Consider the following 57,671-nt stretch of genomic DNA (forward strand, 5'->3'; position numbering starts at 1 on the left):
GCATTGTGCTGCGCACCGGCCAGCCAGGTTATGCGCCAGAAGAAAGTGTCATTAAAGAATATGATATTAATGACTATAAAACGAAAACCGAATTAACCCGCAGTAAGTTAGTTACCTCAATAATTGCTTCTTTACGTTCGTATCAGCAAATTCGTACTATTAACCAGAGCCGTCGCGGCTTACAAAAAATAATCAACGCTGGCGCCAATTTACTGGAACAGCACTCTTTACATGAATTTTCTGAGGGTGTGGTTACGCAAATATCGTCGTTAATCGGTTTGCATGCCGAAGGCGTACTGTGTGCGCAAATTGAAGACGACGGCAGCGCTAGCGAAAATATTTATGTCCTAGGTGCGGCAGGGCAGTTTGCGCCCTATATTAAATGCCAACTTAACCGCTTAGATAACACCCGTATCGTTAGCCAAATTACCCAATGCTTACAAAACCGCCAGCATATATTTACTGATCTAGATACCGTGCTCTATCTTGGTAATGATAAACATAGTGCGGCAGTTTATATTGAAACAAATCGGCCAGTAGAAGCCCTTGATCGTCAGCTAATAGAGGTTTTTTTAACCAATATTTCAATTGGTTATGAAAATGTAACGTTGTTTCAGCAACTTAAACATGCGGCTTATATTGACCCTCTAACCAAAACGCCAAATCGAAACGAATTTATTCAGATCTTACAAGACACCAGGCGCTACGAGGCAGAAAACAACATTGCGGTGTTAATTGATGTTGATCACTTTTCTGATGTGAATGATGGCTTAGGCCAAGATGTTGGCAATGAATTATTGATCGCCATTACTTTTCGCTTAATTGAATATTTTGGTGAAACATGCCAGCTAGGGCGCATTGGCGCTGATGTATTTGGTGTGGTAGGGCCAGAAAGTGAGCTTACACCAGAGCGTTTAAATGCGGTGTTTAACGAACCCTTTCATGCCTCTGAGTATACGCTGCAAGTTAATGCTACCTTTGGCCTTTGTCGGTTAACTGATAGTGCCGAGCAAGGGTTAATTATTTTAAAGCATGTTTATATAGCACTAAATAAAGCCAAAAAGCGGTTAGGGTTTAATTATCAGTATTACACCGCTGATATGGAAGAAGAGATGGCAGAGCGTTTAGCTATGCTCAGAATGCTGCGACATGACTTTTTTAACGACCGCTTGGAGTTGTGGTATCAACCGCAGATTGAACTGGCTAGTCAGCGCATGGTTGGTATGGAAGCGCTACTGCGCTGGCCACAGGCGAATGGTCAATTTATTTCTCCTGCGGTGTTTATTCCATTAGCTGAATATTCTGGGCTAATTATAGACATTGGCAACTGGGTACTAGAGCAAGCCTGCTTACATATTAAGGCTTTGGAGAAACAAGGTTATGCCGGCTTAAGAATCGCCGTAAATGTGTCTATGCCGCAGTTTCGAAATCATGGTTTTGTGCAATCAGTTATCGATTGTGTGAATCGATACCAGGTTAAACCGGAATACCTTGAATTGGAAATTACCGAGTCGGTGGTAATGGATGAGCCAAAAATGGTGATTGATGCATTACAGAAGTTGAAAAGCTTTGGTATTAAAGTCGCAATTGACGATTTTGGTATTGGTTTTTCATCGTTGAGTTATTTACAACAGCTACCGTTAGACCGAATTAAAATTGATCGGGCATTTATTCGCGACCTCGATTTAACTGCGGGTGAAGTCATTACCGAAACCATTATAAATTTGGGTAAGCGTCTGCAGCTATTTACTATTGCAGAGGGCGTAGAGAACAAAGCGCAGGAACAGGCATTAAAATTAATGGGCTGTGATGAGGTGCAGGGCTTTATGTACGCTAAACCGATGCCACCTGCAGAGTTACTGCATTATTTACAACAACAAAAGCAATAGTAAAAAAAACCGCCATTGGTGATTTTTTCTTTTAAACTAAATTATTACGGCGCGGAACTAGCCGGTGCAGTAAACCCCGCCGCTATCACATTATGACTCTGTGGTAATAACTGGGTAATACTTACTAAAACAATGCCTTGCTCTTGTAGTTTAGGTAAGTTTTTGCGTAAAAACGTATAGGTTTCTGGGTACGGATGGGCAATAGCTATCGCCGTTTGGCGTTTTCGCGCAATACGTAATAGTGTTTCAAACTGTTTTGAAATTGCCGCTTCAGTTTGCTCATTATCTAAAAACACCTGCCTACTTAAATTTGTTACCCCATATTGTTGAGCATACTTTCCTGCTTTGCTTTGTGCGGTTGTTAGGCTGTCGACGAAGAATAAATGGCGTTTTTGCAAATATTCCATCGCCCATGCCATTGGTTGTTCTTGAGCCGTATAATAACTGCCCATATGGTTATTAATGCCAATAGCGTAGGGAATGTCGGCTAATGCTAGTTGCAGCGCTTTATGCACTTGCTGCCTAGACATATCAGCTGTCAGCGCACCTGGTCCAGGTTGTTTGCTATTAGAGGCTTGCATAGGCATGTGTAGCATTACGTCTTTTTGTGCTTGAAACGCGTAGCGTGCAGCACTCTGACCATAGGGGGTATATGGCAGCACCGAAAAGGTAAGCGCAAAAGGTAAATCTATCAGTTTAAGATCGGCCTTATGGTAGCCGATATCATCAATAATAATAGCAATACGCGGTTTGTTATCCGCAGCCTGTATATTTAAGCTCAATAAAGCTAAACAAATTATAAATAGTCTTTGCACGTTATTATTATTCTCTTGGTGCTGGTTACTGCCACGCCAACTTAATGAAACGAAGTGCGCAATTACAAATTATCAGGGTAAATATTTAGCGCTTTGTTTGGGCCAACCATTGTAATGGATTAACCGCTTCGCCTTTATTGCGTATTTCAAAATACAGACCGGCTGATGCTTGTCCGCCACTCATGCCCGCTAGCGCTATAGTTTCACCAGCATTAATACGCGCGCCAGGTTGCTTTAATAAGCTTTGGTTATGTCCGTATAGACTCATAAAACCGGCACCATGGTCTAGCACAATAACCCAACCGTAACCTTTGAGCCAGTCGGCATAAATAACTTGGCCGTCGGCGACGGCTTTAATGGCTTCGCCTTCGCTGCCTTGGATCAGGATGCCACGTGACGATACGCCACCTTCGCGGTTTTCACCAAAACGTTGTAGCAAGCTACCGTTAAGTGGCCAAGTAAGCTTGCCTTTTTGTTTGTTTAAACCCGCTAACTCTTTAGCTTTTTGCGCCAGCTTACGTAACTTTTCTAATGTAGCTTGCATGCTGGTTTCGTTTTGGCGCAAATAATCTAGCTGCCGGCCTTGTTGTTTTAAGGTATCTTGTAAACGTTTTACCGCTAACTGCTGTTCGCCTTTTGCTTGGGCTAATTGCTGCTGTTGTTGCTGTAAGGTTTGAAGTGCTGTGGCTAACTGCTGTTGTTTGTCAGTTAGTTCCGTTAGCACTAGCTGTAGCTGGTTTATGGTTTTGTTTAAAGCCGCAAGCTGCGCTAGCCTAGCGCGATTAAAATACTGGTAATAACTTAATACCCGCTCTAATTTGGCGGCATCTTGCTGATTAAGCAGCATCTTGCTGTAATCGTGCTGGCCTAAGCTATAAGCGCTTTTTAACTGTGACGCTAACATGGCCTGCTGTTGTTGCAGGGTTTGTTCAAGCTCGGTTTGCTGTGCTAGCAATTGCTGTTCACGTATTACTAATGCCTGCTTTTCTTGCTCCGTTTTACGTGTGGCTAGCGCGGCTTCGGCTAGTGCTTTATCCGATTGCTGTAGTTTTTGTTCAGATTTCTCTAATTGCTTTTGCTGCTGCTTAACTTGCTGCTCAGTAAGCTGAATTTGCTGCTTTAGCTCTGCGAGCTCTTTCTCTTTTGCTTGTTGTTGTGCCAGCGTAGGTAGGGCAAAAAGCAACAGCAGCCAGCATACTGACTGCACTAACAAGCGGGTTAACGTCATTTGCATTTATTGTGGCAGCATTAAAATTTTGCCAGTCATTTCCGGCGGTATTGGCATATTCATTAGGTGCAGCATAGTGGGTGCGACATCACTGAGAATGCCGCCCTCAGTTACCTTAGCTGAGCGACCAACATAAATTAACGGTACTGGGCCACTAGTGTGTGCCGTGTGTGCTTGGCCAGAATCCGTGTCTAACATCAGTTCCGCATTGCCATGGTCGGCGGTAATTAAACATTCACCACCTACGTCTTGCAAGGCGGCAACTACGCGGCCTATGCAGTGGTCTACCGCTTCAACGGCTTTTATTGCTGCTGACATAATGCCAGTATGGCCAACCATATCGCCATTAGGATAATTACAAATAATGACATCGAACGTGTGGCTATGAATTGCAGCCACCAGTTTGTCTGTCAATTCGGTTGAGCTCATTTCAGGTTGTAGATCGTAGGTCGCGACTTTAGGCGAGTCGACCAAAATACGTTGTTCGCCGGGAAATAGCGTTTCGCGCCCGCCACTAAAGAAAAACGTTACATGCGCGTATTTCTCGGTTTCAGAAATGCGTAACTGAGTTTTATTGTGTTTGGCTAACCATTCGCCTAATACATTATTTAAGCGCTCTGGTGGGTAAGCGCAGGGCGCTTTTATATCGGCGGCATACTCGGTTAACATGACAAAGCTACTAAGTTTTGGCCGGTATTGACGCACAAAACCAGCAAAGTCGTCATTAATAAATGCACGGCTAAATTGGCGTGCGCGGTCAGCTCGAAAGTTCATAAAGATAAGCGCATCGCCATCTTGCATTTGTATCGGGTTACCAGAGCTAGACAATATGGCTGTAGCCTTTACAAACTCGTCATTTTCATCACGTTGGTATGCGATGCTTAGCGCTTGTAATGCATCGCTAGCTTGAAAGTCGGCTTTACCTTGGGTTAATAAGTCATAGGCGTTTTGCACCCGATCCCAACGTTTATCTCGGTCCATTGCAAAATAGCGGCCAATAACAGAAGCAATTTGACCGCTTTTTGTTTGTGTAAAGTGAGCCTGTATTTTTTCCAATGATGCCTTAGCACTGCGGGGGGGGGTATCGCGGCCATCTAAAAAAGCGTGTAAGTAAATAGGCCCAGCATGTTGCTGTTCGGCCAGTTTAATCATAGCCAATAGATGATCTTCGTGGCTATGCACGCCACCTGGTGATAGTAAACCCATAATGTGTATGGCTTTATGTTGCTGCTTGGCCTTTGTTACGGCATTGACTAATGTTGGGTTAGTAAAAAAATCGCCATCGCTGATGGCTTTAGTAATGCGGGTAAAATCTTGATACACCACTCTACCTGAGCCTAAATTTACATGACCTACTTCTGAATTGCCCATTTGGCCATCGGGCAAGCCAACATCTAAACCAGAGCCAGAAATTAAAGTATGAGGGTAATCTCGCCATAGTTGATCCATAACCGGGGTATTTGCCTGTGCGATAGCATTGTTGCTTACATCTTCTCGATAACCCCAGCCATCAAGAATTAATAACACCAAAGGTTTTTTCTGGCTTGTCATGTAAGCTCCGTTGTTAAGCAATTAGGCAAAAAGCGAGCTGCTATATTACCGAATTTTGCATAATTCTCCAGTATTGTGTTCAGCTTCTGGTGTGCACAGTGCTGCTTTCTTCACTGAAACTAAGTATACTCGGCGTTGAAAATTTTCAGTTAAAAGCAGAGTGAATATGCAGCAGTATATAGAGTTTGCAACAAATCATCCTATTTTAAGTGCGGTGTGGGTGGTGTTATTTGTGATGTTAATTAGTAGTTTAGTTAAATCACGTTTTTCTGCCATTAAGCAAGTTAATACCACTGAGTTAACACTGCAGGTTAATCGGCAAAACGCGATATTAGTTGATATTCGCAATGAAGCTGATTTTAACAAAGGTCATATTACCGGCGCACGTAATGTGCAAATGACGGCAATTGAAAAACAGCAACTTGCTGGCCTTGAAAAGCATAAAGCAGAACCCATTATTGTAATATGCCAGGCTGGTGTAACTGCACAAAAAGCAGCTGCTAGCTTATTAAAGCAAGGCTTCACTTCTGTGTCTGTATTACAAGGCGGCATGGGTAGTTGGAGTAGCGCTAATTTACCGGTAGTAAAAACTAAGAGGTAGTGATGTCACAAGTGACTATTTACACCAAAGCATATTGTCCTTATTGTACTCGCGCATTATCGGTGTTGAACAAAAAAGGTGTAGGCTATCAGGAAATTCGTATTGACGAAAAACCAGAGTTACGCCCTGAAATGATCGAGCGAGCAGGTGGCCGTACTACTGTGCCACAAATATTTATTGGCGCTCGCCATATTGGTGGTTGTGATGACATGTTAGCCCTTGATGCCAGCGGACAACTCGACCCTTTACTTAACTTATAAATATAATAGGAATTATCATGGCCGAACAACAAGCAAATGGCGTTGCAAATGAACAACAAGGTTTACAATTTGCGATCCAACGTATCTTTGTTAAAGATATTTCATTTGAAGCGCCTAACGCTCCGGCAATTTTCCGCAAAGAGTGGAAGCCTGAAGTTAAGTTAGATTTAGATACTCGTAGTGAAAAGCTAGAAGAGAACGTTTATCAAGTTATATTATCGTTAACGGTTACCACCACGGTTGAAGGTGAAGTCGCGTTTTTATGTGAAGTACAGCAAGCGGGTATTTTTTCAATTGGGCCAATGGAAGATGCACAAATGGCTCATATGCTGGCATCATTTTGTCCAAATGCGTTATTCCCTTATGCGCGTGAAGCGGTATCAAACTTAGTAAATCGCGGTACCTTCCCGCAGCTTAATTTAGCGCCGGTTAACTTTGATGCATTATTTGCCCAATATGTGCAGCAGCGTCAAGCCGAAGCACAAAGTGTCCAGGCCGTAACGGTTAACTAATGCAGCAGTCAGCTATTGCTGTACTAGGGGCAGGCTCTTATGGCACTGCCCTTGCTATTTGTCTTGCACGAAACGGTAATTCGATTAGTTTGTGGGGGCGCAATGCACAAGACATGCAACAGATGTCGGAGCAGCGCCTTAATCAAAAATACCTACCCGATGTGCGTTTTCCTGATTCGTTGCAAGTAACTGCTGATATGGCTGCGGTTGTAGCTAGCAGTCGAGATATTCTGCTCGTTGTGCCTAGCCATGCTTTTGCTGAAACCTTGCAACAAATAAAGCCATTATTACGACCTGATTCTCGAGTAGCGTGGGCGACAAAAGGTTTAGAGCCCGAAACTGGCCGTTTATTGCAAGATGTAGCGCGCGAAGTATTAGGCGAAACTATACCGCTGGCGGTATTTTCTGGTCCTACCTTTGCTAAAGAAATGGCAATGGGTTTGCCAACGGCAATCACACTGTCGTCTACCGATGCTGCGTTTATTGGCCAATTATCTAACTTGCTACACTGTGCTAAAAGTTTCCGTGTCTATACCAATACCGACTTTATTGGTGTACAGCTTGGTGGTGCGGTTAAAAACGTAATTGCTATTGGTGCGGGTATGGCCGATGGTATAGGTTTTGGTGCTAATGCGCGTACCGCGTTAATTACCCGTGGTTTAACGGAAATGTCGCGTTTGGGCTGTGCGCTTGGCGCAAAAAAAGATACCTTTATGGGTATGGCGGGGTTGGGTGACTTGGTACTAACCTGCACGGACAATCAGTCGCGCAATCGTCGTTTTGGCCTATTACTGGGGCAGGGCAAAGGCGTAGAAGATGCGATGCAAAGCATTGGTCAGGTTGTTGAAGGCTTCCGTAATGCTAAAGAGGTATTTAACTTGGCGCAGCGGGTTGGCGTAGAAATGCCTATTACAGAACAGATTTATCTTGTTTTGTATCAGGGCAAAGATGTAAAAGCCGCGGCGTTAGACTTACTTGGTAGAGAGAAGCGTGATGAGGTAAGCTAAATTAGCTTACCTCTTTTCGTAACAGTCTATTTTCTCTGGCGAGTAAATCTGGAATTTCTGTCGATGGTAGCGCTTGGCTAAATAAATGTCCCTGCAAAATATCACAGCCCATTACATGTAATAAATAAGCCTGCATTTCGTTTTCTATACCTGTGGCGATAACGTCGAGTTGTAAATAAGAAGCCAGCCTAATTAAGCTAGCGGTAATGTTACGTTGCTGTTCGTTATGCTCTATATGTTTAATATAACTTGCGGCTATTTTAATGCTATGTAATGGCGTATTTCTTAACATGGATAACGATGACACGCCAACGCCGAAATTATCTAAGGTGAGATGAAAACCAAGCTCAGCAAGCTGTTTGAGCTTATTGGTGGTTACCGCATCAGGTTGCAGTAGAATGTCTTCATGCAGTTCTAATTCAAATTGAGCCGCGTCCAACGCGTGGTGTTCAAGCTGTTGCGTTAAGTAAAAAACAAAGTCGGTTTGGGTAAAGCTAAGGCTAGCAATATTTAGCGATATTCTACCTCTATTAGTACCGGTGTACTGCCACTGCTGTAATTGCGCACAACAGGTTTTAAATGCTAACTGATCTAAACGAATAACTAGCCCAGTTTCATCTGCTACGTTAAGAAACTGCTTTGGCAATAAAACACCGCGTTTGGGGCTATGCCATCTTAGCAAGGCTTCATAGCCGACGACACGGTTACTACCAATACTAATGCGCGGTTGATAGTAAACGTCTACTTCATTTTGGCGTAACGCCTTATCTAATTCAGTCTCTAAAATTTGATATTCAAATACGCGTTGTTGTAGCGCCGTATCTGCAAACTGAAGGTTATTATTGCCCATTTTAGCAGCACGTTGCATCGCACGTTGCGCGGCAAAAATAAGTTCTGGTGGAGTGCAGCCATCTAGTGGATAAATGCTAATGCCAATCAACGATTGCAGCGCAACTTTAGCATCGGCGATGTTAAGGTGTTCAGGCAGTGGCAATAGCCGATGCGCCAAACGGTTTAGTGCTATTTCAAGTTGCGCATTACACATATGTGGCGGTACCACGATGGCAAAGGTATCAGCATTATACCTGGCGATAATATAATTCTGATCAAGCGTCGCTGTTAACTGTGTACTTAATTGCTCAATAACATTAGCTAGCAGCGTTAAAGGCTTAGCGCTGTCAGAGGCAAATAGCTGGCTAAACTTCAGCATTAATAGTGCAAATTTAGGCTGGCGTTCGTTACTGAAATTGATGAAAGATTGCAGATACTCTAATAAAAGCTCTGGCGTAAATAACTTGGTTTGGTTATCGCGGATCTGCAGCGTCGTTGCATTTGCCTGTTCAAACTGAAAGGTTGTGTTGCTGCTTTGTTCGTGTGGGGTGAGGCAGTTTTCGGTGGGTTGTATCACACTATCGAGTATTTTCTGCTGTGCAATAAGTAGATTGTTACTGTGGTTTAGCTTTTTACTATAAACCACAATGAACGCGACCAGCAGCAAAAACACGGCTGCTAGGCCTAATAACCCAAGCAGAGTGCTGGCGTGATCAACTGGGGCTAAGGCAAAAAACAAACTTGCTGTAGACAACCCGCTTAACATCGACATAGTGGCATACATCCTTGTAACCAAGTTTACAGGGTTAAATATAGTGGTAAGACAATCCTTTGTACAAACTATACACTATATAAAACTAGGTTCTTGCCCCAGTGTAATCTAATTGACGCCAAGATTCATAGACAAAAACGGCTACGGCATTAGATAAATTCATCGAGCGGCTGTTAGCGGTCATTGGAATACGTAACCAGTGCTCTGTGGGTAGCTGTTGCAGCACCTCCAGGGGTAAACCTCGGCTTTCTGGACCAAAGATAAGTGCATCACCGGCCATGTAAGTGGCATCAGAATGTTTAGTATGGCCTTTGGTGGTGCAAGCAAACATGCGAATTGGCGCTATGGTATTAACAAATGCGGCAAAATTAACATGGCGCTGCACCTGAGCGAACTCATGGTAATCTAATCCAGCTCGCTTAATGCGCTTGTCATCCCAGGCAAAGCCTAACGGCTCGATTAAATGCAGCATATAGCCGGTGTTAGCACAAAGTCGAATTATGTTGCCAGTGTTAGGCGGTATTTCAGGTTCAAATAGCACGACGTGTAGCATAAAAGCTCCGTTTAATTTCGGACACTAGTGTAACAAATTAGCGTATTGACGGCAGCTGCGCTAAGAAAGTATTAATGGCAGTAATGGCTTTTTGTCGAATATGATCCTGCTCGATGAAAATTTCATGTTTAGCCATGGCTAAGATAACTTTTTGATGTAACACAGCAGATGGTAGTTGTTGATACCAAGCATTTTGCGCATTGTTGCTAACAACTTTATCAGCACCCGCTTGCAGCAGTAAGGTGGGAGTATGCCATTTGGCTGCATCTTGCTGTATTTGGTTCATAGCAACAATTGCCGCATCGATCCACACGCTGGTTACACCGCCAAGTTGGCTTTGCGGTTGCTCTTGATACCGCTGCAATACCCACTGATAACGCTGTTGGCAACTGGTCAGCGGGTTATGCCGAAAAGCTTTTTCTTGATAGTTACCTTGAGCTAAAAAATACCAAGGTGTTTTACTAAAGGCGCGATTAAGTGCACTAAAGGTACGAGTAATGGTTGTAGCAATGCCAGTAGGAACTAACCCCGTATATATACCAAACATGGGCGACGCTAAGATGGCGGCTTGAAACGGGTGTGGCTGTTGTAGATAGCTAGCCAAAATAGCACAACCCATTGAGTGGCCTAGCGCAATATGGCGTTGATGTTGACTTGGCAGCACAATCTGTTGCACAAACTGCGCAAAATCTTGTTGATATAACTCGAAGTTAGCAACATAGCCCTTGTGCGGGTTGCTAAGCTCGCGCTGTGATAGACCTTGGCCGCGATGATCCAGTAAAAATACGCTATAGCCAGCTTGGGTTAACTCAAAGCATAATTCAGCATATTTTAACGCCATTTCCATCCGGCCGCTGCTAATAACAATAGCGTTCTGGGCATTGGGTACTAAATGATAATAGTAACGTAGCTGCAAATTGTCGGCGCTGGTTAGCACACCGCTTTGCATTTTTTGCCAAAACGGCTTTAACTGATTTAACCAACCATCACTAATCTCACGGGCAGAAAAAAGTGGCCGTATGCTTGGATATGCTATAGCTGTAGTGTTCAAGTCAGCGCCTGTTTTATTAAAATTAGTTAGCCGGTAATGTTAGGCTAATACAAAGCCCGCCAACGCTAGCGTTTGTTGCTGTGGTTTGCCCACCATGCTGGCGAATCACCTGAGTAACTATAGCTAAACCTAGCCCAGTGCCACCAGTGGTTGCTGTACGACTATTTGACACACGATAAAAGGGTTCAAAAATTGCCTCTAATTGGCTTTCGGCAATGCCGGGCCCTTGATCACAAATAGTGATTAATAGCTGCTGAGCGTGTTGCTGTAACATACAGCTAATATTGCTTTGCGCTGGGCTATATTTTATGGCGTTGCGTAGCACATTTTCAATGGCGCGAGCTAATAGGCGACTGTCAGCATTAATTAGTAGTTGTTGTGGTGCAACTAGCTCAATTGTTTGCTGCTTAGCGTCGGCTTCTACTTGGTTAACATCAATAATCTCTGCAAGCAGCTCGGTTAGATCAAACTGTTGCTTTTCTAGTTGGTACTGGCCAGCGTCTAATTTACTGTAGGTTAGTAGTTCGTCCAGCATAATATCAAGCCGGTCTAATTCTTGTTTTAATCTAGGTATTTGTTCAAGGTTTTGTTGCCGCTCGGTTAAGCCTAATGCCAGCTGGGCTCGTGCTAATGGTGAGCGCAACTCGTGTGAAATATCACGCAATAAGCGTTGTTGATTAGTAAGGAGGGTACTAATGCGCTCAGCCATAGTATTAAAACTATGCCCGAGTTGGCCAAGTTCATCTTTACGTTTATTTAAGTTGGTAACACGGCTATTTAAAGCACCGTCAGCAAACTGTAAGTTACGTTGCAGCAGCTCTCGTAATGGTCGTGAAATAGATATGGCTAAAATAAAGCTGGCAATAGCAGAAATAAGTAAGGTTAACATCAGTAATACATGTTGTGGCATTTCGCTCAGTTGCCACCAAGGCTGCGGTGACCGCTCACGCTTTTGATATAGTGCAACGGTATCTTGGCCCACTTTTAAGATAAAAGGGCCAGCTAGCGAGGTATTATGGTGCTTTAGCCAACGAGGTAATGACAGTTGCGATAGCTCGGTTAACCAGTGCTGGTCAAAGTCACGCGGCAATAATTCCGGGGTTAATACGGTATTGCTGTCGGCATTGACTAATAGCCAGCGATTAGGCCTACGTTCTTGTAAACGCTGCTGTAATTCGGCACTGTTTTGGCTGTCGGCAAAGGGTTGAATTTGTTGCTGTAGTTGTTGAATAACTCCTTGCGGTAAGCGGCGAATTTCAGTTTTTTCAATTACCGCACGCGATAGTGCCAGCGTACCAAACACGGCAGTGATTAATACCAACCAAAACCAGAGAAAAATTCGACCGGCTAAATAGTTAAATGGGTTAAGCCTGCCTAACCAATTCATGCATCCCCCTTTAGAAATAAATAACCGCTGCCGCGCAGTGTTTGTATTTTTTCATCGGGACAAAACGGCGCTACTTTTTTGCGAATATTGCTAATGTGCATATCTAAACTGCGATCATACATTTGTAGGCGCTTACCTAGCACCTCGCGGCTAAGCTCATCTTTAGTTACAACCTCGCCGGCGCGGCGCATTAATAACTCGAGTAGCTGAAACTCGGTTGCCGTTAGGTTGATCTGTTGCTCGTTGTAACTTAGCTGACGGTTTTGTGGGTTTATCATCAAGCCGTTAACAGTAATAGGACTATTTTGTTCGGTTACTGGCGCCCGAGTTAGCTCTACTCGGCGCAGTATGGCTTTTATCCGCGCCACTAATTCGCGTGGGTTAAATGGTTTTGCTAGATAATCATCAGCGCCTAGCTCTAAGCCGACTATACGATCAACCTCGTCGCCGCGTGCGGTTAGCATTAACACTGGGCAATATTGGCCTGAGCGTAGTGCTTTAAGTACCGACAACCCATCTAAACTGGGTAGCATAATATCCAACAATATCAGCTCGAACTCACCGGTTTTCGCTAAATCTAAGCCCTGCTGGCCATCGTGAGCGGCTGTAAACTGGTAGCCATCTAGCGCTAGATACTCTGCAACTAGCTCACATAAACCAACGTCGTCATCAATCATTAGAATTGCAGGCATAACCACTCCTTACTATTTAAAGCGAGTTTACCTAATGTCTGCGCAGGGCAATATACCTTTACAGAATCTTTACCTCGTCTTTGCTCTGCTTTGCATTTAAACGCTTATATTTATCTCGTCTTATAACAGGAGCGTATCCGATGAAAGTAGCCAAACTTATATTTAGCTTAGGTGTTATTGCTGCAGCAACGAGTTTTTCAACAGCTGTACTTGCTGATAGCAACGGCCATAACGGCCATCACCATAAAGGCACACGTCATTCACAAGCTATGCCGATGCAGCGCATGCTAGGTAAGGTAAAGCTTACCGAGGAGCAACGCGAGCAAGTTAAGCAGTTAGTGCAGCAGCATCGCGTTGCGCACAAAGAACAACGTATCGGCAACACTGAACGCAAACAATTACGGGAATTAATAGAGGCGACGCAGTTTGATGCGGTAGCGGTACGCCAGTTATTGGAGCAACAGCAGAGTGCGCGCCTTGAACAGCGCGTAGCAAGGATGGAGCTAAGGCACCAGATCTTGCAAGTGTTAACTGACGAGCAGCGTTTGCAAATGGCGGAACAGAAATCGCATTGGCAACAAAGAAAATCGCAGCGTAAACAGTCTTAAGTTAGTTAAAAGCAGCAAGCTTTGGCTTGCTGCTTTATTTCAGCTCTTTCAGTTTTCGGGTTAAGGTATTTCGTCCCCAGCCTAACAGTCTTGCTGCTTCTTGCTTGTGGCCATGGGTAAATTGCAGCGCTTGCTGCAAGGCAATACGTTCAAACTCCGGTGTTGCACTGGCTAAAATGTTGTCGTCACCAGCCGCTAGTTTATCCGCTATCCATAATGCTAACGTGTGTTGCCAACTGGACGCTTGGTTTGCTGCAGGTATTTGCACTGTTGATGGCGTATTCTTGTTTGACGCAATAAATTCGGGTGGTAAATCAGCTATGGCGATGTTTTTGCCACTGGCCATTACGGTAAGCCAGCGACAGGTGTTTTCTAGCTGGCGCACATTGCCTGGCCACTCTAATTGGGTTAGAAACTGCTCAGCGGCTTGGCTGAGTATTTTAGCTTCTACATTCAGCTCTTTAGCTGCTTGTTGCAAAAAGTGCTGTGCCAGTTTAGCGATATCTTGCTGACGCTCTTTCAGTGGTGGTAAGTGCACTCTAATGACGTTAAGTCGATGAAATAAATCTTCACGAAACTTGTTTTCACTAACCAGCTGTTCAAGGTTTTGGTGGGTAGCAGCAATAATACGCACGTCTACCGTAACGGCTTGATGGCCACCCACTCGGTAAAATTGACCTTCAGCAAGTACTCTAAGCAAACGTGTTTGCACATCTAGTGGCATATCGCCAATTTCATCAAGAAATAACGTACCGCCATTAGCTTGTTCAAAGCGACCTTTACGTAAACTATTGGCACCAGTAAACGCGCCTTTTTCATGGCCGAATAATTCCGACTCTATTAAATCTTTCGGTATAGCGGCCATGTTTAATGCAATAAATGGCGCGGCACTGCGTGGGCTATGTTGGTGTAACGCGCCAGCAACCAGTTCTTTGCCCGTACCCGATTGGCCGTTAATTAATACACTGATACTGGATCGCGCTAAGCGGCCGATAGCGCGAAATACGTCTTGCATTGCCGGAGACTCGCCAATAATTTGGCTAGATAGGGTTTGAATACTAACACTGAGTTTGGGCTGGTTTATTTGAGCGTGCTCAATAGCGCGTTGGATCAGTGCTATGGCGTCGTTAATATCAAAGGGTTTGGGTAAGTATTCAAACGCCCCGCGCTTAAAGGCATTAACTGCGCTGTCGAGATCGGAATGCGCCGTCATAATAATAACGGGTAAATTAGGTGCTAATTGCTGTAATTTGCTTAGCAGCGCCATGCCATCAGTGCCTGGCATACGAATGTCTGATACGACAACCGTTGGTTGCTCGTGCTGCAGTCGTTGCAACATAATATCTGCAGAGGCGAAACTTTCTGAGGCAATTTGTGCTCGGGCTAATGCTTTTTCTAGTACCCAACGAATAGAATTATCGTCATCTACAATCCATACTGTCGGTGCCATTAGCTTAATCCTCAGCCTGCGTAATAGGCAAATATAAGGTAAATTCAGTATGCCCCGGCCAGCTAGCGCAGTCTATCCAGCCGCCATGTTGATGAATAAGGGTTTGCGCAATAGAAAGACCAAGCCCCGTGCCATTAGCGTGGCCACTCACCATCGGGTAAAATAGTGTGTCTTTTATTTCAGCAAGAATGCCTGGGCCGTTATCTATAACTCGAACTAACGCCACGAGTTTATGTCTTTTACCGTGCAAGGTATGTTGTTGCAGCACTCGGCTTTGAATCGATATTGTAGGTTGTGCTGTGTTGCTTAGTGCTTGCTGGGCATTACGTATAATATTAAGTAACGCTTGCTCAAGTAATTCGGCATCAAATGAAAAATCAGGAATGCTCGGATCGTAATCACGATTAAAACGTACATTAGCGGGGTTATCCATTACAGCTAACTGTCGCACTTGTTCTATTACTTGATGCAAATTGTTATTAACGCTGTGTATAACCCGATATGGGCCCAATAAACGATCTACCAAATTTCGCAATCGGTCTGCTTGGCTAATAATGAGTTGGGTATATTCTTTTTGTTCTTCGTTTAACGATTCTTCTAGCAACTGCGCGGCACCGCGTAAGCCGCCAAGCGGATTTTTAATTTCATGGGCGAGACCACGGATTAACTCACGTGCAGCAACGTGCTGATGCTGTTGTAAGTTCTCTAAACTTATTTTACGTTGATGATTAACTTGACGAATTTCAAGTAATAGGTGATTAGTCGGTCGTTCGCTAAGTGATACAACGATATCTAACAGTAAATGCCTACCATCAGCTAATACCGCCTGTATTTCACTAACACCAAAACCTTGTTTATCAGTTAGCGCGCTGTGTAAGCGAGTAGAACTGAGTTCTGTATGTTGGAATAAACTAGGGAATGGTTGATGGTTAAGGCGTTTTTCGCCTAAACCTAGCACTGCACAGCATGCGGTATTAAAATACCGGATCTGCAAGTTAGCATCTAACAGCATAACGGCGGTGGTTAGCTGTTCAGTAATATTAGTGTGTAGTTGCTCTGTCGCGTTATCAAATTGTGTCACTATGTCACCCTTTGCACCAAAGTGGTGCGTAGCGCTAGTAGTGTAATTCAGTTTAGTGTGAAATGCATGAAATACAGTTTAGTTAGCCGATATTGTTGACGTTCTGTGTAAGTAGAATGTTGTAACCGGGCTAGTGGCAATAACTTTACCTTGCTGATCAAACAGTTCCATTTGTAATTTATGTTCGCCGCGCTCAATATCGCGTAATATAAATACCGCATTACTTTGCGGCTCTGCTAGAGGTTGGCCATCTACCAATAACCGCACTCGCAGGCCGCGTTCAAACATCGGACCAATTTTACCGGTTACATAAACAGAGCCAGTGTTGTCACGCACTGTGGCTTGGTCTTCAGGCTGGGCAATATCTACCGTATAGGGTTCTTTGGCTGGAGGTTTACGTGCAGGTAAGGTTGGATCTGTCGCAGCCATGATGTTGGCTCGACTTGATAGGTTAAGCTCTTCAGCACCAGCTTGCGGGCTATCAGAAAACACTAAAACACCATTAGCGTCTTTGGTAACAAAAACCTTTTTATTGTCCTGAGCATATAGCGCGCTGCTTGCTAGCAATAATATTAAAACAAATCCTATTTTATTCATAACTGCGTCCATTTGCATTTTATTATTATTGTTTTATTGGCCGCTACTTTAACGTGTTTTGTATTATTTTTCTACAAAAAAAGCTCACCGTAGTGAGCTTCATATTGAACCAGTAGCTTAAACGCTATAGTAAAGTTCAAACTCTAATGGATGAACAGCTACAGCTACTCTTAGGGCTTCGGCACGTTTGATACCGATGTAAGCATCGATCATTGCATCAGACATAACGCCGCCTTTAGTAAATATTGCGCGGTTTTTATCTAACTCGTTTAGCGCCTCTTCCAATGTACTGGCTACCTTAGGAATATTCGCTGCTTCTTCTGCTGGCAAGTCATATAAATCTTTATCCATGGCATCGCCAGGATGAATTTTATTTTGAATACCGTCTAAGCCTGCCATTAACTGGGCAGCAAAAGCCAGGTATGGGTTAGCCGCTGGATCTGGAAAGCGACATTCAATACGGCGTGCTTTAGCACTAGACACTAACGGAATACGAATAGATGCTGAGCGGTTACGCGCCGAGTACGCTAACATTACCGGCGCTTCGTAGTGAGGCACTAAACGTTTGTATGAGTTAGTTGATGGGTTGGTAAACGCATTTAACGCTTTAGCATGTTTAATTAAACCACCAATGTAGTACAGCGCTAATTCTGACAAGCCAGCATATTTATCACCAGCAAATAAGTTGACGCCGTTTTTAACTAATGATTGATGGCAGTGCATGCCTGAACCGTTATCGCCAACCAGTGGTTTTGGCATAAAGGTAACGGTTTTACCATACAGGTGAGCAACGTTTTGTACTACATACTTTAGCTGCTGAGTTTCATCTGCCTTTTTTGTTAAGCTATTAAATTTAGTAGCAATTTCGTTTTGTCCAGCAGTAGCTACTTCATGATGATGAGCTTCAACTGTTTGCCCCATTTCCTCTAGCACCATACACATAGCGCTGCGAATATCGTGGCTTGAGTCTACTGGTGGCAGCGGAAAATAACCGCCTTTTACGCTTGGACGGTGGCCTTTATTGCCCTCTTCGTAACTCGTGCCTGAGTTCCAAGCCGCTTCAGTGGAGTTAATTTTGAAGAAAGACCCTGACATATTGGTTTCAAAGCGAATGTCGTCAAACATAAAAAACTCTGGCTCTGGGCCGAACAGCGCAGTGTCGGCAATACCGGTCGACTTTAGGTATTCTTCCGAGCGTTTAGCAATAGAACGAGGGTCACGGTCATACCCTTGCATAGTGCTTGGTTCAATAACATCACAGGTAATAATTAATGTGGTTTCTTCAAAAAACGGATCTAACACCGCGGTGCTGGTGTCGGGCATTAAAATCATGTCTGAGTCGTTTATGCCTTTCCAGCCAGCCATTGACGAGCCGTCAAACATTTTCCCGTCTTCAAAAAAGTCTTCATTAATCTGGTTAGCTGGAATGGTAAGGTGCTGCTCTTTACCCTTAGTGTCGGTAAAACGTAAATCTACAAACTTAACTTCATTTTCTTTCATTAAACTCAGTACAGATGATGCAGACATGCATTCCTCCAATTAATTAGTTTTTAGCTACTTACTACAGTCATTTGTTTAATGCTAGTTATATGCCAAACATGTAACCTATTGATAATAAGTGTTATGTTTGAATTTCCAATTAAAGCCCATATTAGTTTGCACTATTTTGGTGCGCCGTTGCTCTTTTTAGGTGCGTATGCACAAGGCTAATAACGATACATTAACGCACTGCTAAAAAATAAATTGCTAAAACTGCTGTTGCAGTTTTTCTTTCTGTATAAAAAAAGAGTAGAATATGCGCCCTTAAGTTTCAGTTAGTTTTGCCTGGTGGTCATTATGGTCATCTAGTGCCACAGAGGATAGTTTACATGAGCGTTACTGCAACAAATTTAGATAAACTGCGCAATATTGCCATTATTGCTCACGTTGACCACGGTAAAACAACCTTGGTTGATAAACTATTACAGCAATCAGGCACTTTTGATGCTCGCGCTAAATTACAAGAGCGCATGATGGACTCTGATGCGCAGGAATCTGAACGTGGTATAACTATCCTAGCGAAAAACACCTCGGTACGCTGGAATGGCTATCACATTAATATTCTTGATACACCGGGCCACGCCGACTTCGGTGGTGAGGTTGAGCGTGTATTATCAATGGCCGACTCAGTATTATTACTGGTTGATGCGGTTGATGGCCCAATGCCGCAGACGCGTTTTGTGACGCAAAAAGCGTTTGCTCATGGTTTAAAGCCAATAGTAGTAGTAAATAAAATTGACCGTCCGGGCGCGCGTCCAGATTGGGTTATTGACCAAGTATTCGATTTATTCGACAACTTAGGTGCTACTGACGAACAGTTAGACTTTCCAATTGTTTACGCATCGGCGTTAAACGGTTGGGCAACCTTAGATTACAACGATAAAAAAGAAAATATCGACGATCTATTCGCCGCTATTGTTAAGCACGTTGCACCACCATCAGTAGAGCTAAACGGCGAAACCCAAATTCAAGTTTCTCAGTTAGATTATTCTAGCTACTTAGGCATTATCGGTATCGGCCGTATTAAGCGTGGTACGTTAAAGCCAAACCAGCAAGTCACTATTCTTAGTGCTGATGGTAAAAAGCGTAATGCTAAAGTTGGCCAAGTATTTGGTTACTTAGGTTTAGAGCGCGTTGAAATTGAAGAAGCCACCGCGGGTGACATTGTTGCCTTTACCGGTTTAGGCGAGCTGAAAATTTCTGACACCATTTGTACTACCACTAAACCTGAAGCGTTACCGCCATTAACCATTGATGAGCCTACGGTAACAATGACGTTTCAAGTTAATACCTCACCTTTTGCTGGTAAAGAAGGTAAGTTTGTTACCTCACGTCAAATTTTAGATCGCTTACAGTCAGAGTTAAAACACAACGTCGCGTTACGAGTTGAAGAAACGGGCGACGGTGATAAATTCCGTGTGTCAGGCCGTGGCGAATTGCATTTAAGCGTATTAATTGAAAGTATGCGTCGTGAAGGTTATGAATTGGCTGTATCGCGTCCAGAAGTAATCATGAAAGTGATCGATGATGTGAAAATGGAGCCAATGGAAAACGTTACCATTGACTGTGAAGAGAAGCATCAGGGTTCAATCATGGAAAAAATGGGTGAGCGTAAAGCGGAAATCACTAACATGCAGCCAGATGGTAAAGGCCGTATTCGTTTAGATTTCATGATGCCAAGCCGTGGTTTAATTGGTTTTAGAACTGACTTTATGACCATCACTTCAGGTACTGGTTTAATGTACCACAGCTTTGATCACTACGGCCCGTATAAAGGCGGCACTATTGGTCAGCGCACTAACGGCGTAATGATTTCAAACGCTATGGGTAAAGCTGCTGGTTATGCCATCTTCTCGTTGCAGGAACGTGGTCGTATGTTTATAGGTCATGCTGAAGAAGTTTATGAAGGCCAAGTTATTGGTATTCATAGCCGTAGCAATGACTTAACAGTTAACTGCTTAAAAGGTAAACAGTTAACTAACGTACGTGCTTCTGGTACTGACGAAGCCATTACTTTAGTACCACCAATTCGTTATACACTGGAGCAAGCGCTTGAGTTTATTGATGATGATGAATTGGTTGAAGTAACGCCTAAGTCTATTCGTTTACGTAAGCGTCATTTAACTGAAAATGACCGTAAACGTGCGAATCGTGGTAACTCAGATTAATTCTGTTAGATAGTGACAAGCCGGCCAATGTGCCGGCTTTTTTATTGTCACAATCTACTGAGGTGCGGATACTGGTTGCCGCGCTGCTTTTCTTGTATCCTCGGATAGTGTTTGTAACAAAGGAAACCTTATGCGCCCTGATTGGCAAGCTAAATTAGAAAACGCGATACGCTTTACCAAACTGTACATTCAGCGTTGTCAGCAAGATCAAATCACTATGATTGGCGGCTATCTTGCCTATATCTCGTTATTGTCGTTGGTGCCATTTATTGCGGTAATGTTTACTATGTTGCGCGCATTCCCAATGTTTAGTGCGTTTCGCCAAAATATTGAAGCCTTTGTTTATGCTAATGTTATTCCATCGCGCGGTGAAGAAATTCAGCAATATATTAGCCAGTTTATTGGTAATACCGGTGGCATGACAGCGGTAGGCGTGTTTGCTTTAGTGATTGTCGCGCTGCTATTAATTAATAACATTGATAAAACGCTGAATAAAATTTGGCGCGTAACCAAACGGCCAAGACCGATTATTTCCTTTTCTATTTATTGGATGATATTAACGCTCGGGCCAATTTTGTTTGGCTCGTCTATTGCGCTGAGTTCATATTTGGTTGGATTAACCCGTTTTGCTGATGACTATACGCCTGGCTTTTCAACATTACTGCTTGGTACCTTGCCATCGTTGATGTCGTTATTAGCATTCTTTATTTTATATCTAGTGGTACCAAATATTAAAGTGAGAGCTCGCCATGCTATTGCTGGCGCACTATTGGCTACGGTTTTATTTGAGCTGTCGAAACGCGGTTTTGCCTTTTATGTGACACACTTTCCATCCTACGACACTATTTATGGTGCGCTGGCGCTGGTGCCTATTTTATTTGTCTGGGTTTATATGTCGTGGTTAGTGGTACTGCTTGGTGCTGAGCTTACCGCATTATTGCAGCAGCTGGCTGCAGATACTGAACGCCCGGATGCCGACGATCCTGATCAAATTACTAGCGATTCAGTAATGGACGAACCACAACATAAAGACGTGGTGTAACAATGAAGGCACTTATACAAAGAGTAAAACAGGCTTCAGTGAACGTAGATAATGTCATTATTGGTAAAATACAGCATGGCTTATTAGTGCTGCTGGGTGTTGAAGCAACCGATAGTGACGCTGAATTAGCTAAACTGGTACACAAGGTTTGTCATTATCGTGTGTTTGCTGATGATAACGGCAAGATGAATTTAAACGTACAGCAGGTGAAAGGCAGCTTATTAGTGGTGTCGCAGTTTACACTCGCTGCTGATACGCAGTCCGGTTTACGCCCCAGTTTTACACCCGCGGCAACGCCAGATAAAGCATGGCAATATTATCAGGATTTTATTACCCGATGCCAAGCTTTGGGTTTAGAGGTGGCTACTGGCCAGTTTGGTGCTGACATGCAAGTCAGCTTGGTTAATGATGGGCCGGTAACATTTTTACTGTCAAACTAACTTTTCGGAATCAGCTCTATGCGCCACTGGCAATTACGTTCGCCCGTCACAGAACAAGAATGGCAAAGTTATTATCATTTGCGCTGGCAAATATTGCGCGCACCATGGCAGCAACCAGTAGGCTCTGAACAAGATCAGCTAGAGCAAGCAGCTTACCATCTAATGCTAGTGAACAATGCCGGTGTTATTGCTGGCGTGGGACGTTTGCATAAAATAGACAGTGAGACAGCTCAAGTCCGTTATATGGCAGTAGCTGATGAGTATCAAGGCAAAGGTGTTGGTAGCCGTATTTTAGCTGGATTAGAAGCGCAAGCGGTGCTGTGGCAGTGTCAGCGCGTGCAGCTAAACGCGAGGGAAACCGCGCTAGCATTTTATAAAAATTATGGTTATAAATTAATTGCGCCAGCACCCGAACAGTTCGGGATAGCGCATTCAGTGATGCATAAATTGGTCTGTTTAACTAACAGTGCACAGCATCAGCTATGGTGCCATCAGCTTAACGATACTTGGCAAAGGACCATTCCACTAAGCCAACATATGCAGCTAACCATAGCTAGTTTTAACGGTAATGAGCTGCGCTGCAATGCGCCTCTAGCGCCTAATATTAATTTACATCACACCATGTTTGCCGGCAGTATTTACGCTTTGGCCACGCTTACCGGTTGGGGCATGTTGTACTTGCAACTGCAAGCACTAGGTTTGCAGGGCGACCAAGTATTAGCTGAAGGCACAATAAAGTACTTTAAACCGGTAGCCGAACTGCCGCAGGCGCGTTGTGTATTACAAAACTGCATTGGTGATCTTAACCCGTTGTCTGAAGGACAAAAAGTGCTGCAGAAAATTAAGGTGGCTATTTATTCAGCTGATAAGCTCGCTGCTGAGTTTACTGGCCGCTATGCTGTGTTACCGGTTAAAGGAACGGTAAAGTGAAAATTGTTATTGTTGGTTATGGCTGGTTAGGGCAACAGTTAGCAGTAGCACTGTGTGCTGATGGACATCAATTAGTTGTCACTAGACGAAACGCACAATCGCTGGTTAATTTGCCGGCCGGTGTCAAAGGGCTGGTACTCGATTTAAACCTGCAAGACAATTGCCCTGAAAATGTAGCAGACGCATTTAGTAATGCAGTGGTGATCTGTGCGATAGCGCCGGGGCAGCAGTCGGGCACAAATAGTTATGTTAAGTCACTGCAGCAGCTGAACAGTATTATTACTAAAGCAGGCAGCAAAGCGCTGATCCACTTTAGCTCGACCGGGATTTATCAAGGCTTAGATGGTAATGTTGATGAAAACAGTCTTTTATTAGAATCTTTGCCTAGAGTGCAGTTGCTTGTTGCTGGAGAAAAAGCTTTACAGCAATTTCCGCGCTGTATCACATTACGTTTAGCCGGTTTGATGGGCCCTGGGCGTCATCCTGGCCGTTTTGTTGCCAATAAAACCTTACCCGATCCTAACGGATTAATAAATATGGTTCACGCTGTTGATATTATTGGCGCAGTGCAATCTATTTTACCAACAGAGCATTGGCAATCCGCAATCTATAATCTTAGTTGTCCGGTAAAACTATCACGGCGAGACTTTTATCAGCGTGCTACCGATCTGGCCGGTACGCAAGTTCAGTTTGTGCCAGAAACGTTGTCACAACGTTATGTAAACTCGCAAAAATTTATTACCCAGTATAACTTTCAATATCGCTTTATATCAGCTGGTGACGCATTAGCTTACTGCTTTTGATGCATATCTAACCAATTTTTACCTTTATAAGGTATTTATCAGTTTGTTATTAAGAATTTGTTCTTGTTAGCGCTTAATCTGCACTTCAGCACTTTAGCGTTGAGGGTGTAATGAACAATAAATGGTTGTTGGTGTCGTCTGTTAGTACTGTGTTAGGTATTGCCGCCGGTGCCGTATATTTATTATTTGCTGAGCATTCATTGTTATTAAGTAGCAATAACTGGGTGTTATCCGCATTTTGGTCTGCGTTTATGCTGTGGGTGTTTGTGTTAATGTTTATTGCTGCGTTAGTGTTTAATGTTATGGCATTTTTTGAGTTAGACCAACAACACAAAATAAACGGTTTAGCTTGGCCGTTGCGCCGTTTTTTATCAACGGTAAATAAACAGCAACAGTTTATGCAACATGCGGAAGATTTTCTTTTACAACAGGGCAAGTTATTTTCGTCTGCTAAAGTAAGCACTGAATATAAATGCTTACAAGGTAACGGGACTGAGAAGTTAGTGTATTTCCAGCATCAAGAGCAATTGGTAGACATTAATCATATTAGAGCCTTGTTTCAGCAGATGCTTGCGGCTGATATCAAAATGGGTATAGCAGTAAGCTACTTGGGCTTTAGTAACCAGGCCCGAATTTTTGCACGCGAAGCAAATATTGAATTGTTAGATGTAAAGCGTTTAAAAAAGCAGCAAAAGCAGGATAAAGCCCAACAATTTGCGCTAGTTTAGTATTGATATCACTTTTTCATCGGGTTTTTTTTCGCATCTTTGGCAATATGACTGCGAAAGGAAATAATAAAAACATAGGGATATAATGCTTCCTGCCTAGCTGGACAACGTCCAGCTTTTTTCTTAGTGTAGAATGATTTCAGCGGCAGGAAGCCGCTTTATAATTTAGAAACTACACAGTAGATTTACAGGAATAAGACCATTTAGCTGGCGTTGACGCAATAGCTCAGCACTTTTCTCGATATCTGGTGCAAAGTAACGGTCTTGACCATAAAAACTCACTTGCTCGCGTAACCAACCTTTTGCCTGCTCAATTGCCACGGTTGATTTTAACGGTGCTCTAAAGTCTAAACCTTGAGCTGCCGCTAAATATTCTACCGCTAATACGCCGGTGGTGTTTTCAGCCATATCAGCTAAACGACGAGCGGCGAAAGTGGCCATTGACACATGATCTTCTTGGTTAGCTGAGGTAGGTAAGCTATCAACTGACGCTGGGTGAGCCAGTGATTTATTCTCCGATGCTAAGGCTGCAGCTGTAACCTGCGCAATCATAAAACCGCTATTTACACCGCCATTAGGTACTAAAAATGCTGGTAACTTGCTTAAAGTAGCATCAATTAATAGCGCCATACGACGTTCTGATATTGAGCCAATTTCTGCAATAGCTAACGCTAAGTTATCAGCCGCCATCGCGACAGGCTCGGCGTGGAAATTACCGCCAGACAGAATATCGCCATCATCAGCGAACACTAAGGGGTTATCGGTGACACCGTTAGCTTCAACTTCTAACACGGCCGCCGCGTGGCGAATTTGTGTTAAACAAGCGCCCATTACTTGTGGTTGGCAGCGCAAGCTGTATGGGTCTTGTACTTTTTCACAATTTTGATGTGCTTCACCAATTTCAGAGCTCTTGCCCAGCAAGTGACGATAAATTGTACCCGCGTCAATTTGACCGCGCTGGCCCCGTGCTTGGTGAATACGATCATCAAACGGTGAGCGACTGCCCATGGCCGCTTCAACACTCATGGCGCCAATAACACAGCCAGCCGCAAATAAGTCTTCAGCTCTAAATAGCCCTTCTAAAGCAAAGGCGGTAGAAGCCTGAGTACCGTTTAACAGTGCAAGGCCTTCTTTGGCTGCTAAAGTAATAGGCTGCATATCGGCTAGTGCTAAACCTTCTACCGCATCGTAAATTTGACCTTTGTAGCTAACTTCGCCCTCGCCAATTAGTGGCAACACCATATGTGATAATGGCGCTAAATCGCCTGATGCACCCACAGAGCCTTTTTTCGGAATGCAGGGATAGACCTCGGCATTAACTAGCTTAATTAACGCGTTAATTACCGATAAACGAATGCCAGAAAAACCGCGGGCTAATGAGTTAATTTTCAGCACCATTAATAGACGCACCGTGCTGTCATCCATTATCTCGCCAAAACCTGCCGCGTGCGATAACACAATAGAGCGCTGCAACAGTTCTAGCTCTTCATTTTTAATTCGCGTGCTGGCTAGCAAACCAAAACCCGTGTTAATGCCATACACCACGCGGTTTTGTTTGATAATGTCGGCTACGCAAGCCGCTGATTTCTCAATGCCGGCGACTGCAGAGTCGTCTAATGTCAGCGTCACTGGGCCTTGTTGCACTTGACGTAATTGCGCCAATGTTAGGCTGCCAGGAACTAAATTCAGTTTAAAGCTCATGTTGTTACTCCGTAACCATAGGTAAATCTAAACCCTGTGCTTTGGCACAGTCGGTAGCAATATCGTAACCCGCGTCGGCATGGCGCATCACGCCAGTTCCAGGGTCGTTCCATAATACGCGGCCTAAGCGCGCTGCTGCGGCATCGGTGCCGTCGGCAACAATGACTACACCGCTATGCTGGCTGTACCCCATACCAACACCACCACCGTGATGCAGCGATACCCAAGTTGCACCGCCAGCGGTATTTAATAAAGCATTTAGCAGCGGCCAATCTGATACCGCGTCTGAGCCGTCAAGCATGGCTTCAGTTTCACGGTTAGGGCTAGCAACCGAGCCAGAATCTAGGTGATCGCGGCCAATAACTACGGGTGCTGATAGCTCGCCATTTTTTACCATCTCGTTAAATGCTAAAGCGATACGCGCGCGATCTTTTAAACCAATCCAGCAAATACGTGCTGGTAAGCCTTGAAATTGAATACGCTCACGAGCCATATCTAGCCAGTTATGCAAATGTGGATTGTCTGGAATTAGCTCTTTAACTTTGGCGTCAGTTTTATAAATATCTTCAGGATCGCCCGACAGCGCAACCCAACGAAACGGGCCTATGCCTTGGCAAAATAATGGCCGAATATACGCCGGTACAAAACCTGGGAAATCAAAGGCATTTGCTACGCCTTCATCTTGTGCCATTTGGCGAATATTGTTGCCATAGTCAGTGGCTACTGCTCCGCGCTGCTGCATAGTTAAAATGGCTTGAACTTGCACCGCCATTGACTGCTTAGCTGCTTTTACTACGCCAGCTTCATCAGTTTTACGCTGTTCGGCTGCATGCGTCATAGTCCAGCCTTGTGGTAAGTAACCATTTAACGGGTCGTGGGCAGAAGTTTGATCGGTAACTACATCTGGCGTTATGCCCCGTTTTACCAGTTCAGAAAACACATCTGCAGCGTTAGCCAGTAAGCCAATTGAGGTAGGCTTTCCGTCTTTTTTTGCCTGCTCTAGCATGGCTAGTGCTTCATCAAGCGATAGTGCTTTTTTATCTACGTAACGCGTTTTTAAGCGAAAATCGATACGGCTTTCGTCAACTTCGCAGGCAATCATATTAAAGCCAGCCATAGTTGCTGCTAGTGGCTGCGCGCCACCCATGCCACCTAAACCACCGGTTAATACCCATTTATTGCTGGCATTGCCAGAAAAGTGCTGATTAGCAATGGCAACGAAGGTTTCGTAGGTGCCTTGAACAATGCCTTGGGTACCGATATAGATCCAAGAACCTGCGGTCATCTGGCCGTACATCATTAGGCCTTTGCGGTCTAGTTCGTTAAAGTGTTGCCAGTTAGCCCACGCCGGTACTAAATTTGAGTTGGCAATTAGCACGCGTGGCGCATCAGGATGAGTTGGGAACACACCAACCGGTTTGCCGCTTTGCACTAATAAGGTTTGGTTATCTTCTAAACGGTTAAGCACCTCGACTATTTTGTCATAGCACTGCCAATTACGCGCAGCACGGCCAATACCACCATATACCACTAGTGCTTGCGGATGTTCAGCTACTTCAGGGTCTAAGTTATTCATTAGCATGCGTTTAGCGGCTTCGGTTTGCCAGCTTTTCGCTGTTATGGTGTTACCGCGATCAGCACGGATCACCCGGCTGTTATCAATACGTGGGTCTGTCATTAGATCACTCCCTTGTTGGTCGCAAAAGAAAAATTAAGATGGCCGCCTAAACGATAGCGGCTACCTGGTGAAGTTAAGTACGCCAAGCTAACTGCGCCTTCTCGGCTGAAAGTGCGTCGCGTTAGACGCAGGCAGGGTTCAGGCTTTTTTAACGTTAAATGTTTACAGGTAAAGTCATCCGGCCAAATGGCTTCAACCGTGTGCTCAGCTTCGGTGAGCGGCGCAATAAAGCTAAGATATTGGTGTGGTGTTTGTTGATTAAAATCTTGCTGTACATAGCCTGGCACTAAATGCGGGCTAACGTAACGTGCTTCCAGTTGCAACGGCTGATTGTTTTCTAAGTGCACAATTAAAGAGAAATACACCGGTTCGTTACGTTTTAGCCCTAGTGCTGTAGCAATAACAGCCGGGCAGGGCAGCTCAGTAAGCTGCAATAAACGCGCGTTGTAGGCATGGCCACGGCTATGAATTTCATCGGCAATATTGCGAATTTCTAATAGTGAAGACTGAGATTTTAGCGCTGCAACAAAGCTGCCTACGCCTTGAGTACGATACAAAATCCCTTGCTCGGTTAGCTCTTGCAAAGCACGACGTGCAGTCATTCTGCTAACACTGAACTGCTCGGCTAACTCATTTTCTGATGGCACTCTGCTGTGCTCAGGCCAAGCAGCAATTTCAATTTGGCTTAGCATGTATTCTTTAATTTCAGCAAACTTAGCAATAGCCATGATTCCTCCAACTAGACTATATAAAAAATAAGCTAGTTTGGTTGTATATACAAGCTGTTGGTGTAAAATTACTGAAAATAACGCAACAGGAGTAGGCTATGCAGCAGTTTGATGCTATCTGGGTTAATGCCAATATTGCCACTATGACTGACAATGGTGCAGCTTATGGTGCTATTAATAATGGGGCGCTAGCGGTAAAAGACGGTGTTATTGCTTATATTGGTAACCAAGCAGGATTGCCGGCATTCGATGCCTCATCTACGCTGTTGTATGACGCCGGCGAACAGTGGTTGTTACCCGGCTTTATTGATTGTCATACACATTTAGTTTATGCCGGCAACCGTGCTAATGAATTTGAAATGCGTTTAAACGGCGCGAGTTATCAAGATATCGCTGCCGCAGGTGGTGGTATTAAATCTACTGTCGCAGCAACTCGGGCGGCCAGTCATCAACAGCTATTGGCACTAGCAGAAGCGAGATTAAACGCGTTATTAGCCCAAGGTGTAACTACAGTTGAAATTAAGTCTGGCTATGGCTTAGACTTAGTATCAGAGCAAAAAATTCTGCAAGTGGCTGCTGATCTAAATAAGCAGCATGCTATTTCAATACAAAAAACGTTTTTAGGTGCACATGCCTTACCGGTTGAATTTGCTGATAACGCCGATGGCTATATTGATGCGGTATGTAAAATGTTACCGGTATTAAAGCAGCTGCAATTAATTGATGCGGTAGATGTGTTTTGCGAAGGGATTGGTTTTTCTATTGCCCAATGTAGGAAAGTATTCCAACACGCATCGGCATTAAGTTTACCGGTTAAAGCTCACGCTGAGCAATTGTCTAATTTAGGTGGTAGTGCTTTAGTCGCCGAGTTTAGCGGCTTATCGGCAGATCATATTGAGTTTTTAGACGAAGCCGGTGTTGCCGCGATGGCTCAAGCGGGCACGGTAGCGGTGTTGTTACCGGGTGCATTTTATTTTTTACGCGAAACTCAGCAACCACCAATAGCTTTATTACGCCAATACAAGGTACCAATGGCAATAGCTACGGATTTAAACCCCGGCACCTCACCACTGTGTTCGTTGCCACTGATGTTGAATATGGCTTGCACATTATTTAGGTTAACACCAGAAGAAGCCATACTGGGCGTGACACGACATGCCGCTGCCGCCTTAGGTTTGGCTGATCGCGGCACCTTAGCGGTAGGGCAGCGCGCCGACTTTGCATGTTATGCTATTAGCCAACCGGCTGAGCTTTGCTACCAATTTGGTGTTAACCCACTTAAGCAGCTGATTATTAATGGTAAAGAAATAAATCATCATTTGTAATCTGCTTTACAACAGGTTAATTTAGCTTAAGCTAATAACTTTAATTATGCTGGAGTGCAGCAGTGTCGTTTCGTCTGTATGGTATAGCACTATTTAGCACCCCTTTAGCGGCGCAAACCGAAGGCTCGCCGCTACCTGTTATTAGCTTGCTTAGCGGCTTGTTGCTTTTAAGCTTTATTTATCTTATTAAATTACAGTTCGATTTACATAAGCAAAAAAAGTTTAACCACACTGCACAGCAAAGTAGTTTAGGTTTTTATGCCTTACATGATGATATTAGTGGTTTTCCCAATAAGTTTTTTTTACAGCAACAGTTAGATGAGTTGTTGCAACGTAAGCCTGAGCAACAATTTTCCCTGTTATTAATTAAAATATATCAGTTTGAGAAAATTAATCAGCTGCTTGGCCACGCTAATAGCAACCTTATTTTGGCGCAAATTGCCCAGCGTATTAATGACCAACTTAAAACGGTAGACGATGCGCTAAGCTTTGAGTTTCGTCAGCAAGTTCCTGTGCGGTTGTGTCATCTTGGTGGTGTCGATTTTGCTGTATGGATAAGCCGCAGTAACCATCAAAATTTAGCGGAATTTGTCGCCGACAATTTAGAGAAAAACATTCCTGAAGCAATGATAGTTCACGGCTGTATCGTCGATTACAAGCTGCACTCGGGTATTGCTCATTATCCTGAGCACAGCACTGAGTTTAGCGAGCTACTAGATCGGGCTTACTTGGCATTACAAAACCACACAATGTTGCCCGGCCATAGTCAGGTTTTTAGCGCGCAAATGCTTAATTATTCTAAAGATAAACTGACGTTAATGGCGCAGTTACGCCAAGCTATTACCGATCAGCAATTAAGCTTATATGTACAACCTCAGGTTGATATGCGCACTAAAGAGGTATTAGCGGCTGAAGTTTATGTGCGTTGGCGCCATCCTATTCGCGGTTTAATGGCTCCGAGTAGCTTTTTAGCGTTAGCCGAAGAAGCCGGCGTAATTTATCCATTAACACAGTGGGTATTAAACGAAGCCATTGCGATGATCGCAACCTTAGACAAAGCTGGCTTAGTTAGCAAAATAGCGGTAAATATTTCTAGCCAGGATTTATTGAATGATGAATTAGTAGATAGCCTAGAGCTGTTATTTGCCCAGCATAACGTGAAACCAAAGTTATTGGTTTTAGAAATAACCGAAGGTGCGTTCGCCGCAGAGCCTGAGACGTCACTGAGTATGATGCGGCGTCTTCATCAATTGGGTGTGGGCTTGGCACTAGATGATTTTGGTACTGGCTTATCGTCTTTAGCCTATTTACGCAAATTGCCGGTACAGCAAGTAAAGGTAGATTGCTCATTTATTAATGATTTACACAAGTCTGATACGCAATCAGCAATTACCAGTGCGCTTATTGATATGGCGCGTAACCTCGATATTGGCGTTATCGCAAAAGGCGTTGAAGAAATAGACGTAGAACAAAAACTGCTGCGTATTGGCTGTAACCGAGGCCAAGGTTTTTTATACTCTCGGCCGTTTGAATTAAGCGGCTTTGTGGTGTGGTTAAAGCAGTGGCAAAAGAACCATGTTATAACGCAATAGCTTGTTTAGCTTGAATAAACGCGACAACTAACGCTGCTAATACTTGCCCTGCCTCATTATTGCCGGCTGCCAGGCCAGCAGGGTGTTGGCTTGGTGCTGCCTCAGCTAAATGTAAGTAACGGCTACGAGATAGTTTGCCTAATTGATAAACAAACTGCTCTGCTGCTTGCACACTAATACCACAATTAGTAAAAGCGCTAACCGGCATTAAGCTTATGCTGTCGGTATCTAGCTCGATACCAATATCACCGGTGCCCTGGGTAACTTTGGCAATGCACTGAGCCAGCGCTTGTTGGTAGCTTAGTTCTTGGCGGACAAAAATACGCTGATAGCTACAGTGCTCAGCTTCAGCTTGTTGTAGTTGCGCTAAGGTAGCCGCCGAATTTTTCAACTCATGCAAACCTAAAACAAAATAATGCTGTAAATAACCGTCATTAAACGCATAGCTAAAACCGTTACCGCTATGGCGACCCTCTAGCGGCCTAAAGTCTGAGTGCGGGTCTAAATTCGCGCTATTGGCTTTTTGCCCACTTTGACTGGTTAATGCCTTAAGTAATGGATAACTGTTGTTATGGCCACCGCCAATAACTATAGGATAAAGCCCAGCGGCAAATATTTGTTGGCTAACGTGTTGTACGCGGTTATCTAAAACACTAACTAACTGTCGCAGTTGTTGTAACTGGTCAGCCTGAGTGACATCCAGTGTTAATGCTTTTTGCTGCAGGTCGTCACATTGAATGTGGCCCAGCAGTAAAATGTGTTTAGAAGGAATAAACGCGTTAGCTTGAAAATTTAAAAACTTAGCTAGAAAAGCCGGCCAGCCTTTATCTGCACCAGCAAAACCTAAGTTTGCTCTGGGGCCTATGTCTTCTGGCACGCCTAACAGCACAAAACGGCAACCGGCACTTTTAGCTTGTGCCAGTTGTTGGGTTAAGTCCTGCTTAAGATCGGCATATTGAATACTTTGGCCTACGCGCGTTTCCCCAACGCGCGGCGTAACATACTGCGATAATTGTGACGGGGTAAACAGATTTAACATGGCCTAGCTTTGCTTATTCTATATCCAGCGCATCTGGTGACATAATAATACCCGTGCTGTCAGCATACAGGTGATCACCAGGTAAAAAGGTTACTCCGGCAAAGTTAACTGGCACTTCAGTTTCACCAAAACCTTTATCATCAGCACCTACCGGAATAGCATTTACTGCATGAATGCCAATATCAAAATCTTCTAATAAGTCGAGATCACGTACGCTGCCATAACAGACAATACCTTCCCAACCATTGCTTGCTGCAAATGAGGCTAGTTCAGCGTCGATAATGGCACGGCGTGCAGAGCCACCGGCATCTATCAGTAATACTTTACCAACACCAGGCTCACTTAACATTTGCCGTACTAAACCATTATCTTCAAAACACTTTACTGTATGGATTTGGCCACCAAAAGAGCGTCTGCCGCCATAGCTCGCAAACAATGGTTCAACCACATCGACTTGATCGGCATAAAGATCACATAATTCAGACGTGTTGTATTCCATAACAACCTCCAGCAGTAAAGAGAAATAAGGCAGTACAGTATAGCCCTGAGTTAGGTAAGCTCAAACTATTATTATTGCCTTTTCAGCGATTTAACATTAGCTGCTGGTTGTAGCAATGCCACTATATTTGCTAAGGTATGTTTAGTTAACTTAACCGGTAAATTCCGTGGCGCCAGAAATATTTGCCAGACTTGCAGTGTATGCTACCCAAGCCGGTATTGCGCTGTTGCTTAGCTATTTAATGTGGAGCCTAAGTAACCTATATCTGCAAAGTTATATTCGATCTTGGTTTTATGCGTTATCAGCATTTGCGCTTTACCAGATAACGATACTGTTGCAAGCCTATTTCGTGCCGTACCCTCAAACATCCGCTTTTTTTCAATTTGTGATTATTGTCAGTAGCTATAGCTTTGCCATCTTTTTACTGCGAGGTATGGTGCAAACGCGGGTTGGTGATGCGCATATACTTAGCCGGTTATCTGCTAACAAATTATTTATTTTGCTTTGTGGTCTTGGTGTACTAAGCGTGTTGCCGTTTGGCTTGAACGAAAGCCTTGATGCTTGGCAGCAGTATTTTCAGTATTATATTCGCCTGTTGATTATGGGTGTGATTTTGTTAAGTGCAGCAGTAAGCTTATTGCACCGAATGGAGCGCGGCTTTGGCCAGCGCTTGGCGGTATTCACGCTGTTAGTGTGGGGTGTGTTGTATGTCACTAGCACTGTTTGGCTGCTAACTACTACGTTGGAACTGGCGTCTATTCAACTAATACTTGCTTATAAGTGTGCTGAGCTATTTTTGCTCTGTTGCTTAGGGTTGGCGTTGCTTATTTGGTTACATGAAAACGAGCATAATGCTAATCGGCAATTAACCGAAAAAACCCGCTATTTAAACCGTTATGATCAGTTAACCGGCGCACTTAATCGCGATGCGTTGCTAGTGCAACTGGAAGAAAAACTACAGCAAACCGTGACGCCAATTTATCTCTTAATGCTAGGACTAGATAAGTTTAAAACCATTAATGAGTCGGTGGGTTTAAAACAAGGTGACAGTTTACTGCGCCAGTTAAGCCAACGCTTTGAAGCTAGTATTTTAAAGCCGACATTGGTAGCCAGAACCGGTGGCGATATTTTTGCCTTGGCGTTAACAGATATAAATAATGTAACCCAATTACACTTTGCACTACGGCATATACAGCAGTTGGTAGAAAAGAACTTTGAGTTAGCCGGTGGCTCACTGCATTTAAGTTGCACTATTGGTATAGCTTGTAGCCCACACGACGGTAATACTGCAGAAACCCTGTTGCAAAAAGCCAATATTGCATATCATCAGGCTAAACGTTTGCAAAACCGCACTTTGGCTTATCAGGCTGGTATGGAAGACGAATCAGCACGGCTTATTAGCTGGGAAAGTGAACTGCTTGCTGCGATGCGTAATGATGAGTTTGTGTTGTATTTTCAACCGCAAATTAATTTGCGCAATAACTCGTTGGATGCGTTTGAAGTGCTGATACGTTGGCAGCATCCTGAAAAAGGCTTTTTAATGCCTGCGCAGTTTTTACCCTTTGTTGAGCAACTAGGTTTGAGCCAACAACTCGATTTTTGGGTATTGCATCAAGCGGTAAAAACCATTAGCGCGTGGCAAAAACAGCACTTAAAGGTGCCATTGGCAGTGAATATGTCGCCGTTACATTTTCAGCAAGATGGTTTGAAAAGTAAAATTAAACAATTACTGCAGCAATACCAAGTGTCGCCAGAGCTACTAGAGCTTGAGATCACCGAAAACACGGCAATGAATGATATTGAAAAAGGCTTTAATCATGTACTTGAATTGCAGCAAATGGGTATTCGGGTCTCGATAGATGATTTTGGTACCGGCTATTCGTCGTTAGCGTATTTGCGGCGTATGCCGATTGAAAAAATTAAAATTGACCGTAGTTTTGTTATGGATATGGCGAGCAATGATTCCGATATGATGATTGTAAAAACCATGATTAAATTGGCCCATGGTTTAGGTAAACGTATTTTAGCCGAAGGGGTAGAAACGGCAATGCAGCTGCAATTGCTGCATAATATGTCTTGTGACAGTGTGCAAGGTTATTACTTTGCTAAGCCGCTACCTGAAGCTGAAGCTATTGCGTACTGCAGTAAACCGGGGTCATGGTAAGGCCGCTATTATCAGCTCTAGGGTGTTACGTGCGAATACGAACGGCAATTAAACCATCACGGTTGGCATTAGCTGCATTAAGTTGTTGTAAATACTGCTGCCAAAGCGCTGGTTGTTGCTCGGCGAGTTGTTTTAAATATTGCCAGCTGTAAATGCCGCTGTCGTGGCTATCGTCAAATATAAGCTTTATAGCGTAATGGCCCACAGGTATTAGCTTACTAATGGCCACCTGCTTTTTATTGGTGACCAGCTTAGGTTTACCATGGCCACGTACCTCGGCCGATGGCGAAAACACGCGTAAAAACTCAGCACTGAAACAGCTATGGCTGCCATCATTAAAGCTAACATCTAGTTCACGACGTTGCTGGTGATAATGCAATTTACTAACGTTAATACTGTTAGCTGGGTTGTCAGTGCTGTGAGTCGTCATTATAAAATAAACCGGCTTAAATCATCGTCTTTAACCAACGCACCTAAATGCTGCTCTACATAGGCGGCATCAACTTCAATATGCTCACCGGCATGGTCGGCTGCGTCAAAGGATATTTCTTCTAGCAAGCGTTCCATTACGGTATATAAGCGGCGGGCACCAATGTTTTCCGTACTTTCGTTAACCTGCCAAGCAGCAGCAGCTAAACTTTTAACGCCACTTTCACTAAAGCTTAAGTTAACGCCTTCAGTGGCTAACATGGCGATAGATTGCTCGGTAAGTGAAGCCTTAGGTTCGGTTAAAATACGTTCAAAATCAGCGGCACTTAACGCTTCTAACTCTACACGTATTGGCAAACGACCTTGCAGCTCGGGCACTAAATCTGACGGTTTACTCATTTGAAATGCGCCAGAGGCAATAAATAAAATATGATCAGTTTTTACCATGCCGTGCTTAGTATTTACGGTGCAGCCCTCTATCAAGGGTAGTAAATCACGCTGTACGCCTTCACGCGATACATCGGGGCCGCTGGTTTCGCCACGCTTACAAATCTTGTCTATTTCATCAAGAAATACTATGCCGGTTTGCTCAACGGCTTCAAGGGCTTGGGCTTTAAGCTCTTCTGGGTTAACCAGTTTAGCCGCTTCTTCTTCTACTAATTGCTTTAGGGCATCTTTAATTTTTAGTTTGCGCTTTTTAGTTTTTTCACTCCCCAGGTTTTGAAACATGCTTTGTAACTGCGATGTCATTTCCTCCATGCCTGGCGGTGCCATAATTTCGACACCAATGTTCGGCTGCGCTAAATCAAGTTCAATTTCTTTATCGTCTAATTGACCTTCACGCAGCTTTTTACGAAAGGTTTGCCGCGTGCTGTTATCTGTAGTCGGTTTATTGTCAGTCTGCCCCCAATTTTCACGCGCGGGAGGCAGTAATACATCTAAAATACGCTCTTCTGCGGCTTCTTCGGCGCGAAAACGATTTTTTGCGATGGCTTGTTCACGAAACATTTTTACCGCGCTGTCGGTTAGGTCGCGAATAATGCTTTCAACCTCTTTGCCAACATAGCCTACTTCGGTAAATTTAGTGGCTTCTACCTTGATAAAGGGCGCGTTGGCTAGCTTAGCTAAGCGCCGAGCAATTTCTGTTTTACCCACGCCAGTGGGGCCAATCATTAAAATGTTTTTGGGCGTAACTTCCTGACGCAGTGCGGGGTCAAGTTGCATCCGGCGCCAGCGGTTACGCAGCGCAATAGCAACCGCGCGTTTGGCTTTATTTTGGCCAATAATATGCCGATCTAGTTCGTGTACAATTTCTCTTGGGGTCATGTCAGACATACGTTTCCTGCTTATAATTCTTCAATGGTCTGATGGTGATTAGTGTAAACACAGATATCACCAGCAATAGTCAGACTTTTTTCGACGATGTCGCGCGCGCTCAGCGAAGTGTTGTTTAGTAAGGCGGTGGCTGCGGCTTGAGCGTAGGGGCCGCCACTGCCAATGGCAATTAAATCTTGCTCTGGCTGCACTACGTCACCATTACCGGTAATAATTAGCGAGGTGTTAGCATCGGCTACGGCGAGTAAAGCTTCTAGCTTGCGCAACATACGGTCGGTGCGCCAGTCTTTAGCGAGTTCAACGGCCGCGCGCATTAAATGGCCCTGATGCAGTTCTAATTTAGCTTCAAAGCGTTCAAATAAGGTGAAGGCGTCGGCGGTGCCGCCAGCAAAGCCGGCAATAACTTTATTATTGTAAAGACGGCGCACTTTGCGGGCATTGCCCTTCATTACAGTGTTACCAAGAGAGACTTGGCCATCACCGCCAATGGCGACATGGCCATCGCGGCGCACAGAAACAATAGTAGTCATGAAATAGCCCTATGGCGTTATTAACTTAGGGTTTAAGTGTGGCTGCGTTAACGAAATTTCAAGACCAATTCCAGATTTGGCAAGTATTAATACTCTGTTGGCGTAGGCGATTGCGATCGGTGGTGGCCTGACGTTTGGATGTATAAGGACCAAGTACAACTCGATACCAAACACCGTTTGCACCTTCTGTGCGGCGAATTTGCGAGGCAAAGCCAGCGAAGGCAATTTGCGCTTTCATGGTTTCAGCTTGCTGCTCTACTCTAAATGAGCCGCACTGCATTTGATAAGGGCCACCAGCCTGCTGCTCAGTAACTTCAACCTTTACTTCTTTGTTCTCTAATTCTTTAATATATTGGTACGGCTCTTCTGTTGGTTTGGCCGGTAGCTCATCTTTAGGTTTTGTCGTTTTAGGCGGTGTTTTAACCGGTGTTTTTGCTGGTATTACCGCAGATGGTGTTGTGCCAGCGGGTTGCTGGTTTAAAAACCATAAAAAATAAATAAAGCCACCAATCAGTAAAAAAGTAACAACTAATAATAGCCATGGCTTCGCCGGTGCTGGCTGTTTAGCTTTGCTATTGCGCCGCGCAGGGCGCTTGTTTGCCGGTTTGGCTTTAGCTTTTGGCCGGCTGGCTTTTATATAGTCTTTTTGAGGCATAAGGTAGTAATACTGCTACAGCGTAATTAAACGGCTATTCTACAAGGTTGGCTAAAAAAAGAAACACAACGCTGGGGTTCAGGTCAGATCAGTTGGGTCTACGTCGAGTTGCCATTTCACTTTTCGGCTTAGCGGCCAACTGGCAATTTGCAGTAATAGCTGGTCTAACGCTTGATGCACTGTGTTTCTACCTGCGCTATAAAGTTGCAGCTGCCAGCGATATTTACCGGCTCTGCGTTCCAGTGGCGCAGGAATAGGCCCCAGCAATTGCAGTGCCGGATATTGCCGCATAAAGTCGGTCACCTGTTGTAACCATTGTTGGCAATCGATTGATTGATGTGCTTCTGCGCTAAATAGCACTAAGTGTTGAAACGGGGGTAGCCGAGTTTGCTCACGTTCAGCCAAAGCGCTGCGAGCAAAAGAAGCGTAACCGTTTTGAATAATATCTTGTAGCAGGGCATGTTCGGGGTACTGCGTTTGCAATAACACTTTACCACCGCTACTGCCACGGCCCGCGCGGCCGGCAACCTGAGTAAGCAGTTGCGCCAGCTGTTCTGGTGCGCGAAAGTCGCTGCTATACAATGCACCATCTACGTCAACGATGACCACTAAACTCACATTTGGAAAGTGATGTCCTTTAGCCAGCATTTGCGTACCAACAATCAGCCGTGCACCGGTTTGGTGAATATCTTCTAATGCCTGATGTAATGCACCTTTACGTCTGGTGCTGTCGCGATCAAGCCGGGTGATGGCAATGTCGGGAAACAATAGTTGTAAATTTTCTTCAAGCTGTTCAGTGCCTTGGCCCAGCGGTTTAAGTTGAGTGCTGCCACAACCGCCACACTGGCGTGGAATAGCTTTGCTGGCGCCGCAATGGTGACATACCAGCTGGCGGCTTTGTTTATGATAGGTAGTAAAAGCACTGCAGCGCTGACATTCGGTTAACCAGCCGCATTCTTGGCAACTGAGTGCTGGGGCAAAGCCGCGCCGGTTTAAAAATAACATTACTTGTAAGCCGAGAGTTAGCTGTTGCTTGATTTGCGCTAGGGTTTGACTAGCTAAACCAAATTGTAGTACTTGCTGCTTTAAATCAACCAGCTCAAAGCTGGGTAAGGCCTGGCCAGCGGCGCGGTCGGGTAGCGGCAGATGAATAAAGCGCTTGCTTAGTGCATTGTGTAGGCTTTCTAAGCTCGGTGTTGCCGAGCCTAATAAAATAGGACAATGTTGCAGTGCCGCGCGCTTAATCGCTAAATCGCGAGCATGATAACGAAAGCCATCCTGTTGTTTTAGCGATTGGTCATGTTCTTCATCGATAATAATCAGACCAAGCTGCCAAAATGGTAAAAATAATGCCGAGCGCGTGCCAATAATAATGGCGGCAGCGCCGGTGCTGGCTTGTAACCAGCAATGTAAGCGTTCGTTGTCGGTAAGGGCTGAATGCCAACAAAGTACTGGCACGTTAAAGCGCGCTTGAAAACGGGCTAGGGTTTGTGGCGTTAAACCAATCTCTGGCACTATGACTAATACTTGCTGTTGCTTTAGCAATAAGCTGGCAATGGCTTGCAAGTACACTTCCGTTTTACCCGAGCCAGTAACGCCTTCTAATAGTAATCGCTCAAAACGGCCGCTGGCGTGATTAACGGCAGTTACCGCTAGTGCTTGCGAAGGCGTTAATTTAAGCCCCGTAGCTTCAGTCTCTGGTGGTGTAAAGGGGATGGGGGCCACAATTAACTCTTCGACTAACTGCTTTTCTAGTAATTGCTTTAACGTGCTGCGGCTATGCTGCTGTAATAATACCGATTCAGTTAGCTGATGCGCCTGTAATGCTTGCCATAGCGCGTGTTGTTTCGGTGCGCGCTTTAATGCCGTGATGTTGAGCAGCTTACCAGTATCGGTTAACTGATAGGCTTTGGGTTGATAGTCATTTAAATTTCGGCCTTCACGTAACAACGCGGGTAGCGCACTAATTAGCACTTCACCTAATGGATAATGGTAATAGTCAGCAGCGAAACTTAGCAATTGGCAAAGTAATGGCGGAAGTACTGGGCTGGTGTCGAGCAAGCTAAGCACGGCTTTTAGTTTACTGGCATCAAAGCTATCAGTTGGCGCAATTTGCCAAATAATGCCGATCAGTTTACGGTTGCCAAAAGGGACTAATACTCGGCAACCCACCTGGGGTTTTGGGTCGGCATTGATAAGATAGTCAAAATGTTGCCTCAGTGGCACCGGCAGTGCCACGCGTACTACAATCACAGCAATACCTCTTTTAAACGCAGCTGCCAAGTGTAAGGACAGGCTAGTTAAATGCCAAGTAAAAGAAAATTTATCCGCTTCGCTATTTCAACTATTGCAAGTTAATCGGCTATCAATTAAGCTACGCGCCCTAAATTAACTGTAATTACGTATGGTGTCTGGCAAGAATTGACCGGATAGCGATGCGGCCTAACGAGGTAACCCATGAAGCCAGGTATTCACCCAGAATATAAAGAAATTACTGCAACTTGTACTTGCGGTAATGCATTCAAAACAAAATCAGCACTGTGCAAAGACATTCACTTAGACGTTTGCTCAGCTTGCCACCCGTTCTATACCGGTAAGCAAAAAGTGTTAGACGTAGGCGGCCGTGTAGATCGCTTCAAAAAACGTTTCTCTGTACTGGGCAACCGTTAATCGGTTCAGTTATCGTCAAACTGAAAAAAGCACCGTAAGGTGCTTTTTTTGTGCCTAAAAATCAGGTTAGTTTCTACGGTTATTAATAATCACTATTTAGCGAAAAAATAGCTGCTACTGGTCTGACTTGCTATAACAAAATAGGCCACTACTAAAGTGTTATAGCTTGTTAGCGTATTTTGCGCTGGTACGATCAGACCGATTCCGGTTCTCTTCGCTGTAACAGGTCTTTAGAATAGACAACCTTCATGCGTAATACCTTAATTATTACTATGCGGCACACCTTACAACAAACAGCGGAACCCAATAGATGTCAGATTTCAAAGAACAAGCCTTGCGTTATCATGCCGAGCCTAAACCCGGCAAAATTAGTATTGAAATTAGTAAGCCTGCTGAAACAGTAACCGATTTGGCATTAGCCTATAGCCCTGGTGTGGCTGAACCTGTGCGTGAAATTGCTAACGATATTGATAATGTTTACAAATATACCGGTAAAGGTAATTTGGTTGCGGTTATCACTAATGGTACGGCAATATTAGGCTTAGGTAATTTAGGGCCAATGGCATCTAAACCGGTAATGGAAGGTAAAGCCTTACTATTTAAACGCTTTGCCAATATCGACTCCATTGATATTGAAGTAACACATCGCACTACAGAAGAGTTTATTAATACGGTAGCCAATATTGCTGACACCTTTGGCGGTATTAATTTAGAAGATATTAAAGCACCTGAGTGTTTTGAAATTGAAAAAGAGCTGATTAAACGCTGCAATATTCCGGTGTTTCATGATGATCAACACGGCACCGCCATTGTTACTGCCGCGGGCATGCTAAACGCATTACAAATTCAGGGTAAGAATATTAAAGATGCCATTATCGTTTGCTTAGGTGCTGGCGCCGCGGCTATCGCTTGTATGGAATTATTAGTTAAATGTGGCGCACAACGCGAACATATTTATATGCTTGATACCAAGGGTGTTATTCATACTCGACGTAATGATTTAAATCAGTATAAGTTGTTGTTTGCTAATAACACCGATAAGCGCACGTTAGAAGATGCAATGACCGGGGCTGATGTTTTTGTGGGTGTGTCAGGCCCAGATATTTTGCCCGCCGAAACATTAAAGTTAATGGCTGCTAATCCGGTAGTATTTGCTTGCTCTAACCCAGATCCAGAAATTAAACCTGAGCTGGCACATGCAGCACGTAATGACATTATTATGGCAACAGGCCGCTCGGATTACCCAAATCAGGTTAATAATGTGCTGTGTTTCCCGTTTATCTTCCGCGGTGCGCTAGATGTGCGGGCTAAAGTGATTAATGACGAAATGAAGATTGCAGCTGTGAATGCAATTCGTGCTATTGCGCAAGAACCTGTACCGCAAGAAGTATTAACAGCAGCTAAAGTGGATGCGCTAAGTTTCGGCAAAACCTACATTATTCCTAAACCAATGGACCCACGGTTGTTACCACGCGTTGCCAAAGCCGTAGCTGAAGCCGCGGTTGCTTCGGGTGTAGCGCGCATTCCATTACCAGAAAACTACTATTAAAACGTGTTACTGCTCAATTACAAAAGCCGGTTTTAAACCGGCTTTTTGTTGGCTGAATAAGACTAATTAAACGCGGAATAAGCGGGTAATACTCTCTAGATTTTGCGCTAACGAAGCTAACTCACTACTTGCCGTGGCAATGTGGTTTGCACTTTCTGAGCTGTGTTCGGTATTAGTAAAAATATCGTCAACGTGCTGTACAATATTATTAGTCATTTTTTGTTGTTCATCAGTAGCGTCGACAATTTGTTGATTCATTAAACGAATTTGCGTAATGCTTTGCGTAATTAATTGCAATGCATTACCGGCTTCGTTCGCAGACTCAACGCTATTATCAGCCTGATTAGTGCTTTGTTGCATTTTCTGCACCGCTAAGCGCGCGGCTGATTGCAGTTGTTCAATAGTACGCTGAATTTCTTCAGTCGACTTTTGTGTACGTGACGCCAAAGTGCGTACTTCGTCAGCCACTACCGCGAAACCTCGGCCTTGCTCGCCAGCGCGCGCGGCTTCAATGGCCGCATTTAATGCCAGTAAATTGGTTTGTTCGGCAATGCCTTTTATGACACTAAGTACAGTACCAACTTGATTCGCATCTTTTTCTAGTTGCACAATGACATCTGACGCTTCTTGCACGTTACCGGCTAATAGTTGAATGTTTTTTACGGTAGCCGTAACCGTTTTTTGGCCTAGCTCGGCAGCGTCGCTGGATTGATTGGCCGCTTTTGCTGCTTCGTTGGCACTATTAACTTCTGCCATTACGCTTGCGCCCATATCATCAACAGCGTGTTTGGCTTGATCTGCCGCTTTGCGTTGTTGCGCAATGGTTTTATTGGTGTCATCGGTTAATACGCGTAAATCTTTGGCTAATGCCGACAGCGGTACTGCGGTGTTAACGATGTCTTTCACCAGATGCTGTAACTTTTGCATAAAGCTATTAAACCAGTGTGCTAAATCACCTAATTCATCTTTGCTACTGGTGTTGATACGCACGGTAAGATCGCCATTTTCTTTAGCCAGATCTTGCAGTGAGCTAATCATATTACCCAAACTATTTTTAATACCTTGCGCTACCGGAAAGGCAGTACCAAATAATACTAATGTGGTAATGAGCCCCATGACTATGCCAACTGTAATGAGTGTGCCGGCTTGCTCACTAGCGGCGTCGATAGCGGTGGTAAACTCCGTTAACCGAGTACGACTAAACTGGCTTAATAAACCGGTGGTGGTATCGTAATTGGCGTTCATTTTCTCTGACCGCTGTGCCAGAGTAGTAAAATCAGCGGTGTTATTAATCATTTCTTGTGACACTTTATGTGCCACCTGGTAATAGGCGTCATAGCTTTGTTTAATCGTATTGATATCGCTAGTGTATGCGCGGTTAAGCTGGGAAATTTGATTCAGTGATTCATGTAGTTTATTGCTAAAACCGGCTGCACCGGTTAAGGCTTCAGCATCACCGGTGGTAACCGCACTGGCTAGCGACTCTTTTATCCGCTCTAGTAATACTAATGAGCTTTGTGCAGCTTGCAGTACAGGAAATTGCACATCGCGAGTTTGTTCTAGCGTAGTCACGTTATTAAGTGCGGTGATACTGGCTAAAACAAGGTAAATAACAAAACTCAACGTGCCTATGATAGGGATTAGATAGATTTTCTTCGCGATAGACAGACGTCTTAATATATCCATACTGCATGCCCCTGTAATACTACAATATTATATTCGAATTGGTTTATGCGCAGTATAAAGACTTATTTATGCAAATGCTTGTTGTAGTTGACTTTGATAGGTTAAATAACAACCAGCTTAGTGGGCACTAAGCTGGTGAGTCTCTAAGCAGAATTATTTTTTGGCACGGGCAAACGAAGATACTATTTCTTCTTTTGCGGCGGCAATATCACCCCAACCATTGAGTTTTACCCATTTGCCCGGTTCTAACGCTTTATATTGCTCAAAGAAGTGCTGAATTTGGTTTTTCAGCAGCTCTGGTACGTCGTTAATATCTTGAATATGGTCGTACAGTTTCGTTAACTTACTTACTGGTACGGCAATAACTTTAGCATCTTCACCCGCTTCGTCAGTCATAAATAATACACCCACTGGGCGACATTTAATTACTGCACCAGGCATTAGTGGGTAAGGTGTAGGTACTAACACGTCTACTGGGTCACCATCTAATGATAAGGTTTGGTTTACAAAACCGTAGTTACATGGATAAAACATCGGTGTTGACATAAAACGGTCAACCCACACTGTACCGGTGTCTTTGTCTACTTCGTATTTAATTGGGTCGGCATTGGCCGGAATTTCAATAATTACGTTAATTTCGTCAGGTAGGTTTTTACCTGCAGCTACATCGCTTAAGCTCATGGGCTGATCCTTAGGTTCGTTAAAATTGGCGCTTATTATAGCGCCGGTAGTTTAAATGGCTATCGTTGATGATAAGCAATACAGCTTTCTACTTCATGTTTTGAGCCGAGTATTACTGATACGCGCTGATGGATATCAACCGGCACTATGTCCATGATTCGCTCATAACCGGTTGAACTAGCACCACCGGCTTGTTCTACCAGAAAGCTCATTGGGTTAGCTTCATACATTAGCCGCAGTTTATCTGGCTTGCTGGCATCTTTGTTATCACGAGGGTAAGCAAAAATACCACCACGACATAACACGCGGTGCACGTCGCCTACCATGGCGGCTATCCAGCGCATATTATAGTTTTTGCCACGCGGGCCTTCTTTACCTTGCAGTAAATCGGCAATATAGGTTTGCATAGCGGGTTGCCAGTAACGCTGGTTTGACATATTAATGGCAAACTCGGCGGTGTATTTTGGAATAGTCGCCAGCTCTTCCGTTAATAAAAAGCCGCCGTAGGTTTTATCTAAAGTGTATAAGCGTGTGCCTTTGCCCGTAGTAAGTGCCAACATAGTAGATGGACCATAAAGCACGTAGCCCGCGGCTAATTGTGCGGTGCCAGGTTGTAAAAACATGCTGGCGTCATCGGCGGCTTTATCTTCGGGTGCTGGCAATATAGAAAAGATGGTACCAATTAAGCTATTAATGTCGGTGTTAGAAGAGCCATCTAGTGGGTCGAAGGTGACTAGGTATTTACCCTTTGGGTTACCGGCAACAATGGTATCTTCTTCTTCAGAACTGATCGCTTTTACTACGCCGGTTTCAAGAATGACTTCTTTTAGTAACTCGTTAGCAATAATATCGAGTTTTTTCTGGGTTTCCCCTTGAATATTCTCACCCAAGGTAGAACCTAATACTCCAGCCAGTTCTCCTTGGCTTACGCGAAAGGCAATTTCTCGGCAGGCAGCCAGTATGGTTTTAATCAATGAAAGTAAGTTGCTGTCGACTCCGTCCTGTTGCAATACTGGCGATATGCGGCGCATGTAAGGGTTCCTTATCCGTAATTATTTTGCTTAAGCAGTTAAAACTGACGTATTTTAAAGAATTTATTCGCAAATTGCAGTTATTACTACCAACTAGTTTGCTTTTGCTACAATAGCGGCAATTAATCTTCAGGAAATGTTATGCATATTCATATTCTCGGCATTTGTGGCACCTTTATGGGCGGTATTGCCGCTATTGCTAAAGCACTTGGGCATAAGGTAACGGGTTCGGATACCAATGTGTATCCGCCAATGAGTACTCAGCTTGAACAGCTGGGTATAGAACTAACACAGGGTTGGGATCCTGCACAGTTAGAACCGGCGCCCGATCTGGTTATTATTGGTAATGCGTTATCGCGCGGTAACCCCGCGGTTGAATATGTACTTAATACTAATTTACGTTACATTTCTGGCCCGCAGTGGTTAGCCGAGCAAGTACTACATGATCGCTGGGTGTTGGCGGTGTCCGGCACACACGGCAAAACTACCACCAGTACTATACTGGCTTGGATCTTAGATTACGCCGGTTTAAAACCGGGGTTTTTAATTGGCGGAATTCCACAAAACTTTGATTGTTCAGCCCGTTTAGGTGAATCACCGTTTTTTGTTATTGAAGCCGACGAATACGACACCGCATTTTTTGATAAACGTTCTAAGTTTGTCCATTACCGACCACGAACGTTGGTAATTAATAATTTAGAATATGACCATGCAGATATTTTCCTCGATTTAGCCGCAATTCAACGGCAGTTTCATCATTTGTTGCGTATGGTGCCGACCAATGGCTTGGTGTTATCGCCTGAAGATACGCTTGCGGTAAAGCAGACTTTAGATATGGGCTGTTGGAGTGAGCGGCAAAGTTATGGTGATGATTGGCAAGCCGAATTAATACAAAGCGACGGCAGTCACTTCGCTTTATATTATAAAAACGAAAAGCTCGGCGAGCTAAACTGGCAGTTAAGCGGTCAGCACAACGTAGATAATGCGGTAATGGCTATTGCTGCCGCGCGTCATGCTGGTGTGCCGGTGCAAGTAGCCTTAGATGCATTGACCCGCTTTATTACACCAAAGCGGCGGATGGAGCTAAAGGCCGATATCGCCGGTATTAAGGTGTACGACGATTTTGCCCATCATCCCACCGCTATTAGCACTACCTTACAAGGTATTCGCAATAAAGTAGGCCAGAACCGAGTATTAGCCGTATTAGAACCACGTTCAAATACCATGCGTATGGGCGTGCACCAAGCAGCGTTGCCATTATCGCTTGCGTTGGCTGATAGCGTATTTTTATTTGAACCAGCCAACGCCAATTGGTCATTAGATGCCATTACTCGAGCGTTAGCGCCAAAGGCGACACTGCTGCGCGATATTGATGCCTTGGTTCAATTGTTAACAGAACAAGCGCAGCCAAACGATAGCATTGTTATAATGAGCAACGGCGGTTTCGGTGGAATTCACGACAAACTCATTAACGCATTGCAACACAAATGGGAGCCGCTATGACGGTGGTTAAAGAAATTACCTTAGCTTTTAGTGGTGCCTCAGGCGCGCCCTATGCTTGGCGTTTACTAGAGTTGCTGCTGGCGCAGGGTATTAAGGTGCACTTGCTTATTTCCAGTGCGGCGCGCGTAGTATTTGCTACCGAACACGACGTTAAACTACCGGCATCACCGGACAAATGCTCTGATATGCTGCGCCAACACTTTGGTTGCGCTGCGTCGCTATTAACGGTATACGGCAAAGAAGATTGGTTTTCACCGGTAGCGTCTGGCTCTGCTGCGCCAAAACAAATGGTTATTTGCCCATGTTCTACTGGCACGGTTGCCAGTATTGCGGCCGGCATAAGTGACAACCTGATTGAGCGCGCGGCTGATGTCGTTATAAAGGAAGGCGGCCAGCTAATATTAGTACCGCGTGAAAGCCCACTTAGCGCTATTCATTTAGAAAATATGCTTAAGCTAGCCAAGCTGGGCGTTACCATTATGCCTGCGGCGCCGGGGTTTTATCATCAACCAAAGCAGGTAAGCGATCTGGTCGACTTTATGGTAGCGCGCATTTTAGATCATTTAAAAGTACCGCATCAGTTATTAAACCGTTGGGGTTATAGTGGCGAGTCGGCTGCGACAGGAGAACAGAATTGAGTTTAGCGTTAGATATTAAAGGGCTGCATAAGGTTTACAAAAGCGGTACTGTCGCATTAAGCGGTATTGATTTACAGGTAAAACAGGGCGATTTTTTTGCCCTGCTTGGGCCCAATGGCGCAGGTAAAAGTACCACCATTGGTATTATTAGTTCCTTGGTTAATAAAACCCAAGGCAGCATTCAAGTATTTGGTTTTGACCTAGATAGCCAATTAGAGCAAGCCAAGAGTCAGCTAGGTATAGTGCCGCAAGAGTTTAACTTTAATCAGTTTGAAACGGTGCTACAAATTGTGGTTAATCAGGCTGGTTATTACGGTGTACCAAGAAAGTTAGCGTTAGAACGCGCCGAAAAATACCTTGGCCAGCTTGGGTTGTGGGATAAGCGTAATGCACGCTCGCGTGAATTATCGGGAGGCATGAAACGCCGCTTAATGATTGCTCGCGCCTTAATGCATGAACCAAAACTGCTTATTTTAGACGAGCCTACCGCTGGTGTTGATATCGAGCTGCGCCGTTCAATGTGGGAGTTTTTACGCAAAATTAATCAGCAAGGCGTAACTATTATACTTACTACGCACTATTTGGAAGAAGCCGAAATGCTTTGCCGTAATATCGCCATTATCGATAACGGCCAAATTATAGAAAACACCACCATGAAAGCCTTGTTATCTAAGTTAACTAAAGAAACCTTTATTTTCGATTTTGCTGGTGAGCCAGCCACTATTAGCTTAGAGAGTTTCACTTGGCGTCAATTAGATAGCCATAGCATAGAAGTTGATGTTGAAAATGCACAGGGCTTAAACCCAATTTTTGCCCAGCTAAGCGCACAAAATATCAAGGTGTTGTCAATGCGAAACAAAGCCAACCGACTAGAAGAATTATTTGTTTCATTGGTAGATGGAAGTAAAGGAGCCACGCAATGAGTAAGGCAAATTATAGCGTGGCGTTAAAAAGTATCTTAACCAAAGAAACTAACCGTTTTTTACGAATTTGGCTGCAAACCTTAGTACCGCCAGCAATCACTATGGCGCTGTATTTTGTTATTTTTGGTAGCTTAATTGGTTCGCGCATTGGTGAAATGGGCGGCTTTAGCTATATGGAGTTTATTGTACCCGGTTTAATTATGATGGCGGTCATTACTAACTCCTACGCTAACGTCGCCTCGTCGTTTTTTAGTGCTAAATTTCAACGTAATGTTGAAGAGTTATTAGTCGCACCCGTACCCAACTATATTATTGTACTGGGTTATGTTGGTGGCGGTATGGCGCGCGGTATTTTGGTGGGCTTAATTGTTACCTTGTTGTCGTTATTCTTTGTCAGCATTCAAATACATAATATCGCAGTGATCATTATTACCGTAATACTTACGTCGATGCTGTTTTCATTAGGCGGGCTAATTAATGCCGTTCATGCGAAGTCGTTTGACGATATAAGTATTGTGCCTACTTTTGTTCTAACTCCGCTTACTTATTTAGGTGGTGTATTTTATTCGTTAACCTTATTACCCGGTTTTTGGCAGCATGTAGCCGCGCTTAACCCTGTTGTGTATATGGTTAACGCGTTTCGCTACGGCTTTTTGGGTATAACCGACGTCAACCTGTGGCTAGCTCTGGCGGTGGTATTGGGCTTTATTGCTGCACTGTTTAGCTATGCGCTGTATTTAATTAATCGTGGCATCGGTTTACGCAGTTAAGCTGCTACTGAATTGATACTTAACAGGTCGGGCCTGAACGGTATTTTTTTGCAGACTTTTTTTTGCGCTTACAGTAAAGTAAGCGCCTTTTTCCGGCCGTTTTAGTGATAGCTAAACCCGTATGCAGAGTAGCAACAGCATGAAAGAATCGAGCAAAAGACAGGCTACGGCCTCAGAAGAAGCGCTGTGGCGTATCTTTACTGTTCCTGAAGCGCCAGACTCAACCTTGAGTATTATTGAGCAGAATTTGTCGCAAAATTTGGCCGGTTTTTTGCGTAAAAGTATTGTTGCGGTAGAAAAGCCGCTGTGGCAAATCGAGCGTGATTTTCAAACTCATGAAATTCCGCAAATGCCGAATTTTGTTTCAGATTACGCTGAAAGCCTGATGCAAAAATTAGTGGCACATTCTGTCCATACCGCCGCACCGAGCTTTATCGGCCATATGACCTCAGCTTTGCCTTATTTTGTGCTGTCATTGTCCAAGATGATGGTTGGCTTAAACCAAAATCTGGTAAAAATTGAAACATCCAAAGCGTTTACGCCGATGGAGCGCCAAGTGCTTGGTATGGTGCATCATTTAGTTTATGGCGAAAACGACGGCTTTTATAAAAAATGGATGCACAGTGCTAATCATTCGTTGGGGGCGTTTTGTTCTGGTGGTACGGTGGCCAATATCACCGCATTATGGATAGCCCGTAACCGTTTACTTAGAGCCGACGGTGAGTTTAAAGGCATTGCTCGCGAAGGCTTATTTAAAGCGATGAAACACTATGGCTATGATGGTTTAGCCATAGTGGTATCCGAACGTGGCCACTATTCATTGGGAAAAGCGGCCGATGTGCTAGGTATAGGGCGTGATTCATTAATTGCTGTAAAAACCGATGCCAACAATAAAATAGATGCTTTGGCACTAGCAGAGAAAATGGCTGAGCTAACGGCGGCTAATATTCGCGTGTTAGCTATCGTTGGCGTAGCGGGGACCACCGAAACCGGTAATGTTGACCCCTTGCACCAATTAGCGGATATCGCACAGCAATATCAATGTCATTTTCACGTCGACGCCGCATGGGGTGGAGCGACGTTATTATCAAATAAATATCGACATATACTTGATGGCATAGAGCGTGCCGATTCAGTAACTATAGATGCACATAAACAAATGTATGTGCCTATGGGGGCTGGTATGGTGGTGTTTAAACATCCGTCAGCCGCGCATGCCATAGAGCACCACGCTGAATATATTTTGCGTAAAGGGTCAAAAGACTTAGGTAGCCAAACTTTAGAAGGCTCACGGCCTGGCATGGCAATGTTAGTGCATGCTTGCTTACAGGTGATTGGCCGTGATGGTTATGAAATACTGATTAACCGCAGTTTAGAAAAAGCCCGTTATTTTGCTACGCTTATTTCGCATAATATTGATTTTGAGTTAATTACCGAGCCAGAGCTGTGTTTATTAACCTATCGTTATGTACCTGCAATAGTGCAAAAAGCGATGAGACAAGCCAGCCCAGAACAGCTACAACGCTTTAACGAGCTGCTAAATGGGCTAACCAAGTTTATTCAAAAACGTCAGCGAGAAGAGGGTAAATCGTTTGTCTCGCGTACGCGCTTAATGCCTGTACAATATAACCGTCAAGAAACTATAGTGTTTCGCGTAGTACTTGCTAACCCATTAACTACTGAACAAATATTACATGATGTGTTAGTGGAGCAAGATCAGCTAGCGCAGCTTGATAAAGACTATTACCCGAAATTACTACAGTTGGCCAAAGAGATAACGACCTAATATACAACAGATTGTTCTATTATGTATTACCAGCTAATATCGGTTAGTTATTTTTAGTAACTGGAGTGAATATATGTCAGGTCAGGGTTCAGGCGGTAACGTTCTTGCAGCACTATGTAGTTTTTTTGTTCCAGGCTTAGGTCAGCTGGTGCAAGGGCGTATTTTGGCAGCTATTTTGTTTTTTGTGATTTGCGCAGCGGGGTATGGCACGTTCTTTTTAATTATCCCCGGCATTATTGCTGTTATTGTGCATTTGTGGGCAATTATTGATGCGGCAAAATTTCGCGCTTAAACCAAGTGTATGCTTAAGCGCTAATGAAATATCGGTTAGGGTGACTGGTTAGCATTAGGCTTTGCTGACCTTTTTCTTATTACTAATTTTCTGCTTGTTGCGAAAGTTGGTCTATAAGCGCTTGTTTTAATATAGTTTGCTGTTCAAGAGATAGCGCTTGGTCGTCACTGTTGGAAATCATAAAAAAATCTTCTGCGCGCTCGCCTATAGTGGTAATTTTAGCCGCATGAATATTTACGTCACAGCGCTGAAATACTTCACCAATATTAGCTAATAAGCCCGGCGTATCAAGTGCTGCTAGCTCTATCATAGTGCGTTTACTGGTATTGCCGGGTAAAAATACTACCTTAGGTGGTACGTTAAACTGGCGCATTTGCCTTGATAGCCTTGTTTTTTGCCGTGACAAATCAGGTTTGCCGGCAATATACAATTCTAGAGCGCGCTTAATACTTTGCTGACGAGAAGGCGAGGTTACCGCATCGCCGTTTTGTTCTAAAATGACAAAGGTATCCATGGCGTAGCCGTCTTTATTTGTCATAATTTGCGCGTCAAAAATATTTACTTTTTTACTATCGAGCGCTGCGACTAAACGGGCAAACAGTTTTGGTTGATCTTTAGTATAAATAAATACTTGGGTGCCACCGCGGATCGGTGTTTTACTAATAAGCACCAGCGGCTCATTAGGGTTTTTGTGCCGCAAAATATGCTCGCAGTGCCAGCTAATTTGTTTGGCGCTATAGCGGGCAAAATAATCAGCTTTAATGCGACCCCATAATTGGCTAATTTCAGTTTCACTAAAGGTATGTTTTAGTAGTAACGACATGGCTTCGGCTTGGTTTTCACGAATAAGATCGCGTAAATCCATTGGCTTTTCTAAACCCCGACGAAAAGCTTTTTGCGTGGCTAAAAATAGCTCACGTAATAGCGATCCTTTCCAATCATTCCATAAGTTGTCGTTAGTTGCACGAATGTCGGCCAAGGTTAAACAATACAGGTAGTTTAACCGTGTTTCGTCACGTACTTTTTCGGCAAACTCGGTTACTACGGCGGGGTCGTAAATGTCGCGTCGCTGTGCGGTAACCGACATTAGTAAATGATGTTCTACTAACCAGACAATAAGCTTACTATCAAACTCACTGAGTTTATGTAGTTTGGCAAACTCGCGTGCGTCCATGCCGCCGAGCTCGGAGTGATCTCCGCCGCGGCCCTTAGCAATGTCATGAAAAATGCCGGCTAAGTACAATAATTCGGGTTTCTCCATTTTTTTTACGATATCGCTGCATAGCGGAAATTCGTTTTCGTATTCGGTTAGCGTGTATTTATACAAGTTTTTTAATAAACGATGCGTATGCTCGTCTACGGTGTAAGCGTGAAATAAATCAAACTGCATTTGGCCAACAATATTGCGCCACTGCGGTAAATAAGCCGCTAGCACGCCATAACGATGCATAAGCGTAATGGCTCTATCCATGCCGCGCGGGTGGCGCACAATAGCTAAAAATAGTTGGCGGCAGGCTTCGTAATCTTGTAAATCGCCCATTAGCCGGCGTCGCACTTGGCGAATCAGCCGCATAGTGGCTGAATGTACACCGGTAATATTTGAGTTATTAGCAATATGCCAAAATAGGCGTAATAAGTTATCGCGCCGAGCAAATACGGCATTGTCGCGCGCGGCAAGTAAATGACCTTGTAGCTCAAAGTAATCATCTAGGATCAGCGTTTTTACTTTTTCTTTATGATTTAAAATACTACCGTCAAAATGCTGCAGTAGCATTTCGTTTAATTCAGACACCCGTTGCACAGTGCGGAAAAATCGCTTCATCATGCGTTCGACCGAGGCTTTACCATCGGCGCCAAAGCCTAAGCGCTGGGCAATTGCCGGCTGATAATCGAATAAAATGCGGTTTTCATTACGGCCAGCTTCTAAATGTAGGGCAAAGCGCATTTGCCATAAATAGGCTTCGCATTCCATCAGCTCTTGGTATTCGTCTTCGGTAAGGTAATGATAAGCGACTAATTCGCGCATGGTGCGGGTTTGAAAGTGCCGTTTTGCTACCCAGCCTATGGTTTGAATGTCACGCAGCCCACCGGGGTTAGCTTTTAAATTCGGCTCTAAATTGTAACTGGTGCCATGATATTGCGCATGACGCTGCTGTTGTTCATTACGTTTAGCTTGAAAAAACGCTTGGCTAGTCCAAAAACTATCTTGGTTAATATCGAGCTGTAGTTGCTCATATAGCAGCTTATTACCACTAAGTAAGCGCATTTCAAGTAAGTTAGTCGCAATGGTAATGTCGTCTTTACCCAGCGTTATGGTTTCATCTAAGCTGCGTACGCTATGGCCTACCTCTAAGCGTAAATCCCACAGTGTGGCAATAAATTGTGCTATAGCGTCTTGTTGAGTACTGGTTAAAGGTTCATTCGTCAGGATTAGTAAATCAATATCGGAGCAGGGATGCAGCTCGCCACGGCCATAACCGCCAACCGCTATCAGGTTTAAGTCTTTAACCTTGTGCAGGTCAAACTTATACCATAGCTGCAGTAACACCTGATCGATAAAGTGCGCGCGAGCTTTTACTAAGGCATTAACTGGATATAACGCAAAGCTTTTGCTTAACCAATCATGAAAGTCGGCAAAGACCTTTTTGTAGCTGTCCAGGCTATAACTGTCTGACAGTGCTTTGCTATAGGTTACCGCCTGGCTCATACACCCAACTCCTATGTTGCTATTGGGCGGTTAAGATGCGCTCAATAGTATCATCACTGCGTAGGGTTAAAATTTCGCAGCCTGTGTCTGTTACTAAAATAGTGTGTTCAAACTGAGCAGATAAACTGCGATCTTTGGTTACGACCGTCCAGCCATCGGCTAACAATTTACTTTGCCGCGCGCCTGCGTTAATCATCGGTTCAATGGTTAAACACATGCCCGTTTTTAGCACATCACCGGTGCCAGGTTTGCCGTAGTGCAATACCTGCGGGTCTTCATGGAATACGGCACCGATACCGTGACCACAATATTCACGTACTACAGAATAGCTATGGTGCTCAGCGTGTTGCTGAATAACATGGCCAATATCACCTAAGCGTACGCCGTTTTTAACTTTATGTAGCGCCAAATATAGGCACTCTTGCGTTACTTTAATTAGTCGCTCTGCCATAATGCTCGGCTTGCCAATGACAAACATTTTTGAGGTGTCGCCGTGGTAACCGTCTTTAATTACGGTGATATCGATATTAATAATGTCGCCATCTTTTAGCTTTTTATCGGCCGGAATACCATGACATATCACTTGGTTAACTGAGGTGCAAATGGATTTTGGAAAGCCATGATAATTAAGTGGCGCCGGAATGGCTTGTTGCTCGTTAACGATATAGTCGTGACAAATAGTATTAAGCTCGTCGGTAGTAACACCGGCTTTAACAAAAGGCCCAATCATTTCTAATACGTCGGCGGCTAAGCGCCCGGCTACGCGCATTTTTTCGATTTCGGCGGTAGTTTTAATGGTTGCTGTCATACCTTCTCTCTCTATGGTGCGGCGGGATATTAGTAGCCTTGGCACTGCTGCGAAAATACACATCTTATTGTGTTTGCGTGGTGTATATGGTATAAAGCGCGCCGCAAATTAGCAAATTGGTTTCGTGTTTATTGTAGAACCTTTAGTTCGACATTTTACATTAACCGGCTGCAATTGGCGTAATTTAAACAAAACACACATGTATCGGCACATATTCCGGGGTGCTTTGCGTTGCACTGAACAACAGTCAGCCCAAGGTCGGCATATGGGATACATGGAGGCTTAACCCCTTATACAGGAAAATAAATCATGGCAAAAGTTTCTATGCGCGACATGCTCCAAGCGGGCGTGCACTTCGGTCACCAAACTCGTTACTGGAACCCAAAAATGAAGCCATTCATTTTCGGTGCGCGTAACAAAGTACATATCATCAACTTGGAACAAACTGTTCCTATGATGAACGATGCACTGGCATTCATTCAGCAAGTAGCAGCGAAGAAAGGCAAGATCTTATTCGTTGGTACTAAACGTGCTGCATCTGAAGCTATCAAAGAAGCGGCAACCAAGGTAGACCAGTTCTATGTAAATCACCGCTGGTTAGGCGGTATGCTGACTAACTGGAAAACAGTGCGTCAGTCAATTAAGCGTTTAAAAGATCTGGAAGCGCAAAGCCAAGACGGTACTTTCGACAAGCTGACTAAAAAAGAAGCTTTAGACCGTACTCGTGAAATGGACAAGCTGGAAAAGAGCTTAGGCGGTATTAAAGATATGGGTGGCTTGCCAGACGTATTGTTCGTGATCGATGCTGACCATGAACACATTGCGATCAAAGAAGCTAACAACCTGGGTATTCCGGTTGTATCTATCGTTGATACTAACTCTGATCCAAAAGGCGTTGACTTTGTAGTACCAGGTAACGATGACGCGATCCGCGCTATTCAGTTATACCTAGCTGCTGTAGGTCAAGCTATCCTGGAAGGTCGTGACAAAAACATCGAAGTACAGGCAGAAGCCGAAGCCTTCGTTGAAGCAGAGTAATTTCTCTGTTTTTAGCGCAGGCTAAGCTTGCGTTAACACAGTGCCAAATTGCGACAGGGGCCGGCTTGGCCCCTGTTTGTCTAACCAGAATTAATACGAGGAAGCTCTCATGGCTGTAACTGCCGCTTTAGTTAAAGAACTTCGCGAGCGCACTGGCGCTGGCATGATGGATTGTAAAAAAGCATTAGAAGAAACTGCAGGTGATGTTGAAGCCGCAATTGACGCTATGCGTAAAAGTGGTTTGGCCAAAGCTGCCAAGAAAGCAGGTCGTATTGCCGCTGAAGGTACTATTATCACTCGCGTAGCTAATGGTATTGGTTTAGCGATTGAATTTAACTGCGAAACTGACTTTGTTGCGCGCGATAGCAACTTTTTAGATTTTGCTAATGCGGTTGCTGATTTAGCCCACGCTAACAAGCTGTTCACTGCAGAAGCTATTTTAGCTGCAGACTTAAACGGTACTTCGGTTGAAGATACTCGCGCTACACTGGTTGCTAAAATTGGTGAAAACATCAACGTACGCCGCGCAGCGGTAGTTGAAGGTGCAGTTATCGGTCAATACGTGCATTCTGGCCGTATCGGTGTATTAGCTGTGTTGGAAGGCGGTAATGAAGACGTAGCGAAAGATGTAGCTATGCATGTTGCTGCAAATACTCCTGGCTTCTTAACGCCAGAAGACGTACCTGCTGATGTGGTTGAACGTGAGCGCGAAATTCAAATTGATATCGCAATTAACTCAGGTAAAGCCAAAGAAATTGCTGAGAAAATGGTTGCCGGCCGTATGAGCAAGTTTACTGGTGAAGTAAGCTTAACAGGTCAGCCATTTGTAAAAGATCCTTCTATCTCTGTTGGCGATTTCCTGAAACAACACAGTGCTAAAGCTGTTTCTTTCATTCGCTTAGAAGTAGGTGAAGGCATCGAGAAGAAAGAAGAAGACTTCGCCGCTGAAGTCGCAGCGCAAATCGCGGCGGCTAAGAAGTAATTTACACTTCTGCCTGACTGCAAAAAACGCTAGAATAACCGCGACTCTAAGTTTACACGACTTAAGCCGCGGTTTTTTTTACCCGCAATTACCTTAACTTCATTGGCACTATGGGGATCTCATGAGTATTAATCCAAAACCGACCTACCGCAGAATTTTATTAAAACTCAGTGGTGAAGCACTGATGGGCGACGAAGGCTTTGGTATTGACCCCAAAGTGTTAGACCGCATGGCACAAGAAATTAAAGAATTAGTTGAGCTTGGCGTGCAGGTGGGTATTGTTATCGGTGGTGGCAATATCTTTCGCGGCGAAGGCTTAGCAAAAGCTGGTATGAACCGTGTAGTAGGCGACCATATGGGCATGCTGGCTACGGTAATGAATGGTTTAGCTATGCGT

53 protein-coding genes (2 of these 53 running past the window's edge) are annotated in these 57,671 nt (G+C 44.2%); 26 read left to right on the forward strand and 27 right to left on the reverse strand.

Features of this window, described 5'->3' with window-relative positions; all coding sequences use genetic code 11:
• A protein-coding gene (locus MN199_RS10975; protein ID WP_335739445.1) for a bifunctional diguanylate cyclase/phosphodiesterase crosses the window boundary here: on the forward strand, nt 1-1,889 show its 3' portion. Its footprint begins 334 nt before the window's first position; only the last 1,889 of its 2,223 coding nucleotides appear in the window; its start codon lies beyond the left edge, outside the window; it ends in the stop codon at nt 1,887-1,889.
• Between the two features lie 44 nt (nt 1,890-1,933).
• On the opposite strand, the gene MN199_RS10980 is transcribed toward MN199_RS10975, so the two are convergent.
• From MN199_RS10980 to gpmM, 3 genes are all read right to left on the reverse strand, one after another.
• Nucleotides 1,934-2,704 (reverse strand): divergent polysaccharide deacetylase family protein, encoded by a 771-nt coding sequence (locus tag MN199_RS10980; RefSeq protein ID WP_132584904.1) that lies wholly within the window; start codon nt 2,702-2,704, stop codon nt 1,934-1,936.
• A gap of 85 nt (nt 2,705-2,789) precedes the next feature.
• Nucleotides 2,790-3,938, reverse strand: a complete 1,149-nt coding sequence (locus MN199_RS10985) for a murein hydrolase activator EnvC family protein (RefSeq protein WP_335739446.1) — start codon at nt 3,936-3,938, stop codon at nt 2,790-2,792.
• Nucleotides 3,939-5,483: a 2,3-bisphosphoglycerate-independent phosphoglycerate mutase gene (gene gpmM / locus MN199_RS10990; protein ID WP_335739447.1), complete on the reverse strand. Its 1,545-nt coding sequence runs from the start codon at nt 5,481-5,483 to the stop codon at nt 3,939-3,941.
• Nucleotides 5,484-5,649: 166 nt separating this feature from the next.
• Here gpmM and MN199_RS10995 point away from each other — a divergent pair, with 166 nt between their 5' ends.
• Genes MN199_RS10995 through gpsA form a run of 4 tightly spaced genes read left to right on the forward strand, consistent with a single transcriptional unit; the run spans nt 5,650 to nt 7,863 of the window.
• Entirely contained in the window at nt 5,650-6,084 is a 435-nt protein-coding gene (locus MN199_RS10995) for a rhodanese-like domain-containing protein (RefSeq protein ID WP_132584898.1), read from the forward strand.
• A gap of 2 nt (nt 6,085-6,086) precedes the next feature.
• A complete protein-coding gene (gene grxC / locus MN199_RS11000; RefSeq protein ID WP_132584896.1) occupies nt 6,087-6,344 on the forward strand; it encodes a glutaredoxin 3 in 258 nt (85 codons plus the stop codon).
• A 17-nt stretch (nt 6,345-6,361) separates the two neighbouring features.
• Nucleotides 6,362-6,856, forward strand: a complete 495-nt coding sequence (gene secB, locus MN199_RS11005) for a protein-export chaperone SecB (protein ID WP_335739448.1) — start codon at nt 6,362-6,364, stop codon at nt 6,854-6,856.
• Complete coding sequence (gene gpsA / locus MN199_RS11010; protein WP_132584892.1) at nt 6,856-7,863, forward strand: NAD(P)H-dependent glycerol-3-phosphate dehydrogenase; 1,008 nt, start codon at nt 6,856-6,858, stop codon at nt 7,861-7,863. Before secB ends, gpsA begins: the two co-directional genes overlap by 1 nt.
• Nucleotide 7,864: 1 nt before the next feature.
• Here the strand turns inward: gpsA and MN199_RS11015 are convergent, their stop codons facing one another.
• The 5 genes from MN199_RS11015 to MN199_RS11035 form a co-directional block, all read right to left on the reverse strand.
• On the reverse strand, nt 7,865-9,466 hold the full coding sequence (locus MN199_RS11015; protein ID WP_335739449.1) for a GGDEF domain-containing phosphodiesterase: 1,602 nt from the start codon (nt 9,464-9,466) through the stop codon (nt 7,865-7,867).
• A gap of 85 nt (nt 9,467-9,551) precedes the next feature.
• Nucleotides 9,552-10,019, reverse strand: coding sequence for a tRNA (uridine(34)/cytosine(34)/5-carboxymethylaminomethyluridine(34)-2'-O)-methyltransferase TrmL (trmL, locus tag MN199_RS11020; RefSeq protein ID WP_132584888.1), 468 nt, complete (start codon nt 10,017-10,019; stop codon nt 9,552-9,554).
• Between the two features lie 37 nt (nt 10,020-10,056).
• Nucleotides 10,057-11,070 (reverse strand): alpha/beta fold hydrolase, encoded by a 1,014-nt coding sequence (locus MN199_RS11025; protein WP_335739450.1) that lies wholly within the window; start codon nt 11,068-11,070, stop codon nt 10,057-10,059.
• 22 nt (nt 11,071-11,092) lie between these two features.
• On the reverse strand, nt 11,093-12,457 hold the full coding sequence (locus MN199_RS11030) for an ATP-binding protein (protein ID WP_335739451.1): 1,365 nt from the start codon (nt 12,455-12,457) through the stop codon (nt 11,093-11,095).
• Nucleotides 12,454-13,149 carry a response regulator transcription factor gene (locus tag MN199_RS11035; RefSeq protein WP_132584882.1) on the reverse strand — a complete coding sequence of 232 codons (696 nt, stop codon included), beginning with the start codon at nt 13,147-13,149 and terminating at the stop codon, nt 12,454-12,456. Before MN199_RS11035 ends, MN199_RS11030 begins: the two co-directional genes overlap by 4 nt.
• A gap of 140 nt (nt 13,150-13,289) precedes the next feature.
• On the opposite strand from MN199_RS11035, the gene MN199_RS11040 reads away from it, so the two are divergent.
• Nucleotides 13,290-13,757, forward strand: coding sequence for a Spy/CpxP family protein refolding chaperone (locus MN199_RS11040; RefSeq protein ID WP_132584880.1), 468 nt, complete (start codon nt 13,290-13,292; stop codon nt 13,755-13,757).
• A gap of 34 nt (nt 13,758-13,791) precedes the next feature.
• On the opposite strand, the gene glnG is transcribed toward MN199_RS11040, so the two are convergent.
• The 4 genes from glnG to glnA form a co-directional block, all read right to left on the reverse strand.
• On the reverse strand, nt 13,792-15,207 hold the full coding sequence (glnG, locus tag MN199_RS11045; protein ID WP_335739452.1) for a nitrogen regulation protein NR(I): 1,416 nt from the start codon (nt 15,205-15,207) through the stop codon (nt 13,792-13,794).
• A gap of 4 nt (nt 15,208-15,211) precedes the next feature.
• Complete coding sequence (glnL, locus tag MN199_RS11050) at nt 15,212-16,288, reverse strand: nitrogen regulation protein NR(II) (RefSeq protein ID WP_335739453.1); 1,077 nt, start codon at nt 16,286-16,288, stop codon at nt 15,212-15,214.
• Nucleotides 16,289-16,366: 78 nt separating this feature from the next.
• Entirely contained in the window at nt 16,367-16,885 is a 519-nt protein-coding gene (locus tag MN199_RS11055) for a DUF4124 domain-containing protein (RefSeq protein WP_335739454.1), read from the reverse strand.
• Between the two features lie 117 nt (nt 16,886-17,002).
• Nucleotides 17,003-18,412, reverse strand: coding sequence for a glutamate--ammonia ligase (glnA, locus tag MN199_RS11060; protein WP_132584872.1), 1,410 nt, complete (start codon nt 18,410-18,412; stop codon nt 17,003-17,005).
• Between the two features lie 341 nt (nt 18,413-18,753).
• On the opposite strand from glnA, the gene typA reads away from it, so the two are divergent.
• From typA to MN199_RS11090, 6 genes are all read left to right on the forward strand, one after another.
• Nucleotides 18,754-20,592, forward strand: coding sequence for a translational GTPase TypA (gene typA / locus MN199_RS11065; RefSeq protein ID WP_132584870.1), 1,839 nt, complete (start codon nt 18,754-18,756; stop codon nt 20,590-20,592).
• Nucleotides 20,593-20,722: 130 nt separating this feature from the next.
• A complete protein-coding gene (locus MN199_RS11070) occupies nt 20,723-21,634 on the forward strand; it encodes a virulence factor BrkB family protein (RefSeq protein ID WP_335739455.1) in 912 nt (303 codons plus the stop codon).
• Nucleotides 21,635-21,636: 2 nt separating this feature from the next.
• Nucleotides 21,637-22,074 (forward strand): D-aminoacyl-tRNA deacylase, encoded by a 438-nt coding sequence (gene dtd, locus MN199_RS11075; RefSeq protein ID WP_335739456.1) that lies wholly within the window; start codon nt 21,637-21,639, stop codon nt 22,072-22,074.
• Between the two features lie 18 nt (nt 22,075-22,092).
• Nucleotides 22,093-23,004, forward strand: coding sequence for a bifunctional GNAT family N-acetyltransferase/hotdog fold thioesterase (locus tag MN199_RS11080; RefSeq protein ID WP_335739457.1), 912 nt, complete (start codon nt 22,093-22,095; stop codon nt 23,002-23,004).
• Entirely contained in the window at nt 23,001-23,807 is an 807-nt protein-coding gene (locus MN199_RS11085; protein WP_132584862.1) for an NAD(P)H-binding protein, read from the forward strand. Before MN199_RS11080 ends, MN199_RS11085 begins: the two co-directional genes overlap by 4 nt.
• A 110-nt stretch (nt 23,808-23,917) precedes the next feature.
• A complete protein-coding gene (locus MN199_RS11090; protein ID WP_335739458.1) occupies nt 23,918-24,535 on the forward strand; it encodes a restriction endonuclease in 618 nt (205 codons plus the stop codon).
• 165 nt (nt 24,536-24,700) lie between these two features.
• Here the strand turns inward: MN199_RS11090 and hutH are convergent, their stop codons facing one another.
• From hutH to hutC, 3 genes are read right to left on the reverse strand one after another with little or no spacing between them, the layout of a single operon-like run.
• On the reverse strand, nt 24,701-26,236 hold the full coding sequence (gene hutH, locus MN199_RS11095) for a histidine ammonia-lyase (protein ID WP_335739459.1): 1,536 nt from the start codon (nt 26,234-26,236) through the stop codon (nt 24,701-24,703).
• Between the two features lie 4 nt (nt 26,237-26,240).
• A complete protein-coding gene (gene hutU, locus MN199_RS11100; protein ID WP_335739460.1) occupies nt 26,241-27,914 on the reverse strand; it encodes a urocanate hydratase in 1,674 nt (557 codons plus the stop codon).
• On the reverse strand, nt 27,914-28,642 hold the full coding sequence (hutC, locus tag MN199_RS11105; RefSeq protein ID WP_165907398.1) for a histidine utilization repressor: 729 nt from the start codon (nt 28,640-28,642) through the stop codon (nt 27,914-27,916). Before hutC ends, hutU begins: the two co-directional genes overlap by 1 nt.
• A gap of 98 nt (nt 28,643-28,740) precedes the next feature.
• Here hutC and hutI point away from each other — a divergent pair, with 98 nt between their 5' ends.
• Entirely contained in the window at nt 28,741-29,967 is a 1,227-nt protein-coding gene (hutI, locus tag MN199_RS11110; RefSeq protein ID WP_132584854.1) for an imidazolonepropionase, read from the forward strand.
• Nucleotides 29,968-30,029: 62 nt separating this feature from the next.
• Entirely contained in the window at nt 30,030-31,559 is a 1,530-nt protein-coding gene (locus MN199_RS11115; protein WP_335739461.1) for a putative bifunctional diguanylate cyclase/phosphodiesterase, read from the forward strand.
• Here the strand turns inward: MN199_RS11115 and MN199_RS11120 are convergent.
• Both MN199_RS11120 and rraA read right to left on the reverse strand, forming a co-directional pair.
• Nucleotides 31,546-32,598, reverse strand: a complete 1,053-nt coding sequence (locus tag MN199_RS11120; RefSeq protein WP_335739462.1) for a formimidoylglutamase — start codon at nt 32,596-32,598, stop codon at nt 31,546-31,548. The two genes, MN199_RS11115 and MN199_RS11120, sit on opposite strands and share 14 nt — an antisense overlap.
• A 13-nt stretch (nt 32,599-32,611) precedes the next feature.
• Nucleotides 32,612-33,097, reverse strand: coding sequence for a ribonuclease E activity regulator RraA (rraA, locus tag MN199_RS11125; RefSeq protein ID WP_335739463.1), 486 nt, complete (start codon nt 33,095-33,097; stop codon nt 32,612-32,614).
• A 166-nt stretch (nt 33,098-33,263) separates the two neighbouring features.
• Between rraA and MN199_RS11130 the strand changes: the two genes are divergently transcribed.
• On the forward strand, nt 33,264-35,261 hold the full coding sequence (locus MN199_RS11130; protein ID WP_335739464.1) for a putative bifunctional diguanylate cyclase/phosphodiesterase: 1,998 nt from the start codon (nt 33,264-33,266) through the stop codon (nt 35,259-35,261).
• A 25-nt stretch (nt 35,262-35,286) separates the two neighbouring features.
• Here the strand turns inward: MN199_RS11130 and MN199_RS11135 are convergent, their stop codons facing one another.
• The 5 genes from MN199_RS11135 to priA all read right to left on the reverse strand — a co-directional run bounded on the left by MN199_RS11135 (nt 35,287) and on the right by priA (nt 40,463).
• Nucleotides 35,287-35,691 carry a gamma-butyrobetaine hydroxylase family protein gene (locus MN199_RS11135; RefSeq protein ID WP_335739465.1) on the reverse strand — a complete coding sequence of 135 codons (405 nt, stop codon included), beginning with the start codon at nt 35,689-35,691 and terminating at the stop codon, nt 35,287-35,289.
• Nucleotides 35,691-37,025 carry an HslU--HslV peptidase ATPase subunit gene (gene hslU / locus MN199_RS11140; RefSeq protein WP_132584842.1) on the reverse strand — a complete coding sequence of 445 codons (1,335 nt, stop codon included), beginning with the start codon at nt 37,023-37,025 and terminating at the stop codon, nt 35,691-35,693. The genes MN199_RS11135 and hslU overlap by 1 nt, the downstream gene beginning before the upstream one ends.
• An 11-nt stretch (nt 37,026-37,036) precedes the next feature.
• Nucleotides 37,037-37,555 (reverse strand): ATP-dependent protease subunit HslV, encoded by a 519-nt coding sequence (hslV, locus tag MN199_RS11145; RefSeq protein ID WP_132584840.1) that lies wholly within the window; start codon nt 37,553-37,555, stop codon nt 37,037-37,039.
• Nucleotides 37,556-37,613: 58 nt separating this feature from the next.
• Entirely contained in the window at nt 37,614-38,210 is a 597-nt protein-coding gene (locus tag MN199_RS11150) for an SPOR domain-containing protein (RefSeq protein WP_335739466.1), read from the reverse strand.
• Nucleotides 38,211-38,288: 78 nt separating this feature from the next.
• Complete coding sequence (priA, locus tag MN199_RS11155; RefSeq protein ID WP_243695503.1) at nt 38,289-40,463, reverse strand: primosomal protein N'; 2,175 nt, start codon at nt 40,461-40,463, stop codon at nt 38,289-38,291.
• A gap of 204 nt (nt 40,464-40,667) precedes the next feature.
• On the opposite strand from priA, the gene rpmE reads away from it, so the two are divergent.
• Entirely contained in the window at nt 40,668-40,880 is a 213-nt protein-coding gene (gene rpmE / locus MN199_RS11160; protein ID WP_027670299.1) for a 50S ribosomal protein L31, read from the forward strand.
• Nucleotides 40,881-41,190: 310 nt separating this feature from the next.
• On the forward strand, nt 41,191-42,429 hold the full coding sequence (locus MN199_RS11165) for a malic enzyme-like NAD(P)-binding protein (protein WP_132584836.1): 1,239 nt from the start codon (nt 41,191-41,193) through the stop codon (nt 42,427-42,429).
• A 66-nt stretch (nt 42,430-42,495) separates the two neighbouring features.
• Here the strand turns inward: MN199_RS11165 and MN199_RS11170 are convergent, their stop codons facing one another.
• The 3 genes from MN199_RS11170 to MN199_RS11180 form a co-directional block, all read right to left on the reverse strand.
• Nucleotides 42,496-44,115 (reverse strand): methyl-accepting chemotaxis protein, encoded by a 1,620-nt coding sequence (locus MN199_RS11170; protein WP_335739467.1) that lies wholly within the window; start codon nt 44,113-44,115, stop codon nt 42,496-42,498.
• Between the two features lie 153 nt (nt 44,116-44,268).
• Nucleotides 44,269-44,796 carry an inorganic diphosphatase gene (ppa, locus tag MN199_RS11175; protein WP_132584832.1) on the reverse strand — a complete coding sequence of 176 codons (528 nt, stop codon included), beginning with the start codon at nt 44,794-44,796 and terminating at the stop codon, nt 44,269-44,271.
• A 59-nt stretch (nt 44,797-44,855) separates the two neighbouring features.
• A complete protein-coding gene (locus MN199_RS11180) occupies nt 44,856-45,827 on the reverse strand; it encodes a class 1 fructose-bisphosphatase (RefSeq protein ID WP_132584830.1) in 972 nt (323 codons plus the stop codon).
• Between the two features lie 141 nt (nt 45,828-45,968).
• Here MN199_RS11180 and mpl point away from each other — a divergent pair, with 141 nt between their 5' ends.
• From mpl to MN199_RS11210, 6 genes are all read left to right on the forward strand, one after another.
• Nucleotides 45,969-47,330: a UDP-N-acetylmuramate:L-alanyl-gamma-D-glutamyl-meso-diaminopimelate ligase gene (gene mpl / locus MN199_RS11185; protein WP_335739468.1), complete on the forward strand. Its 1,362-nt coding sequence runs from the start codon at nt 45,969-45,971 to the stop codon at nt 47,328-47,330.
• Nucleotides 47,327-47,968: a flavin prenyltransferase UbiX gene (locus tag MN199_RS11190; protein ID WP_335739469.1), complete on the forward strand. Its 642-nt coding sequence runs from the start codon at nt 47,327-47,329 to the stop codon at nt 47,966-47,968. Before mpl ends, MN199_RS11190 begins: the two co-directional genes overlap by 4 nt.
• Nucleotides 47,965-48,891, forward strand: coding sequence for an ABC transporter ATP-binding protein (locus MN199_RS11195; RefSeq protein ID WP_132584824.1), 927 nt, complete (start codon nt 47,965-47,967; stop codon nt 48,889-48,891). Before MN199_RS11190 ends, MN199_RS11195 begins: the two co-directional genes overlap by 4 nt.
• Complete coding sequence (locus MN199_RS11200) at nt 48,888-49,661, forward strand: ABC transporter permease (RefSeq protein ID WP_132584822.1); 774 nt, start codon at nt 48,888-48,890, stop codon at nt 49,659-49,661. Before MN199_RS11195 ends, MN199_RS11200 begins: the two co-directional genes overlap by 4 nt.
• 139 nt (nt 49,662-49,800) lie before the next feature.
• Nucleotides 49,801-51,447, forward strand: a complete 1,647-nt coding sequence (gene panP / locus MN199_RS11205) for a pyridoxal-dependent aspartate 1-decarboxylase PanP (protein WP_132584820.1) — start codon at nt 49,801-49,803, stop codon at nt 51,445-51,447.
• Nucleotides 51,448-51,520: 73 nt separating this feature from the next.
• On the forward strand, nt 51,521-51,739 hold the full coding sequence (locus MN199_RS11210) for a hypothetical protein (protein ID WP_132584818.1): 219 nt from the start codon (nt 51,521-51,523) through the stop codon (nt 51,737-51,739).
• 82 nt (nt 51,740-51,821) lie between these two features.
• On the opposite strand, the gene glnD is transcribed toward MN199_RS11210, so the two are convergent.
• Both glnD and map read right to left on the reverse strand, forming a co-directional pair.
• The gene (gene glnD, locus MN199_RS11215; RefSeq protein ID WP_335739470.1) at nt 51,822-54,446 is read right to left on the reverse strand and encodes a [protein-PII] uridylyltransferase; all 2,625 of its coding nucleotides are present in this window, start codon (nt 54,444-54,446) and stop codon (nt 51,822-51,824) included.
• A gap of 19 nt (nt 54,447-54,465) precedes the next feature.
• Nucleotides 54,466-55,254, reverse strand: coding sequence for a type I methionyl aminopeptidase (gene map / locus MN199_RS11220; protein ID WP_335739471.1), 789 nt, complete (start codon nt 55,252-55,254; stop codon nt 54,466-54,468).
• 309 nt (nt 55,255-55,563) lie between these two features.
• Here map and rpsB point away from each other — a divergent pair, with 309 nt between their 5' ends.
• From rpsB to pyrH, 3 genes are all read left to right on the forward strand, one after another.
• On the forward strand, nt 55,564-56,292 hold the full coding sequence (rpsB, locus tag MN199_RS11225) for a 30S ribosomal protein S2 (RefSeq protein WP_132584812.1): 729 nt from the start codon (nt 55,564-55,566) through the stop codon (nt 56,290-56,292).
• A gap of 109 nt (nt 56,293-56,401) precedes the next feature.
• Entirely contained in the window at nt 56,402-57,274 is an 873-nt protein-coding gene (gene tsf / locus MN199_RS11230) for a translation elongation factor Ts (protein WP_132584810.1), read from the forward strand.
• Nucleotides 57,275-57,395: 121 nt separating this feature from the next.
• Nucleotides 57,396-57,671, forward strand: the beginning of a protein-coding gene (pyrH, locus tag MN199_RS11235) for a UMP kinase (RefSeq protein WP_132584808.1). It continues 465 nt past the right edge of the window; 276 of the gene's 741 nt are visible here — the first part of the coding sequence; the start codon lies at nt 57,396-57,398; the stop codon falls past the right edge of the window.

This window comes from Rheinheimera metallidurans (assembly GCF_036983985.1).
Taxonomy (GTDB): Bacteria; Pseudomonadota; Gammaproteobacteria; order Enterobacterales; family Alteromonadaceae; genus Alishewanella; species Alishewanella metallidurans.

Coding starts and splice junctions, on each gene's coding strand:
- rraA (WP_335739463.1), bottom strand. CDS start 33,097: ATGGAATACAACACGTCTGAATTATGTGATCTTTATGCCGATCAAGTC.
- hutC (WP_165907398.1), bottom strand. CDS start 28,642: ATGGCTATTGCTAAGTTTGCTGAAATTAAAGAATACATGCTAAGCCAA.
- dtd (WP_335739456.1), top strand. CDS start 21,637: ATGAAGGCACTTATACAAAGAGTAAAACAGGCTTCAGTGAACGTAGAT.
- MN199_RS11200 (WP_132584822.1), top strand. CDS start 48,888: ATGAGTAAGGCAAATTATAGCGTGGCGTTAAAAAGTATCTTAACCAAA.
- rpsB (WP_132584812.1), top strand. CDS start 55,564: ATGGCAAAAGTTTCTATGCGCGACATGCTCCAAGCGGGCGTGCACTTC.
- MN199_RS11135 (WP_335739465.1), bottom strand. CDS start 35,691: ATGACGACTCACAGCACTGACAACCCAGCTAACAGTATTAACGTTAGT.
- MN199_RS11040 (WP_132584880.1), top strand. CDS start 13,290: ATGAAAGTAGCCAAACTTATATTTAGCTTAGGTGTTATTGCTGCAGCA.
- rpmE (WP_027670299.1), top strand. CDS start 40,668: ATGAAGCCAGGTATTCACCCAGAATATAAAGAAATTACTGCAACTTGT.
- MN199_RS10985 (WP_335739446.1), bottom strand. CDS start 3,938: ATGCAAATGACGTTAACCCGCTTGTTAGTGCAGTCAGTATGCTGGCTG.
- gpmM (WP_335739447.1), bottom strand. CDS start 5,483: ATGACAAGCCAGAAAAAACCTTTGGTGTTATTAATTCTTGATGGCTGG.
- mpl (WP_335739468.1), top strand. CDS start 45,969: ATGCATATTCATATTCTCGGCATTTGTGGCACCTTTATGGGCGGTATT.
- panP (WP_132584820.1), top strand. CDS start 49,801: ATGAAAGAATCGAGCAAAAGACAGGCTACGGCCTCAGAAGAAGCGCTG.
- MN199_RS11090 (WP_335739458.1), top strand. CDS start 23,918: ATGAACAATAAATGGTTGTTGGTGTCGTCTGTTAGTACTGTGTTAGGT.
- MN199_RS11030 (WP_335739451.1), bottom strand. CDS start 12,457: ATGAATTGGTTAGGCAGGCTTAACCCATTTAACTATTTAGCCGGTCGA.
- map (WP_335739471.1), bottom strand. CDS start 55,254: ATGACAGCAACCATTAAAACTACCGCCGAAATCGAAAAAATGCGCGTA.
- MN199_RS11015 (WP_335739449.1), bottom strand. CDS start 9,466: ATGTCGATGTTAAGCGGGTTGTCTACAGCAAGTTTGTTTTTTGCCTTA.
- gpsA (WP_132584892.1), top strand. CDS start 6,856: ATGCAGCAGTCAGCTATTGCTGTACTAGGGGCAGGCTCTTATGGCACT.
- MN199_RS11180 (WP_132584830.1), bottom strand. CDS start 45,827: ATGCGCCGCATATCGCCAGTATTGCAACAGGACGGAGTCGACAGCAAC.
- glnA (WP_132584872.1), bottom strand. CDS start 18,412: ATGTCTGCATCATCTGTACTGAGTTTAATGAAAGAAAATGAAGTTAAG.
- hutH (WP_335739459.1), bottom strand. CDS start 26,236: ATGAGCTTTAAACTGAATTTAGTTCCTGGCAGCCTAACATTGGCGCAA.
- glnG (WP_335739452.1), bottom strand. CDS start 15,207: ATGGCACCGACAGTATGGATTGTAGATGACGATAATTCTATTCGTTGG.
- hslV (WP_132584840.1), bottom strand. CDS start 37,555: ATGACTACTATTGTTTCTGTGCGCCGCGATGGCCATGTCGCCATTGGC.
- glnD (WP_335739470.1), bottom strand. CDS start 54,446: ATGAGCCAGGCGGTAACCTATAGCAAAGCACTGTCAGACAGTTATAGC.
- MN199_RS10995 (WP_132584898.1), top strand. CDS start 5,650: ATGCAGCAGTATATAGAGTTTGCAACAAATCATCCTATTTTAAGTGCG.
- MN199_RS11055 (WP_335739454.1), bottom strand. CDS start 16,885: ATGAATAAAATAGGATTTGTTTTAATATTATTGCTAGCAAGCAGCGCG.
- MN199_RS11210 (WP_132584818.1), top strand. CDS start 51,521: ATGTCAGGTCAGGGTTCAGGCGGTAACGTTCTTGCAGCACTATGTAGT.
- grxC (WP_132584896.1), top strand. CDS start 6,087: ATGTCACAAGTGACTATTTACACCAAAGCATATTGTCCTTATTGTACT.
- MN199_RS11080 (WP_335739457.1), top strand. CDS start 22,093: ATGCGCCACTGGCAATTACGTTCGCCCGTCACAGAACAAGAATGGCAA.
- trmL (WP_132584888.1), bottom strand. CDS start 10,019: ATGCTACACGTCGTGCTATTTGAACCTGAAATACCGCCTAACACTGGC.
- ppa (WP_132584832.1), bottom strand. CDS start 44,796: ATGAGCTTAAGCGATGTAGCTGCAGGTAAAAACCTACCTGACGAAATT.
- MN199_RS11120 (WP_335739462.1), bottom strand. CDS start 32,598: ATGTTAAATCTGTTTACCCCGTCACAATTATCGCAGTATGTTACGCCG.
- tsf (WP_132584810.1), top strand. CDS start 56,402: ATGGCTGTAACTGCCGCTTTAGTTAAAGAACTTCGCGAGCGCACTGGC.
- MN199_RS11150 (WP_335739466.1), bottom strand. CDS start 38,210: ATGCCTCAAAAAGACTATATAAAAGCCAGCCGGCCAAAAGCTAAAGCC.
- hutI (WP_132584854.1), top strand. CDS start 28,741: ATGCAGCAGTTTGATGCTATCTGGGTTAATGCCAATATTGCCACTATG.
- MN199_RS11165 (WP_132584836.1), top strand. CDS start 41,191: ATGTCAGATTTCAAAGAACAAGCCTTGCGTTATCATGCCGAGCCTAAA.
- hslU (WP_132584842.1), bottom strand. CDS start 37,025: ATGTCTGACATGACCCCAAGAGAAATTGTACACGAACTAGATCGGCAT.
- secB (WP_335739448.1), top strand. CDS start 6,362: ATGGCCGAACAACAAGCAAATGGCGTTGCAAATGAACAACAAGGTTTA.
- MN199_RS11190 (WP_335739469.1), top strand. CDS start 47,327: ATGACGGTGGTTAAAGAAATTACCTTAGCTTTTAGTGGTGCCTCAGGC.
- MN199_RS11035 (WP_132584882.1), bottom strand. CDS start 13,149: ATGCCTGCAATTCTAATGATTGATGACGACGTTGGTTTATGTGAGCTA.
- MN199_RS11170 (WP_335739467.1), bottom strand. CDS start 44,115: ATGGATATATTAAGACGTCTGTCTATCGCGAAGAAAATCTATCTAATC.
- typA (WP_132584870.1), top strand. CDS start 18,754: ATGAGCGTTACTGCAACAAATTTAGATAAACTGCGCAATATTGCCATT.
- MN199_RS11070 (WP_335739455.1), top strand. CDS start 20,723: ATGCGCCCTGATTGGCAAGCTAAATTAGAAAACGCGATACGCTTTACC.
- hutU (WP_335739460.1), bottom strand. CDS start 27,914: ATGACAGACCCACGTATTGATAACAGCCGGGTGATCCGTGCTGATCGC.